Genomic DNA, 56772 nt, shown 5'->3' on the forward strand with positions numbered 1-56772 from the left:
CCGGCACGATGAAGTCGAGGTAGGCCACGCCTCCCACCCCGGCGTCGACGTAGGCGCCCACCCCCACTCCGAAGCCGACCACGGTGAGCAGCGGCAGCAGGAACGACGAGAACACTCCGGCCCGCCAGGTACGGCGGTACGCGACGAGGTGGTACTCCAGCACCGCCAGGGCGGGAAGCCGGCCGACCAGCCCGGTCGTCGGGCGGGTCGGCGCGGCGGCGTCCGCGAGCGACATCTCAGTCCACCAACGTCCGGCCGGTGAGGTGCAGGAAGACGTCCTCCAGGCTGCTCCGCCGGACCAGCACGCTGGCCGGGGTCAACGCCCGGTCGTGCACGCCGGCCACCGCCGCGTCGCCGTCGGTGACGTAGAGCAGGATCCGGTCCGGCAGCACCTCGATCCGCTCGCCGATACCGGCCAGCTTGCCGGCGAAGTCCTCCTGGGCGTCGGTGGGAAAGCGCAGTTCGACCACCTCACGGGTGGAGTACCGCTCGATCAGCGTCCGGGGTGACCCCTCGGCCACGATCCGACCGCCGTCCATCACCACCAGCCGATCGCAGAGCTGCTCGGCCTCGTCCATGTAATGGGTGGTCAGCACCAGCGTCACGCCCTGCTGCTTGAGCCGGAACAGTCGTTCCCAGACCAGGTGTCGGGCCTGCGGGTCCAGCCCGGTGGTCGGCTCGTCGAGCAGCACGATGTCGGGCTCGTTGACCAGCGCGCGGGCGATGGTCAACCGGCGCTTCATGCCGCCGGAGAGCGGCTCCACCTTGCTGTTGGCCCGCTCGGCGAGCTGCACGAAGTCGAGCAGTTCGTCGGCCCGCTCCCGGGCCACCCGGCGCGGGATACCGAAGTAGCGCGCGTACGTCGTCAGGTTCTCCCGGACGGTCAGCTCGGGATCGAGGTTGTCCAGCTGTGGACAGACCCCGAGGCGCGCCCGGATCGCCGGCCCGTCCCGGCCGGGATCCATGTCCATGATCCGTAACTCGCCGCCGGTCGGGGGTGAGACACAGCCGATCATCCGCATCGTCGAACTCTTGCCGGCGCCGTTGGGCCCGAGGAACCCGAACGCCTCCCCGGCCCGCACGTCGACGTCGATCCCATCGACGGCGGTGAAGTCGCCGAACCGTTTGACCAGCCCTCGGGCCTGGATGAGAACACCGTCGCTCGCCACGGCGTCGACCCTAACCGCCTGGTCCGACACGTCCACCGAGTTTCCGCCCCCGCCGGCCCCACCTGGCCGGGGCCCGGAAACGGCCCGGGACCGGAAACGACCCGGAACCAGAAACGGGCCGGGATCAGGAAACCGGGATCACAGGTCCGGATCGGTACCGGCGCGGGCCGCCGCCACCAGCGCGTCGGTCTCCTCGACCACCGCGCCGTCGCCGGTCGGCGTACCGGGGTCGTAGCGGACCGTCCAGGTCAGGCCGTCGATGCCGCGTACCCGACGGGCCGCGATCCGGACGCCGCCGCCGGGCAGCCGGTGATGGGCGGTGTAGGCGACCGAGCGGGTAACCCGGGCCCGCACCTGGTGCGGCACGTCGCCCGGATCGACGAGCAGGTACGTCCGGACCGCCCCGTCGCTGACCACCCGGTAGTCGGTCCGCTCCTCGACCAGGTCGGCGCGGGTGACCGCCAGATCCCGGCCCGACCAGACCGCCTTGTGGATGTCGTGCCAGCCGATCCGTGCGGCGTCGCCCGGCAGCCACAGCCCCCGGTCGGTGACCACCACGATCTCGTCGCCGTCGGCCACCTTGGCCCAGTCGAGCACCCGCTCGTCCCGGTCCAGCCCCGCCGGACGGCGGGCGGCCGGCAGCCGCCGCCCCCGGGAGAAGAGGTTGAACAGCGCCACGGCTACAGACCTCCCATCGCCTGCTCGCGCAGGGCTCGGGCGTGCTGCTCCAGCGAGAGCAGCTCCCCGAAGAGCGTGAAGTACTCGTCCTTGTTGGCCGCCGGATTGACCCGCTGGACCTTCGACTTCAGGTCCCGGATCCGGGTGGTGACCGCACCCCACTCCAGCCGGGCCAGGGTGATCGAGACGTACCGGGGGTCGGGCTCGGCGTCGATCCGCAGCGGCTCGACGGCGAGCTCGCCGACCAGCGCGGCGGCGCCGAGGTCCCCGCAGGCGTCCCGTACCCGTTCGATCCAGACCGCACCGGCGGTCGCCGACGCCGCGCCGCCGGCCGCCTCGATCCCCGCCCGGACCGCCTGGTGTACGGGGTTCAGGTACGACTCCGGCGCGAGCGCGTCGAACATCGGCCCGGCCAGCACCGGCACCTGGAGGGCGAGCTTCAGCGCCTCCCGCTCCACCATCGACTGCGGGTTGTCCACCACCGGCACGGGTCGACCGGGCCGGGCGGGTTCGGCGGCCGCTCCCCGACGCGTCGTCCCGGTGGCGGGCTGCGCGGCGGCGTGCAGCACCGCCCGCTGCACCGGCTCGATCTCCATGCCGAGGTCGCCGGCCAGCTTGCGGACGTACTCGGGGCGCTTTTCCCGGTCCTTGAGCTTGGCCACCAGCGGCGCCGCCTGGCGCATCGCCTCGACCCGGCCGTCGACGGTGTCCAGGTCGAACCGGTTGAGTATGTGACGCAGCGCGAAGTCGACCAGCGGCTCCCGCCGGGCGACCAGGTCACGCACCGCCAGGTCGCCCTTTGCCAGCCGCAGGTCGCACGGGTCCATGTTGTCCGGGCTGACCGCGATGAAGGTACGTCCGACGAACCGCTGGTCGTCCTCGAAGGCGCGCAGCGCCGCCTTCTGCCCGGCGGCGTCCCCGTCGAAGGTGAAGATGATCTCGCCGGCCACCGCGTCGGTGTCCATCAACAGCCGGCGCAGCACGGTGATGTGGTCGGTGCCGAACGCCGTGCCGCAGGTCGCCACCGCGGTCGGTACGCCGGCCAGATGACAGGCCATCACGTCGGTGTAGCCCTCGACGATCACCGCCCGCCCCTGCCGGGCGATCTCCCGCTTGGCCTGCGAGATGCCGTAGAGCACGTGCGACTTCTTGTAGATCGGCGTCTCGGGGGTGTTCAGGTACTTCGGGCCGTCGTCGGCGTCGAGCAGCTTGCGTGCCCCGAAGCCGATCACGTCGCCCGTCAGATCCTTGATCGGCCAGAGCAGCCGGCCCCGGAACCGGTCGATCAGCGAGCCGGACCGCGCCTCGCGGGACAGGCCGGCGGTGACCAGTTCCGGCCCGGTGAAGCCCTTCTGCCGCAGGTGCTTGGTCAGCGGGTCCCAGGCGTCCGGCGCGAATCCGCAGCCGTACGTCTGGGCGGCGGTCCGGTCGAAACCGCGCTGGGCGAGGAACTCGCGGGCCGGCCGGGCACCGGCGGTGCCGAGTTGCCCGGCGTAGAACTCGGCGGCGGCGGCGTGCGCGGCGACCAGGCGCTGCTTCTGGCCCTGCTGCTGCCGGACCGGCGCCGGTCCGGCCTCCATGTACCGGAGCTGGATGTTGGCCCGGTCGGCGAGCCGTTCGACCGACTCGACGAAGGTCAGGTGCTCGGCGTCCATCAGGAACTTGATCGCGTCCCCGCCGGCACCACACCCGTGACAGAAATAGACGTTCCGGGCGGGAGCCACCGTGAAGGACGGGGTCTTCTCGTCGTGGAACGGGCAGAGCCCCTTGAGGTTGCCACCGCCGGCGGACCTGAGCGTGACGGTTTCGGAGATGATGTCGGCGATCGAGGTGCGCTCCCGCACCACCGTGATGTCCTCGTCCCGGATCCGACCAGCCATCCGTCACCCCCTCCGGCGTACATCCTGCCCTGCCGGACTGATTCGCCCGGCGAAGGGGGTACGCCGACGGGCCCGGGTTCCCGGCCGGGTGGCGCGGCGCGGCTCAGCGAACCGCCGCGGCCGTCTCCTCAGCCTCGACGAGCCGGTTCCACTCGGCCTTGGACGAGCGCCAGCTCTCGTCGTCGTCACCCCGGCGCCAGTAGCCGGAGATGGAGAGCCGCTCCGGAGGTACCCGCAGTTCCACCCGGAGCATCCGGCGCAGTTCCCGGACGAAGTTCGCCTCCCCGTGCACGAAGGCGTGCACGGCACCGGGCGGGAAGGTGAGCGCCCGTACCGCCTCGACCAGGGCCTCGCCGACGACCCGGCCGGCGCGGTGCACCCAGACGATCTCGGCGGTTCCGGTGCTGGTCAGTAGCTGCTCCTCCGCCGCCCCGGCCACCTCGATGAAGACCCGGGCCGGAGCGCCGTACGGCAGCCGCTCCAGCGCCACGCCGATCGCCGGCAGGGCGCTCTCGTCACCCACCAGCAGGTGCCAGTCGGCCGCCGGGCTCGGGGCGTACCCGCCGCCGGGGCCGCGGAACATGATCTGGTCGCCGGGACTTGTGTGGGCGGCCCAGGGACCGGCCAGCCCCTCGTCGCCGTGGTAGACGAAGTCGAGGGTCAGCTCCCCGGTCGCCGCGTCCCAGGCCCGGACGGTGTACGTCCGCATCCGTGGCCAGTGCTCGCGCGGCATCTCGCGGCGGATCGCGTCGAGGTCGCAGGGCACCGGATAGTCGACGCCGGGCGGCGGGAAGATCAGCTTCACGTAGTGGTCGGCGTACGCGTCCGCGGTGAAGCCGGCCAACCCGTCCCCGCCGAGCACCACCCGGATCATGTGCGGGGTGATCCACCGCTTGCGCAGCACGGTGGCGTGCCTGACCCCGGTCCCGTTCTTACCATCCGCCATTAGATTAGGCTAGCCTAACTCGTCAAGATCCGGCGACCCGACCCCCGCTTTCCCGCCCCACGGCGACGTAGGCTGACTGCCACGAACCACCGCCGCCGATCGGCGCACCGGTCGATTCGTCCGTGAAGCGGTCATTTCACTGGGGAGAAGGTCATGGGGCAGGGCGTACACGTGCAGGAGCTGCCGGGCATCGGCAAGCGGTATGACATCGATCTCGGACACGGCGGCGACCGCGTCTCGGTGGTGGTACGCCGCGACGGCACCCGTGACCTCTACGTCTTCAACTCCCGCTCCGACGAACCGGCCGCGGTCATCGAACTGAGCGAGGAACAGTCCCGCAAGGTCGGCGCGGTACTCTCCGGCACCTTCTTCGCCTGAGGTCACCGGCTCCGCCGATCCGCTTCACCATCCCGTCCGACGCCGGGCATCCGCCTGGCCCGACGCCGCCCCCGACCCGGCACCGCCCCTTGCACCGCCCCTTGCCTTCCGGCACCGCCCCTCGACCCCCCGGCACCGCCGCGCCCACGTCCCGGCGGTGCCCCCGACGCCGCCGAACCCGGGCCCGGTACGCCAGGCCGCCCGGCACGACACCTGGTGGGAGACGTCATGCACGCTGATCTGATCGGGTTCGGTGCCATAGTCCTGATCGCCGGGCTGGTGGCCCGCGCGGGGCGCCGGATGGGGCTGCCCAGCATCCCGTTCTACATGCTCACCGGAATCGTGCTCGGGCCGGCCACGCCCGGTCCGGTGCTGATCGAACATCCCGAGGACCTGGCCCTGCTGGCCTCCATCGGCCTGGTGCTGCTGCTGTTCAACCTCGGGGTCGAATTCCCGGTCCAGCAGGTGTTCGGCAGCGGGAAGCGGCTCTTCATCGCCGCCGGCTGCTCCATCGGTCTGAACGTCGGCGCCGGCCTGGCCTTCGGGTTCAGCCTCGGCTGGGGCACCTCGGAAGCCTTCGTGATCGCCGGCGCGCTCGGCATCTCGTCGTCGGCGATCGCCACCAAGCTGCTCATCGAACTGCGCCGGCTGGCCAACGCCGAGACCCCGATCATCCTCGGCATCATCGTGATCGAGGACCTGTTCCTCGCCTTCTACCTGGCCCTGCTCTCCCCGATCCTGGCCGGCGCCAGCTCGCCGGCGGAGATCGCCATGCACATCGGGATGAGCTTCGGCTACCTGCTGTTGCTGGTGCTGGTGGCCAGGTGGGGTGCCCGGGCCGTCGGCTGGCTGATCGGCAGCCACGAGGACGAACTGCTCGCGATTCTGATGGTCGGCCTGGTGGTGCTGGTGGCCGGGCTGTCGGCCGAGGTCGGCGTCTCCGACGCGATCGGCGCACTGATGATCGGCCTCGTCGTCGCCCGGACCGCCGTACGGGAACGGGTGGAACGACTGGTACTGCCGCTCCGGGACGTCTTCGCCGCGATCTTCTTCGTGGCCTTCGGGCTCAGTATCGACGTCGGCGCGTTCGGGTCGGTGGCGGTGCCGGTGGCGATCGCCGTGCTGATCACCATCGTCGTCAACATCGCCTCCGGGCTCGTCACCGGCTCGCTCTTCGGCTTCAACCAGCGGGGGGCGAGCAACGTCGGGCTGACCGTACTCGGCCGGGGCGAGTTCTCGCTGATCCTGGCCTCCCTGGCGCTGGCCGCCGGGCTGAACCCCCGGATCGGGCCGTTCGTCGCGCTGTACGTGCTGATCCTGGCGGTGCTCAGCCCGATGTTCGCGGCCCAGTCCCGCTACCTCGCCCGGGTGATCCCGGACCAGCTCCTCCGGTCCCGCTGGCGGTACGTCCGCGAGGAGACGATGAGCACCGCCTGCTCGCACGGCGACCGGATCCACATCACCGAGACCGACACCGAGAACTGCGCGCAGTGCGTGGAGGCCGGCGAGGGCTGGGAACACCTCCGCCTCTGCCTGACCTGCGGCGCGGTCGGCTGCTGCGACGACTCCGCCAACAAGCACGCGACGGCCCACTTCGAGGAGACCGGGCACCCGCTGATCCGGTCGATCGAACCGCGCGAGGACTGGCGGTACTGCTACGTCGACGGAACGCTGGTCCGCGAGCCGATCGGCCCCCGCCCGAGCGCCGAGTCCTGACCCCGGGCCACGGGTCGGCCCCGGCCGGCGACGACTACGGGTTGGCCTCGGCCGGCAGCAGGTGGCTGACCTGCGGTACCCCGTCGGCATGGGCCAGTGCGCGCAACTCGGCCGCCTGGTCGGCCTTGGTCAACCGGCCACCGTGCTGCCGCAGGTGCTCGTCCCAGGAGGGCAGTTCGTAGACCTCGACGAAGAGGTCCGCCGACTCGCCCTCCCGGAACAGGCCCCAACGCATCGCCCCGGTGCGCTGCCGGGCGGCCCGGACCTCCTCCATGGCCGTCACGAACCGCTCCCGATGCTCCTCCCGGACGGTGTAGGTCATGATGACCATCACCGGCCCGACACTCGGATCGGGTTCGTGCACCAGGTCGAGATCCGGCCAGTGCGTCGCCGGATCCCGCTCGACGGCGCGGAGGTCCGGCAGCGGCCACATCCGTACGGTCAACGCACCTCCGATCATCAGCACGGCGGCGGCCAGATGGGCGACGACCAGGCTCGACGCGTCCGCGACGATGCCCCAGGCCAGTGCGCCGAGCGCCTGCCCGCCGGCGAAGCACACCTGGTAGACGGCCAGCCCCCGGGCGCGTACCCAGCCGGGGAGGAAGAGCTGGATCTCGGCGTTGACGTTGGACAGCACCGTCACCCAGGCCAGACCGGCCGGCACCAGGGCGATCAGCACCACCGCCTCGATCTTGACCAGCGCCACCACGAGCATGGCCAGCCCGTACGCCATCCCGGCGATCAGCAGGAACTGGTTCGGCGAGAGCCGGGACCGTACCCAGGGCAGCACCAGCCCGCCCGCGACCGCACCGACGCCGAGGGCGGCCAGCAGTACGCCGTACCCGCCGGAGGAGAGCCCGAGTTGCCGGCTGGCGACCAGCGGCAGCAGCGCCCACAACGCACTGCCGGGTACCAGGAAGAGCAGGGCCCGCAGCAGCAGCCGCTGCACGATCGGCGAGTGCCGGACGTACCGGCCGCCGGCCCGTAGCGCGGCGGTGAACCGCTCCGGCACCTCGACCGAGCGGGCGTTACCCGGTCGCCAGCGGATCAGGACGAACGCGAAGAACAGGAAGGCCAGGGTGTTGAGCGCGAAGACCAGCGGTACCCCGGTCCAGGCGATCAGCAGGCCGGCCAGCGCCGGGCCGACCGACCGGGCCACGTTGACACTGATCGAGCCGAGTCCGGAGGCGGACTGCAACAGGTTGCGCGGCACCAGGTCGGGAATGACCGCCGCCCACGCCGGCAGGGTGAGCGCCTGGCCGACCCCGAAGGCGAAGGTCAGGGTGAGCAGCAGCGCCGGGGGCATCCGCCCGGTCGCGGTGAGCAACGTCAGTGCCACACCCACCCCGACGATGAAGAACTGTACGGCGATCAGCAGCCGCCGCCGGTCGAGCGTGTCCGCCAGGGCGCCGGAGGGCAACGCGAGCAGCAGGATCGGCAGCATGCTGGCGGTCTGCACCAGGGAGACCAGGGTGGAGGCGTTCCGTTCGTCGATCAGCAGCCACTGGGCACCGACGGTCTGCATCCAGGTACCGATGTTGGCGACCAGCATCGCCACCCAGAGGTTGCGGTAGGTCGCCACCCGCAGCGGCGCCCACGCCGAGGGTGGTGGCTCGGCGGAAGCCGGCCCGGCGCTGACCATCGGAGCCGGTTACCAACGTCCGTCGGCGCGTAGCACCTTCTGCCCCGAGACGTAGAGATCGTCGGCCCCGAGCAGCAACAGCCGGACCACCTCGGTCGCCACCTGCTCGGGCAGCGCGAAGATCGTGTCGAGGAAGTCGGCACCGACCCGTTCCTGGAGCTTGGTGTGCATCGGGCCGGGATGGATCTCCATCACCTTGATGCTGTTCGTCCCCTGCGCCTCGGCCAACGACTCGACCAGGCTGGTGCCGAAGCTCTTCGTGGCCCGGTAGAGCGGGATGCCGGGCCGGGGCACGTCGGTCGCCAGCGCGCTGACGTAGACGATGTTGCCGTACCCCTGTTCCCGCATCCGGATCAGCGCCTCGTGGAACAGGAACGCGGTGCCGAGCACGTTCACCTCGACCGCCTGGCGGATCATCTCCGGGGAGAGTTCCTCCAACCGGCCGCCGGCCCACATCGCGGCGCAGTGGGCCAGGCCGTCGATCGGGCCGTACCGGACGACGACCTCGGCCAGGGTGTCCCGGACCTGCTCGCTGCGGGACACGTCGCAGACGATGCCGTCGCAGCCCAACTCGTCCCGGGCCCGGGACACCTCGTCCGGCAGGTTGCCGAGAACGACCACCCGGTGCTCGGGGGCGAGGATCCGGGCCACCTCCATCCCGAGCCCGCTGGTGCCGCCGTCCACCACGAATGTCCTGGGGTTCATAGGCCCACTCCAGTTCCTGTCCGCGGCTCCCGGCCAACCACACCCGTCCTAGCAAGGAGGTTTCCACCTCGCGCCGGGACGTGCGGCAGGATCGGGCAATCGCGGTACCCGATCCTGATCGCCGGGTGGGGTGTTTCCGCAGGAGTGGGCCCGACCGGCCGCCCTGACCGGATCAGCGTCGCCCTGACCGGATCAGCGCAGCAGGTCGGTCAGCGGCACCTCGGGATCGGCCAACCGGTCCGGGTCGACGGACCTGCCCTGGTGGCCGGCCCGGACCAGCGCCTCCAGCGGCTCGCCGTCGTCCCAGCGGTTCACGTTCATCGCGGCCAGCACCCGGCCGGCACGCAGCCAGAACGCGACGAACTCCGGATCGGCCGTCGGGCGGATCGACGGATCACCCCGGAACACCACCCGGTCGTAACCGTCCGGCCCGACGTGGCCCCGGTACTCCATGCCGAGCGACGGGGTGTCGGTGTACTGGTCGGTGAAGAAGTACGGGATGCGGTCGTACTCGACCGGCTGGCCGAGCATCGACCGGGCCGCGGCCGGGCCACCGTTGCGGGCGTTCGACCAGTGCTCGACCCGCAACCGGGCCGCCAGCAGCGGATGGTACGCGGCGGCGACGTCACCGCAGGCGTAGATGTCGGGATCGGCGGTCCGCAGCGCGGCGTCGACCACGATCCCGTCGTCCACCTCCAGCTTGGCCGCCTCGGCCAGCTCGGTGGCCGGCCGGATGCCCACCCCGACCAGCACCAGATCGGCGGGGAGTTCCGTTCCGTCGTCCAGCACCACACCGGTCAGCCGGCCGCCCCGCGCACCGAACTCGCGTACCCCGGCGCCGAACCGGAAGTCCACCCCGTGGGCCAGGTGCAGGTCGCGGTAGATCGCCGCCACCTCCGCACCGAGAACCTGGCGCAGCGGAAGCTCGTCCTTCTCCACCACGGTGACCGGGCAGCCGTGCGTACGGGCGGCGGCAGCCACCTCCAGGCCGATCCAGCCGGCGCCGACGACCACCACCGGCCCGCCGGAGCGCAGCGCGGCGCCCAGCTCGTCCGAGTGCTCGATCCCGCGCAGGTAACGGACCTCGGGCAGGTCGGCACCGGGTACGTCGAGGGTCCGGACCCGGGAACCGGTGGCGAGCAGCAGCTTGTCGTAGCGCAGCGGCTCGGAGCCGTCCAGGGTGAGCGTCCGGGACTCCGGATCGAGGTCGGTGGCCCGACGCCCCAGCAGCAGTTCGACCCGCTGCTGGCCGTACCAGTCCGCGTCGTGCACGAAGGCCTTCTCCCTCGGCTCCGTCCCGAGCAGATGGCCCTTGGACAGCGGCGGTCGTTCGTACGGTCGCTCGATCTCCTCACCGACCAGCACGATCCGGCCGACGAAGCCCTCCGCGCGAAGTGTCTCGGCGGCCTTCGCTCCGGCCAGCGAGGCACCGACGATCACGAAGGTAAGTCCACTCGGTTGCGTCATGCTCGTCAGCTTGCCCTGTCGACCCTCTTGATCACACCTGGTCGATCCCGCCGATCGGTCCACCTGCGGCGCGAAGGTGAGTCGGCCTCGCACCGCCGACCGGGACCGGGACCGCCGGCCATCCGCTCGCCTCGATGCGACACCCCGGCGTCATCAGGGGTTCCACGTCGATGCTTGCCCCGTTAAGAGTGGCCCTCCAAGGTTACCGCCCATGAGGAAGATCAATCGCCGCATCTTCGTCCTGGGTGGACTCGGGGCCGTCGGTGCCGTGGCGGTCCCGATGAAGAGCGCCCTGGCCGCGGCCCCCTACCCATTCAAGCTGGGCGTGGCCTCCGGTGAACCAGCACCGGACAGCGTCGTCCTGTGGACCCGGCTCGCCCCGTCGCCGCTGAACGCCGACGGGCAGGGCGGGATGGCCAACGCCGACGTGACCGTCGAGTGGCAGGTCTCGGCCAACGAACGGTTCAGCACGCTGGTCGCCTCGGGTTCGGTCGCGGCCCGGTTCGCCGACGCGCACTCGGTGCACGTGATCGCCGGTGGGCTCGCTCCGGACGCCGACTACTTCTACCGGTTCCGGGCCCAGGGGCACGTCTCGCCGGTCGGACGTACCCGGACCGCACCGGCGACCGGCAGCTTCGGCCGGGACCTGGTGATGGCCTTCGCCTCCTGCGCGCACTACGAGTCGGGCTACTACACGGCGTACCGCCGGTTGGCCGAGGACAACCCCGGCCTCGTCCTGCACCTCGGCGACTACCTCTACGAGGACGCCACCTCCGCCGGCTCGGTACGCGAACACGCCGGCGCCGAGATCGTCTCGCTGGCCGACTACCGCCGCCGGTACGCCCAGTACAAGTCCGACCCGGACCTCCAGGCGGCACACGCGGCGGCACCCTGGCTGCTGGTCCCGGACGACCACGAGGTGGAGAACAACTACGCCGGCACGGTACGGGAGAACAACACCCCATCGCTGACCGCCGCACAGTGGACCGCCCGGCGTACGGCGGCGTACCGGGCGTACTACGAGAACCTGCCGCTGCGGCCGAGTTCGGCACCGGTCGGCAACAGCATCTCGCTGTACCGCCGGATCCGCTGGGGCCAGCTCGCCACCTTCCACATGCTCGACACCCGGCAGTTCCGCGACGACCAGGCCTGTGGGGACGGGCGGAAGGTCTGCGCCGACGCGGACCTGCCGAGCCGTAGCCTGACCGGTGCCGCCCAGGAGGCGTGGCTGCTCGACGGCCTGGCCCAGCACTACGGCACCTGGGACATCATGGGTCAGCAGGTCTTCTTCGCCCGGCAGCTCGACGCGGCCGGGGCGGCCAGCATGGACTCCTGGGACGGCTACCGCGCCTCCCGGTCCCGGGTGCAGCAGGGGTGGACCCAGCGCGCCGTCCGCAACCCGGTGGTGCTGACCGGCGACGTCCACCAGGCCTGGGCGAACAACCTGAAGGCCGACTACGCCAACCCGGCGTCGGCGACCATCGGCACCGAGCTGGTGTGCACCTCGATCTCCTCCGGCGGCAACGGGTCCGCCGACACGGCGATCCCGAACGGCAGCGTCAACCCGCACATCCGGTTCTTCTCCAACCGGCGTGGCTATGTGCGTACCACGATCGGCCGGACCCAGCTCCGGGCCGACTTCCGGGCGGTGGCCAGTGTCACCGAGCACGGCGCCCCGGTTTCCACGGTCGGTTCGTTCGTCATCGCCGATGGCCAGCCCGGCCTCCAGTCCGTCTGAAACAGGAGTGCCCGGATGACCGCCATCACCTCGCTGCTCGTCACGTCCCTACTCGCGATCTCCCTGCCGGCCGGCCCGGCGACCCCGGTTCCCGCCACCCCGGCGGTTCCGCCGACCACCAGCCCGGTTCCCACCAGCCCGGTCCCGGTCACCCCGATCCCCACCCCCGCCACCCCCACGACTCCGGCCGGCACCGGCCCGGCGACGTCCGCGCCCACCAGCCCGGCGCCCACCAGCCCGGCGACTCCGCCGATGCCGGGTCGTCCGGCGGTTCCGCCGCCCGCCGGCCTGGTCGCGGCGGCCGTACCGGTCACCTGGACCACCGCCAACAGCGTCGCCACCGGGGACCAGGACGTACCGGCGATCGCCGCCAACCGCAACGGCCGGGTCGCCGTCGTCTGGGAGGACGACCGCGACGCGACCGCCCCGGAGGACGACCTCCACTCGGAGGTCTACCTGCGGGTCTTCAACAACGGCACCCCGGTGTACGAGCTGAAGCTCTCCGCCGGTGGCACCGCCGGAACCAACTGGAAGCACGTCACCCCGGACGTCGGGATCGACGACCGGGGCAACGTCGTGGTCGTCTGGTCGGACGACCCGGACGGCAACGGCTTCTACAACGTGCCATACCGGGTGGTGTCGCCGACCGGCAGCGTGCTCGCCTCGGGCCGGGCCAACGCCGCCGCCGACGGCCAACAGCTCTGGCCGAAGGTGTCGGTCGACCCGGACGGTGTGCCGAACAGCACCACCGCGGTCGGGTTCACCGTGGTCTGGGAGGACGTCCAGGGCACCCTGCCGCCCTCGGTCCGGGCCGCCGGCTACACCGGCAACACCACGAAGGCGTACGAGGTGCTGGTCAGCCAGGCGACCGGCTCGCATCACCGCCCGGACGTGGCGGTGTCGGCCTCCGGTGACGCGATCGTCGTCTGGGACGAGGACTCCGACGCCAACGCCAGCTTCAACATCGGCCTCGCCCGGTTCGCCCGGTCCAACGGCGCGGTGAACCTGTCCCGGCGGGTGGCCAACTCGGCGTCCGGCGGCCAGCAGCGGCGCCCGGCGGTGGCGGCCAACTTCACCGGCGACTTCAGCGTCGCCTGGGAGTCCGACCACACCGGAACTCCGGGTGTCTGGACCCGGTCGTTCAGCGGTACCGGCGCCGCCCGGCACGACGACGTCGAGGCGTCCACCGGCACGGGTGCCGTCGCTCCCACGGTCGGCATCGACGACCAGGCCAACGCGGTGGTCGGCTGGACGGTGCAGATGGCCAGCCAGGACGTCGCGGCCCGGGGCTTCAACCGGGACGGTACGGGCACCGGCCGGCTGCCCGGTCAGGTGCTCGGCCAGACGACGACGGGTCGACAGGAGCAGATCGCGCTCACCTCCTCCCCCTGGGGTGAGGTCAGCGTCTGCTACACCGACGACAACGACGGCAACCTGTTCGACCAGATCATCCTGGGGGTGGACGGCTCGAACTCCGACTGGTAACCCGAAATGGCTCCGGCCGCCGGTCGCCGCACCCCCGACGGTGTGCGTCGCCCGGCGGCCGGAGTTTCCGTCGCGGTGTCATCCGCCGCCGTGTTCGCGCTGTCCCGGGGGCACCGCCCCGGGGCCCTCGCCGCACGAGGCCCGGGCCACCAGTGTCGGCGCGAGGATCAGGGTGACCGGCTCGTCGGGGCGTTCGACGACGAGTTCGGCCGCCCGCCGGCCCATCTGGTACGACGGCTGGGCGATCACGCTGATCCCGAGCGCGGGAGCCCAGGCGAAGTCGTCCATCGTCAGGAACGCGACGTCGTCGGGGATCGCGACGCCCCGGCCGGTCAGCGCCGAGTGGACGGCGACGGTGAGCCGGCCGGTGGTGCAGACGACCGCGTCCAGCGGCCGGTCGCGGCTCCGGGCCCACGCGAGCAGCGAGCCCACGGCATCGCCCACCTCCGTCTCGCTCTCCGCGACGGTCACCGCCTCCTCGGGCAGCGGCAGACCGAGTTCGGCGAGCGCCTGCCGCAGTCCCGCCGTGCGTTCGAGCTGGGAGGGCCGGCGCCCGGCGGTGACGACCCCGACCGACGTCCGGCCGTGCCCGGTCAGGTGCGTGGCCATCAGCCGACCGGCCGCGACGTTGTCCAGGCTGACCGAGTGCACCCCGGGCGGCGGGTCCGGCACGGTACGCGCGACGACCACGCACGGCGCGCCGCTCTCGGCCATCCGCCGGGTACGACTGTCGGCCGTCTCGCCGGTCGTCATGATCAGCCCCCGGACCCGCTGCTCGTCCATCGCCCGTACCTGGGCGACCTCCCGGTCGACCTGGCGGAACGTGTTGGTGAACAGCACGAGACTGTCGTTGGCGGCGGCGACCTCGTCGATGCCACGGATCAGATCGAGGTAGAAGGGGCTGGTCAGGTCCCGGATGACGACTCCGATCGTGCTGGAGTGCCCGGCGAAGATGCTCCGGGTGAGCGCATTGGGGGTGTACGCCAGCCGGGCGACCGCCTCCCGTACCCGCCCGGCCGTCGGTTCGGCGACCGCGCCACCGTTGAGTACCCGGGAGACCGTGGCCGTGGAGACGCCGGCGTACGTGGCGACGTCGCCGATGGTCGCTCGCCTCACCATGGTCCGCGCCCGCCGTTCCGGACGACGATCTCGCCACTGAACAGCACGGTCCGTACCCGGTGCAGTTGTGCCGGATCCGTCACCGGGCCGCCGGGCCGAGCCGCTCGAACCGGAACGCGGCCAGGGCGTCGGCGTGGTCGGCGCCGAGCACCTCGGCCGCGACCAGGTCACCGGCGTGCACGCTCAGGGTCGCGCCGCTGTGCGAGACGGCGAAGTGGAAGTTGGGCAGCTCGACCGCCCGGCCCAGGACCGGGAGGCCGTCGCCGGGGATGGGCCGCTCCCCCACCCGGACGCTCTCCACGGTGGCGGCCCGGATCCCCGGGTAGAGCGCCCGGCCCGCCTCGACCACCTGCTCGACCGCCGACGGCTCGACCTCGACCGTCCCGCCGGCGGACCGGTACGTCGCACCGTCGATCTCCTCGCTGTGCAGCAGCAGCCGTCCGGCGCCGTCGGGACGCAGGTGGACCAGTGGGGCGTGGACGACCCGGGACACCGAAACCGCGACCGGCGAGGTGTAGACGAGCACGCCCCGGGTGTTGCGCATCGGCAGGGCCAGTCCGGCGAGGGCGGCGATCCGGTCGGCCCGTGGCCCCGCACAGTTGACGACGGCATCCGTGCCGAGCCGCCGCCCGGAGGCGAGCCGGACCGCGCGTACCGTCCCGGCGGTCACCTCCAGGCCGGTCACGGCGTCGTTCCGGACGAGTTCGGCGCCCCGGGCGACCGCGTTCGAGAGCAGGTGGGCGATCAGGCGGGTCGGCTCGATCCAGCCCTCGCGCGGAAAGTAGGCGATCTCGTACGCCGGAAGCGCGGCCGGGTCGATGTCGGGTTCGAGGCGTACGGCCTCGGCGCGGTCGAGCCAACGTGCCTCGTACCCGTAGTCGAGGACGCCGTCGACCTTCTCGCGCAGCTTCGCCCGCCCGGCGTCGTCGGCGGCCCACTCCAGGTTGCCGCCCTCGTGGTACCAGTCGCCGTGCGGCACCTCGGCCGCCAGTTTCCGGTGTGCCGCCATGCTCGCCACGCTGAGGTCGTGGTAGGTCCGGGGCTGCTTGCCGCAGGAGTTGGTCCAGGAGAATGTCGCGCCGGAGGTGCCGCTTCCCGGCGCACCGGCGTCCACGACGGTGACCCTGGCCCCCCGCCGGGTCAGCGAGGCGGTCACCGCCGCCCCGTAGACCCCGGCACCGATCACCACCACGTGCTCGACCATGCCGAGCCACCTCCCGTCCGCTCGCTGAGGTCGGTATCCCGCAGATGTTCGTCCCCGTCGATGTAACTAGTTACACGCTAGGGACCCGGTCCGGCACGGTCAACCGTTCCGAGTTCCCGGCGGGCGTCAGCCGGCGGCGGTGAGGCGCCGGTGCCAGGCCGTCGCCGCCGGGTCGGTCAGCGAGGCCACCTGGTCGATCACCACCCGCAGCCGGGCGGCGTCGTCGGGCGCGGCCTTCCACAGCGGCGCGAAGACCGGGTCCAGTGGTTCCGGCGCCCGTGCCACCAGCACCTCCACCAGTTCGGTCAGGATCTCCCGCTGGCGCTCGTACCAGCCCTGGGCGCCGGGGCGACGCATCACGTACCGCAGCGCCATCCCCTTGAGCAGGGCGCACTCCGCCCGGATCCGCCGGGGTACGACGAGGTCTGCGGCGTACCGGCGCAGCGGGCCGCCGCCGAACCGGTCCTGGGTCGCCCCTACCGCCGCCGCGACGAAGCGCCCGGTCAACACGCTGGTGGTGGCCTTGAGCGCGGCCAGCGCCCGGTGGCTGCCGTCGTAGTCGACCAGTGGCGCCAGCACCGGATCGGCCAGCAGTTCCACCAGCACCTCGGCCAGCGCGCCGGCCGACTCCGTCGAGTACCGCCCGGCGACGTCGGCGCAGAGCGCGGCCCGCTCGTCGGGGTCGGTACGCAACGGCGGCAGCCGTAACCGCAGATAGCCGCCGTGGATGCCGTCCTCGACGTCGTGCACCGAGTACGCGACGTCGTCCGCCCAGTCCATCACCTGGGCCTCCAGGCAGCGCGTGTCGTCGCCCGGGCCACCCCGGCGCAGCCAGGCGAAGGTGTCGGCGTCGTCGGCGTACACCCCGAACTTGGGCTGTCCGGGCCGACGCGGCCATGGGTACTTGCAGGTCGCGTCGAGCGATGCCCGGGTCAGGTTGAGACCGGCCGACCCGCCGTCCGGGCGGAGTACCTTGGCCTCCAGCCGGGTCAGTACGCGCAGCGTCTGGGCGTTCCCCTCGAAGCCGCCGCAGCCCTGCGCGAGAACGTCCAGGGCGTCCTCGCCGTTGTGCCCGAACGGCGGATGACCGAGGTCGTGCGCGAGCCCGGCGACGTCCACGATGTCGGGGTCGCAGCCGAGCCGGCCACCCATCTCCCGGGCGATCTGGGCGACCTCCAGGGAGTGGGTCAGCCGGGTCCGGAGGAAGTCGTCGGTGCCCGCGGTGTGCACCTGGGTCTTCGCGGCCAACCGCCGGAAGCCCGCCGAGTGCAGCACCCGGGCCCGGTCCCGCTGGTAGGGGCTCCGCCCGTAGCCGCTGTCCTTCGCCGGCTCGGCCACCATCCGCTCCGCGTCGGGCTCGCCGACCACGTCGCCGGTGCCCACCCCTGGCATCAACTCCGCTGGGCGAGAACGCAGAATTCGTTGCCCTCCGGGTCGGCCAGGACCGTCCAGGTGTCGTCCGGGGACTGCCCGACGTCGACGTGCCGGGCGCCCATGTTGACCAGTCGCTCGATCTCGGCCTCCTGGTCGGCGGGGCGGAGATCGATGTGCAGGCGGTTCTTTGTCTCCTTGCCGCCCGGTACCGGTACGAAGACCAGGCCCGGCAGCACGTCCGGGGACCGGCGGATCTCCACCTCGTCCGGCAACTCGTTGACGATCTGGTAGCCGAGCGCCTCCGCCCACCACCGCGCCAACCGTGCCGGATCGGTGGCGTCGACCACCAGGTTCTCCCACACGCTGCCCATGGGCCACACCTCCGTTACGAGGGAAACGAAGTTCGCGTGTCGACCAGGTTACGCCCGGGTTCCCGAGGCGGCGCGTCAACAAACGCCCGACACTTTACGCGATTGATCCCCGCCGCCAGGCACAACAGCCAAACAGCCGAGAGTTGCCGGACGATCGCCGATGGTCATGGGGCCGCGCCTCGACATGGCTCGGTGTAGCGTGCCGGAGGCGGATGGTTACCAGGGCGGGCGCGGCGTCCTGGCGACCAGGACCGACGCCAGGCGGCATGGCGCAACGGTGCGCGCGACGCAACGCCCGACGACGTGAAGACAATCCAGACGGCGTGCAGAGACCCCGAGCCAGTGGCGACGACCCGGACGGCGCGGCGCGACGACGCGGCGCGGGTACCTGCACGGAGCAACGGGGTGAAGCAACGCCAAGCGGCACGGACCGATGCTAAGGAGAGACACCAGTGGATACTGATGCCGCCCTGCTGGCCGAACTGCACCGGCTGCGGCGAGCGGTGCCGGACGTATCGGGCGCCCTGCTGGCCGCGGTCGACGGGCTGCTGGTCGCCAGCGACCTGCCGGGCGCCGATCCACATCACATCGCCGCGCTCTCCGCGGCGAGCGTCGGCATCGGCGACCGCTTCACCCAGTCCGTCGGACACGGCCCGTTGCGGGAGTTCGTCGTCCGGGGCGCCGAGGGCTGGGTGGTCAGCTATCCGGCCGGCGACGACGCGATCCTGACCGTGGTGGTGGCCCCGGGCACCGACCTGGACCGGCTGCACACCGAGGCCCGGCCGGTCGCCCACCGGCTCGGCGCCCTCTGGGTCGCGATCCGGCAGCCGACGGTGGCCACCGCGATTCCGCCGACCACCGATCCGGACGCGCCGCTGGCCACCCGTACGCCGATGGCCGCCCTGCCGGCCGGGTTCTGGTCGGAGTCGGGCGGATGGCGGTCCCCCGGCCGCCCGTGAGCACCGTCGACCGGACCCGGAGATGTGCCGTGCCGAGCAGCCGGCCGGGCGCCCGGAGGCGTACCGGCCGGCTGCGGCGGTGGGTCAGCGGCTGTCGGAGCCGGTCGTCTCGATAACCGCCCGGCCGGCCTCCAGCCGGGCCACCGGAACCCGGAACGGCGAGCAGGAGACGTAGTCCAACCCGACCTCGTGGAAGAAGTGCACCGAGTCGGGGTCACCGCCGTGCTCGCCGCAGACTCCGAGCTTGAGCCCGGGGCGGGCCGCCCGGCCCTCCTCGGCGGCGATCCGGACCAGCCGGCCGACCCCGTCGCGGTCGATCGACTCGAACGGCGAGATGCCGAAGATGCCCAACTCCAGGTAGCGCCAGAAGAAGGCACCCTCCACGTCGTCCCGGGAGAAGCCCCAGGCCATCTGGGTCAGGTCGTTGGTGCCGAAGGAGAAGAACTCGGCCGCCTCGGCGATCTGACCGGAGGTCAGCGCGGCCCGGGGTACCTCGATCATCGTGCCGATCAGCACCTCGACGGCCTGATCCCGGGTCACCTCGGCAATGATCTTCTCGGCTTCGGTGCGTACCGTCTCCAGTTCCTGCACCGCGCCGACCAGCGGCACCATGATCTCCGGCTGGGGATCGCCGCCGTCCCGGGCGCACTCCACCGCCGCCTCGACGATCGCCCGCACCTGCATGGCGAACAGGCCGGGGATGACCAGCCCCAGCCGGACCCCGCGCAGGCCCAGCATCGGGTTCTGCTCGTGCATCCGGCGTACCGCGTCCAGCATGGCCTCGTCCTTGGCCGCCGGCTCACCGCGCTCCTGGGCGACCGCGACGTGCACCGCCAACTCCTCGAGCGAGGGCAGGAACTCGTGCAGCGGCGGGTCGATCAGCCGTACCGTGACCGGCAGCCCGTCCATCTCCCGGAAGATCTCCACGAAGTCCGCCCGCTGCAACGGCAGCAGGTCGGCCAGCGCGGCCTTCCGTTCGTCGTCCGACCGGGCCAGGATCAGCCGCTCGACCAGCTCACGCCGGTCGCCGAGGAACATGTGCTCGGTCCGGCACAGCCCGATTCCCTCGGCACCGAACCGCCGGGCCCGCGCGGCGTCCGGACCGGTGTCGGCGTTCGTCCGGACCCGCAGCCGCCGCTGTCCGTCCGCGTGCGTCATGATCCGGTGTACGGCGGCCACCAGCGCGTCCTCCGACTCGTCCGGCCCGACGCTGCCCTCGAAGTACCGGACCACCTCGGACGGCCACACCGGCACCTCGCCGAGGTAGATCCTGCCGGTCGTGCCGTCGATCGAGACCACGTCGCCCTCGCGGATGGTCTGGCCGTGGACGGTGAACCGCCGCTCGCGGACGTCGACGTCCAGCGCGTCGGCGCCGCAGACACAGGTCTTGCCCATCCCCCGGGCCACCACCGCTGCGTGGCTGGTCTTGCCACCCCGCGAGGTGAGGATGCCCTGCGAGGCGATCATGCCGGGCAGGTCGTCCGGGTTGGTCTCCCGGCGGACCAGGATGACGTCCTCACCGGCGTCGGCCAGCTCGACCGCCCGCTTCCCCTCGAAGACCACCTTGCCGACCGCCGCACCCGGCGAGGCGCCGATGCCCTGGGCGAGCGGCGTCAGGTCGGGGCCGAGCTTGAACCGGGGGAACATCAGTTGGGCGAGCTGCGCGCCGTTCACCCGGTGCAGCGCCTCGTCCAGGTCGATCAGTCCCTCGTCGACCAGTTGGGCGGCGATCACGAACGCGGCGGCGGCGGTCCGCTTGCCGACCCGGGTCTGCAACATCCACAGTTTGCCGCGCTCGATGGTGAACTCGATGTCGCACAGGTCCCGGTAGTGCTCCTCCAGCCGGGCCATGATGGCCACCAGTTCGTCGTACGCCGGCTTGTTCAGCTCTTCGAGTTGTTGCAGCGGGACGGTGTTGCGGATCCCGGCCACCACGTCCTCGCCCTGGGCGTTGGCCAGGTAGTCGCCGTAGATGCCCTGCGCGCCGCTGGCCGGGTCGCGGGTGAAGGCGACCCCGGTACCGGAGTCCCCGCCGAGGTTGCCGAAGACCATCGCGACGACGTTGACCGCCGTGCCGAGGTCGGTCGGAATCCGTTCCTGCCGGCGGTAGAGCACGGCCCGGTCGGCGTTCCAGGACCCGAAGACCGCGTTGATGGCGAGTTCGAGCTGTTCCCGGGGCGCCTGCGGAAACTCCCGGCCGGTGTGCTTGGTGAAAATCGTCTTGTACGCGTCGACCAGCGCCCGCAGGTCGTCCGCGTCGAGGTCCAGGTCGTCGGTCGTCCCCTTGGCCTGCTTGGCGCGCTCGAGCGCGTGCTCGAACTCCTCGCCCGGTACGTCGCAGACCGTCTTGCCGAACATCTGGATCAGCCGGCGGTACGAGTCCCAGGCGAACCGGTCGTTGCCACCGGCCTGGGCGGCGAGCCCCTCGACACTCGCGTCGTTGAGCCCGACGTTCAGCACCGTCTCCATCATGCCCGGCATGGAGAACTTGGCACCGGAGCGGACCGAGACCAGCAGCGGATCGGCCGGCTCGCCGAGGCGCTTGCCCATCGCGTCCTCCAGTGCGGACAGGTGCGCGCCGATCTCCTCGGCCAGGCCGTCCGGCTGCGCCCCGGTGCTCAGGTACGCCTTGCACGCCTCGGTGCTGATGGTGAATCCGGGGGGTACGGGCAGCCCCAGGTTGGTCATCTCGGCCAGGTTCGCGCCCTTGCCGCCGAGCAGGTCCTTCAGGTCCTTGTTGCCCTCGGTGAAGTCGTAGACGTACTTGTGATCCGACGTCTGCTGCGATGCCACGGAGCCTCCCACGCGCGCCGTTCAACACTGAACGAAGGTTTAGCCGTCCTAGTACCTACCCAGGGGACGGTTTCTCGTACCAGGGAAAACCGCTGCTACTGGTGGGCGAAGGCTAAGCGACCCACGTACGCCTTGGGACCATTCGGTGACAATGTGCACAGCCGTGAACCCTGTACGTGTTCGTGAGGTTTTGTGGGAGCGATCCCACGAACATGATCAATCACCCCGCACACGCCGAGCCTGCGAATAGTGACGTTCACCACTGGCTGACCGACGACACCGGAATAACGTCGGTCCCGACCAGGGTTGACCACCCCGAGGCTCGGGATCGGTCGTACCACAGGGTGACCAACCCTTGACACCGGGCCATTTCGAACGTACGTTTCATGAAATTTGCCCGGAATCACCTGCGGCTCCCCCCGGAGAGATCTGCCGTGCGAAATGCCACGTTCCAGCCCCGGTCCGCCCGCGCCTCCACCGGCGGCGACACCCCACCCCAACTCACCGACGTGCTGCCCGCCCCGGTACGGGTCGAGCCGGCCACCGGCGTCGAGTTCATCCTGACCCCCGGCACGACGATCCGGACCACGGCCGGTCCGGCCGCCGCCGCCGTCGGCCGCTACCTGGCCGACCTGCTGCGCCGCCCCACCGGCTATCCGCTGCCGATCGTTCCTGCCGGCCCGGCCGACGCACCGGGCGGAATCTCCCTCCTGTTGACCGGGACCGACCACGGGCCGGCCGGAGAGCGGCGAGCCCGGAACGGATCGCCGGCCGAGGGCTACCGGCTGGACGTCGGCGCCACCGGCGTGGTGGTCCGGGCGCGCACCGCCGCCGGGCTCTTCTACGGCGTACAGACGCTGCGTCAGCTGCTGCCCCCGAAGATCGAGGCCGGGCGGCGCCAACCCGGACCGTGGGCGATTCCCGGCGGCGTGATCGAGGACCACCCCCGGTTCGGCTACCGGGGCGCGATGCTCGACGTGGCCCGGCACTTCTTCGCCGTACCGGACGTGCTGCGGTTCATCGACCACCTGGCCCGGTACAAGCTCAACCACCTGCACCTGCACCTCACCGACGACCAGGGCTGGCGGATCGCGGTGGACTCCTGGCCCCGGCTGACCAGCGTCGGCGGCAGCACCGAGGTGGACGGCGGTCCCGGCGGCTACTACCGCCGCGAGGAGTACGCCGAGATCGTCGCGTACGCCGCCGCCCGGCACATCACCGTCGTACCCGAGATCGACCTGCCCGGACACACCAACGCGGCACTGAACGCGTACGGCGAACTCGCCCCGGACGGCGAGGCGCCACCGGAGTACACCGGCACCGACGTGGGATTCAGCGCGGTGGACGTCGACAACGAGCGGACGTACCAGTTCGTCGACGACGTACTCGGCGAGGTGGCCGCGCTGACCCCCGGCCCGTACCTGCACGTCGGCGGGGACGAGGCGTTCACCCTGGGCTCGGCCGACTACACGCGCTTCATGGACCGGGTCCAGCGGATCGTCACCGGGCACGGCAAGCGCGTCCTGGGCTGGCACCAGCTCGCGGTGGCCGAGCACAGCCCCGGACGGGTCATCCAGTACTGGGGCACGTCGACCGAGGACCCGGTGGTCACCGCCGCCGTGCGGGGCGGCGCGAAACTCGTGCTCTCCCCTGGCAACCGGACCTACCTCGACATGAAGTACACCGACGCGACCCCGCTCGGCAAGGACTGGGCCGGACTGGTCGAGGTCCGGGCCGCGTACGACTGGGATCCCGGCAGCTATCTGACCGGGGTACCCGCCGGGGCGGTCCTGGGCGTCGAGGCGCCACTGTGGACGGAGACGATCCGGACGGTCAGCGACGTCGAGTTCATGACGTTTCCCCGGCTGCCGGCCATCGCCGAACTCGGCTGGTCACCTGCGTCGACCCACGACTGGGCGGACTTCCGGGTCAGGCTGGCCGGCCAGGGCGCCCGGTGGAGCACGGCGGGGATCACCTTCCACCGCTCGCCCGAGGTGCCGTGGGCGGGGGCGCCGGTCGTACCCGAGCCCCGGCCCGCCGTCGCGGCGACGACCGTCCCCGCTACGCCGCCGGCCGACGCACCGCCGGCCACCACACCGGACAGCCCACCCGGCGACGACCAGCCGCTCGCCATCACCTGATCAGTCGACCCTTCAGCCGATCCGACTCAGCGGCCCGGGACTCGGCCACGCCTCGGCCGCCCGGGACTCGGCCACGCGTCAGCCGCCCGGTAGTCGGCCACGCGTCAGCCGCCGGAGTCGGCCAGTTCGGCGCCGGCCGGCACCTCGTCGCTGTCCCGGTCCGCCAGCCAGCCCTCCGGCAGGTGGACCTTGCCGGGCGAGTTCGTCCGCCCCCGGGGCTGGCCGAGCGTCTCGACCGGAAACGGCTCGGCCGGATCGAGCTTGCCCAGCAGATCGTCCAGTTCGGTCAGACCGCTCACCATCGCCAGCGCCCGGCGCAGCTCACCGCCGACCGGGAAGCCCTTCAGGTACCAGGCCACGTGCTTACGGAAGTCCACACATCCGTCCCGCTCGGCGGTGTCCGGCCGGTCCCCTCCGGCGAACCATTCGACCAGCAGCTCGGCGTGCCGGCGCATCGTCACCGCGACCTCGCCGAGGGCCGGCAACTTGCGTACGTCCCGGCCGTCGAAGGCCGCCGCCAGATCCGCGAAGAGCCACGGCCGGCCCAGGCAGCCACGGCCGACGACGACGCCGTCGACCCCGGTGTGCGCCACCATCCGGAGCGCGTCGTCTGCCTCCCAGATGTCCCCGTTGCCCAGCACCGGTACGTCGAGCGCCTGCTTCAGCGTGCCGATGGCGTCCCAGTCCGCGGTGCCGGAGTACCGCTGCGCGGCCGTACGCCCGTGCAGGGCCACCACCGCCGCACCGGCGTCCTGCGCGGCGAGCCCGGCCTCGACGTACGTCAGATGGTCGTCGTCGATGCCCTTGCGCATCTTCACCGTCACCGGCACCCCGGCCGGCGCGGCCGCCTGCACCGCCGCCCGGACGAGCCGGGCGAACAGCCGGCGGCGCCACGGCAACGCCGCCCCACCGCCCTTGCGGGTGACCTTCGGCACCGGGCAGCCGAAGTTCAGGTCGATGTGATCGGCCAGGTTCTCCTCGACCACCATCCGCACCGCCGCCGCCGTCACCGCCGGATCGGTCCCGTAGAGCTGGAGGCTGCGCGGCCGCTCGTCGCCGTCGAACGCGATCATCCGCAGCGTCTTCGGATTCCGCTCCACCAGCGCCCGCGTCGTCACCATCTCGCAGACGTAGAGCCCGCCACCCTGTTCACGACAAAGACGCCGAAACGCGACATTCGTTATCCCCGCCATCGGCGCCAGCACCACCGGCGGCCACACCTCGTGCGAGCCCGCAAGGAAGGGCCCCTTCTTATCGTTTTCAGTAGAAGAAGGGCCCCTTCTTAACTGCTCACCCATAGCAGACCTTCCGCCATCCCGGTGCGTCGTGCACAGCACCCCTGGTTATCCACAGCCTTCGCAAAACGGCCCTGCCACGGTACGTGACCTCGGGCAGCCTGCACCAATGACCACAGCGAGCCAAGACCATGATCCAGAACCGGACATCGAGGAACTTGCCGCCCGTCAACAGCAGATCGTGACCCGGCGCCAGCTACACGGCGCCGGCATCGACGACATGCACATGTACCGCCAGACCCGGCGCGGTCGGTGGCAACGCGTCCTGCCGGCGACGTACGCGCTCGTGAGCGGCACGCTCACCGACGAGCAGCAACGCATCGCCGCCGCACTCTACGTGGGTCGGAGCGCGCAGATCACCGGCCTGGCGGCCCTGCACTGGTACGGATTCCGCTACTCGCCGAAGGCGGACCGGATGCGCCTGCTCGTTCCGCACACAGCGCGCCGCGCCTCGGCCGGGCATGTGGTGGTGTGCCGTGCTCTCAGCCTGGACGAGTACGCCCGCGACGGCGGTCTGTACCGGATCTGTTCACCCGCACGCGCGGTCGTCGACGCCTGCCGGGAACTGCGCGATCTCCGTACCGTGCGGTCGGTCATGGCCGAGGCGATCCAGCGCGACTTCACCGATCTACCGACCCTCGACGGGGAGGTGGTTCGCGCGGGCCGCAGCCGTACGGCGCTGGTCAGGCAGGCGTTCAGAGAGGTCCTGCACGGCGTACGGTCGTCGCCGGAGGCGGAGCTGCGGGTGTGCCTCGCCGCGAGCCGCGAGCTTCTCGAGATCGTCTGGAATCCCCGGTTGCTCGGCCCGGACGGCTCCCGCCTGCCCACCCCGGACGGCTACCTCGCGGACGCCGCGATCGCGCTCGAGGTCGACTCGCAGGAGTTCCACCTGGCCCCGGCCGACTGGCGTCGCACGATGGACCGGCACAACGAACTGAGCCGGTACGGAGTGCTGGTCCTGCACTTTCCGCCGAGTCAGATCCGGCGGGAACCGGAGCGCGTCCGTCACCTGGTGGAGGACGCGTACCGGTCCCGCCGGGGGTACGGCGCCACGTGCCAGGTGTTAGTAGGGGGCCCTTCTTCTACAGAAAACGATAAGAAGGGGCCCTTCCTTGCACCACCTCAGCAGCCGGGGAGGCGCTCGATCAGGTAGGACTCGACCTGGGAGAGGGAGACCCGCTCCTGGGCCATGGTGTCCCGGTTCCGGACCGTGACCGCGTCGTCGTCCAAGGTGTCGAAGTCGACCGTCACGCAGAACGGGGTGCCGATCTCGTCCTGGCGGCGGTAGCGGCGGCCGATCGCCTGGGAGTCGTCGAACTCGACCGCCCAGCGCTTGCGGAGGGCGGTGGACAGGTCCCTCGCCTTCGGGGAGAGGGCGGGGTTGCGGGACAGTGGGAGGACCGCCACCTTCACCGGCGCCAGGCGCGGGTCGAGGCGCAGCACGGTGCGCTTGTCCACCCCGCCCTTGGTGTTCGGCGCCTCGTCCTCGTCGTACGACTCCAGCAGGAAGGCGAGCACCGCCCGGGTCAGGCCGGCGGCCGGCTCGATGACGTACGGCACCCAGCGCTCCTGCTTCTCCTGGTCGAAGTACGACAGGTCGACGCCGGAGTGCTTGCTGTGCGTGGAGAGGTCGAAGTCGGTACGGTTCGCGATGCCCTCCAGCTCGGAGAACTCGGTGCCACCGAACCGGAAGCGGTACTCGATGTCCACGGTCCGCTTCGAGTAGTGCGAGAGCTTCTCCTTCGGGTGCTCGTAGAACCGGAGGTTCTCCTCGGACAGGCCGAGGTCGAGGTACCAGTTCCAACGCTCCCGCAGCCAGTACTCGTGCCATTCCTCGTCGCTGCCGGGCTCGACGAAGAACTCCATCTCCATCTGCTCGAACTCCCGGGTACGGAAGATGAAGTTGCCCGGGGTGATCTCGTTGCGGAACGACTTGCCGGTCTGGGCGATGCCGAACGGCGGCTTCTTCCGGGCCGAGGCGGCGACGTTGTTGTAGTTGACGAAGATGCCCTGTGCGGTCTCCGGCCGGAGGTAGTGCAGGCCCTCCTCGCTCTCCACCGGACCGAGGTAGGTCTTCATCAGGCCGTTGAACATCTTCGGCTCGGTGAAAGTGCCCTTGTTGCCGCAGTTCGGGCAGTTCAGCTCGGCCAGCGAGGCCGGCGGCTGGCCGTGCTTCTCCGCGTACGCCTCTTCGAGGTGGTCGGCCCGGAACCGCTTGTGGCAGGACTGGCACTCGGTCAGCGGGTCGACGAACGCGTCGAGGTGGCCGGAGGCGGCCCAGACGTCCCGGGAGAGGATGACCGCCGAGTCCAGGCCGACGATGTCGTCGCGCTGCTGCACCATGGTCCGCCACCACTGGCGCCGGACGTTCTCCTTCAGCTCCACGCCGAGCGGACCGTAGTCCCAGGCCGACCGGGTGCCCCCGTAGATCTCGCTGGACGGGAAGACGAAGCCTCGACGCTTCGCGAGACTGACGACGGCGTCGATACGGTCGGCTGGCATGGTTACCTCCTACACCGGCTGGCGGCCGGCGGGGACAGGGTCGAGACGGTCAACGGGGACAACGGTCGCGGGCGTTGGACACCGACGGTGTCCGGGCCCGGATCAGTCGGCGCCGTGCACAACGAACGGTACGGCCACCGAGCCCAGCAGGTTACTCCAGGGTCGGGGCCGTACCGCCAGCGCCCGGCCGCCCACCGGGCCACCGAACCGGACACCGCCGACCCACCGCGCCGGCTCGGCCGGGCCCGGCTACCCGACGTCGCAGACCTTCAGGCCGCCGGCTACCCGATGTCGCAGACCTTCAGGCCGCCGGCCGAGTCCTGGTCGAGCAGGGCCCGGAGGCTGTCCTGGCCGCCGCTGGCGTAGGTGACGTCCACCGGCACACTCAGTTCCGTCGTGAGCGACACGTCGCCGACCTGGAACGAGGCGATCTCCGGCTCGGAGCGCACCCGGCGCTGGAACTCCGCCGGCGACTCCTGCTGCTGGGTGGAGTCGCAGAGCAGCGAGTACGCCTTGCCGAACTCCTCGTCGTCGACCGCGTCGAGGTACTCGCCGACCACCGTCCGGGCCTGCTCGTTCAGCGCCTCGGAGCCGGAGACCAGCAGGCCGACCAGCGCCGCTCCGCCGCCTCCGCAGAAGAGCACCACGGCGAGGGCAGCCACCCCGATCCCGAGCCAGAGCCGTATCCCGCGCCCCTCGGAAGGGGGTGCGGCGAACGGTGGCGCGGCACCGGGGCCGGGCGGCGGGGCGGGCACGCTCGGCGGCACCGGCCCGAAGCCGTACGGCGTCGGCGGTGGCCCGTACCCGGCGGGGACGCCGTAGCCGGCACCGGGCTGCCCGTAGCCGGCCGGCGCCTGATAGCCGGCGGGCGCACCGTAGCCGGCAGGTGTCTGGTAACCGGTGGGTGTCTCGTAACCACCAGGGGGCCCGTACGCGGCAGGCGGGCCGGGGGTGCCGGGCGGGGCAGGCTCGCCGGTCTGGGCGGGTGCGTCAGCCGGGGCCGGGCCGTCGGCCATGGCGGGCCCGGGATAGGACGCCGGCCCACCGGGCGGTCCGGGAACGGTCATGGAGCAAGGGTAGTGCCCGACGCATCACCGGCCGGAGTCAGCGGCCCGGTCGCTCGGCGTGACTTCGACCCGGCCGTCCGGTTCGGCGCTGGCGAGTGCCTCGTACGCGGAGGGCTCGTCGAGCGACTCGGCGAGCAGCGGGGTGGCGTGGATCTTGACGTCGAAGGCGCCCAGAGCCCGGCGGTAGGTGCCGACCGACTCCCACTCCGTGATCAGGCACCAGTGGTTCGGGTCGTCGAGGGCCCGGAGCAGTTGACCACGACGGTAACCAGGTCGGGCGGCGAGCGCGGCGAGCGCGGCGTGGGCCCGCTCGGTAAAGGCCGGGGCGGCGTCCTCCGCGACCACGAACCGGTTCGTGACGAGCACCGGGTGCCTCCTCCAATCGTCGGTCGGCCAGCGGTTCGGGGTGTCGCGCCCGACAGCTCACCGGCCGGAGAATCGATATCTCGTAGAGTCTGTGGGATGCAGCGTACGCAGAGTGTTCTGCTGGTCCGCCTGGCCCGGGCCAATCCGACGTCGGTCTTCCTCGGCGTCCTGGTGCTGGTCCTGGTCGCCCTCTTCGCGCCGGGGATCATCGGTGGGGCACTGCTGCTGGCTCTCGCCGTCGGCCTGGCCGCCCTGCTGATGACCACCTGGCCGGTGCAGACCCCCGCCACCCGGACGATCCGACTGGTGGTCCTGGCCCTGCTGTCCATCGCCGCGCTGACCAAGATCCTCTGACCCGAAACACCGAGATCCTCTGATGGAGCCACCGAGATCCTCTGATCGAACCACCGAGATCCTCTGATCGAACCACCAAGATTCTCTGACCGAACCACCGAGCGGGAACCCGACGTGAAGCACTCTCATGCAAGCATGCGTTTTTGACAATCATTCTCATTGTCGCGGAGAGTGGATGACATGCTGATCCGCTCCGCCCTCCGTACCGTCGCCGTCGCCACCACCGGGCTGCTCGCGCTGGCCGGCGCCGCCGCCTGCGCCGCCGACGGCGCCGGCACCGATCCCGACCGGGTCGACGTCGTCACCGCGTTCTATCCCCTCCAGTTCGTCACCGAGCGGGTCGGCGGAGACGCCGTCCGGGTGACGAACCTCGCCAAGCCGGGCGCCGAGCCCCACGACCTGGAGCTCAACCCGGGCCAGGTCGGCCAGGTCAGCGACGCGGAGCTGGTGGTGTACCTCGCGGGCTTCCAGCCGAGCGTGGACGAGGCGGTCGAACAGCAGGGCGGCGACCGGGCCTTCGACGTGGCGACCGTGCAGCCGCTGCTGGACGCGGCGGCCGGCGGCCACGAGCACGAGGGCGAGGGCGCGGACCACACCGGCGAGGCGGCCGGCGCCGAGGAGGACGCGGAGGGCACCCGCGGCAAGGACCCGCATGTCTGGCTGGACCCCACCCGGCTGGCCGGCATCGGCGACAAGCTCGCCGAGCGGCTGGGCGCCGCCGACCCGGACCGGGCCGCCGACTACACCGCGCGGGCCAAGGCCCTGCGCACCGACCTGGAGACCCTGGATTCCGAGTACGCCCAGAGCCTGCGGACCTGCCAGCGGCGGGAACTGGTGACCAGCCACACCGCCTTCGCCTACCTGGCCCAGCGCTACCAACTGGAGCAGATCGGCATCTCCGGCCTCACCCCGGAGGATGAGCCGGCCCCGCAGCGGCTCGCCGACGTCGCCGCCGAGGCCCGGGAGCACGGCGCCAGCACGATCTTCTTCGAGACCCTGGTCAGCCCGAAGGTCGCCGAGACCATCGCCCGGGAGATCGGGGCGAAGACCGCGGTGCTGGACCCGATCGAGGGCCTGCAGCCGGGCAGCACCGGCGACTACCTTTCGGTGATGCGCACCAACCTGCAGACCCTGAAGACCGCACTGGGCTGCTCATGATCAATTCTGTGGTCTCCGTCGAGCACGGGGTGGTCGCCTACGACAACCGTCCCGTGCTCCGGGACGTTTCGCTACGGGTGACGGCCGGCGAGGTGGTCGCCGTACTGGGGGCGAACGGGTCCGGCAAGTCGACCCTGATCCGCGCCGTCCTCGGCCTGGTGCCCCTCTCCGCCGGTACCGTCACGCTGTTCGACACCCCGCAACGCCGGTTCCGGCAGTGGTCCCGGATCGGGTACGTGCCGCAGCGGATCGGCGCCGGCAGCGGCGTACCGGCCACCGTCGCCGAGGTGGTCGCCTCCGGCCGACTGGCCCGACGGGGCGTACTGCGCCCGCCGGGGAGCGCGGACCGGACCGCGGTGGCCGAGGCGCTGCACGCGGTCGGGCTCGCTGACCGGGCCGGTGACCCGGTGGCCACCCTCTCCGGAGGCCAGCAGCAGCGCACCCTGATCGCGCGGGCGCTGGCCGGCCAGCCGGAGCTGCTCATCCTCGACGAGCCGACCGCCGGGGTCGACTCGGCCAGTCAGGACGCGTTCGCCGAGGCGCTGCGCGGTTTCGTCGCCGGGGGCGGAACGGTGCTGCTGGTCGCCCACGAACTCGGCCCGCTCGCCGCGCTGATCACGCGGGCGGTGGTCGTACACCACGGGGAGATCGCGCACGACGGCGCGGTGCCGGAACCGGCCGGTCATCACGCCGCGCCTGGACACGAGCATGTCCACCCGCACGCGCCGGAGGAATCGGTGGGAATGTGGGGGTCATGAGCGAGCGAAGCGAGGAGGGGTCGTGAGCCTGTTCCAGTACGACTTCATGATCCGGGCCCTGATCGGCGCCCTGGTGATCGGGCTGACCGCGCCGGCGCTCGGGATCTACCTCGTGCAGCGACGGATGTCGCTGATCGGCGACGGGATCGGGCACGTCGCGCTGACCGGTGTCGGGGTCGGCCTGCTGCTCAACCGGTCCCCGGTGGTCATGGCGGTGATCGTCGCGGCGGTCGCCGCCGTCGCGATCGAGCTGATCAGGGAACGCGGGCGCACCTCCGGGGACGTCGCGCTGGCGATGCTCTTCTACGGCGGAATCGCCGGTGGCGTGATGCTGGTGGGACTCTCCGGCAGCAGCAGCAACGCCAACCTGATGGCGTACCTCTTCGGCTCGCTCACCACCACCTCGCCGGAGGATCTGGTAGTGATCGTGGTGCTCGCGGTGGTGGTCCTGGTCACGATGATCACGCTGCGACCGGCGCTCTTCGCGATCTCCCACGACGAGGAGTACGCCCGGGTCTCCGGCCTGCCGGTCCGGGCGCTCAACCTGCTGCTCGCGGTCACCACGGCGGTGACCGTCACCATCGCGATGCGCGCGGTCGGGTTGCTGCTGATCAGTGCCCTGATGGTGGTGCCGGTGGCCACCGCGCAACTCTTCACCCGGGGCTTCCTCGGCACCATGCTCTCCGCGATGGGGCTCGGCCTGCTGGCCTCCGGCTCCGGGGTGTGGCTGGCCGGTACCGCCAACACCGCGCTCGGGGCCACCATCGTGATCCTGGCGATCGGGCTGTTCCTGGTGGTGGCCGTCGGGGTCTCGCTGCGCCGGGCGGTGGGCCGGCGCAGGGCCGTACCGCGACCGGCCGGGCTGGTGGAGCCGTGCGACGTGGTGCTGGAGTCCGCTCGGCGGGCGGCGCTGGACCCGGCGGCGACCCTGTCGGCAGACCGATCGGCCGGCGGATCGGCGGGCGCATCGCCGGGCGGATCCCGGCCGGACGAGCCGACGGTGGACCGCGACCCGGAAGAGGAACTGTCGGCGGGTTCCGGCGGGACGGTGCCCGGTTCGGCACCGGCGCGGCCGGTCGGCGTACTGCGGAAGGGCTGACGCCCGGACGGTGGAATTGACCTTGTGCTCACCGGCCGCCGGGCGGTCTGCCGTTAACATTGGTTACCGTTACGGGATGACGAGCACGAACGGCTACGAGGCCTTTGCCGGCGCTGGAGAGCTGCTTCGTGCCCTGTCCGCACCGATCCGGCTCGCCATCGTCAGCGAACTCGCCGGCGGCGAGCGGTGCGTACACGAACTGGTCGAGCAGCTCGGCGCGCCGCAGCCGCTGGTCTCCCAACACCTGCGGGTACTCCGGGGCGCGGGCGTGGTCCGGGGCTCCCGACGCGGTCGGGAAATCGCCTACGCCTTGGTCGACGAGCACATCGCGCATATCGTGGCGGACGCGGTCAGCCACTCGGGAGAGGCCACATGACGCGGCCCCCGGGACAGGCATCAGACGCGACGCAGCGGGAGGGTGACATGACGACGGCGGACAGCGGCACAGCCCTGCGCAACACCCGCCAGCGCACCGCCGTGAGCGCACTGCTCGCCGAGGTGGAAGGCTTCCACAGCGCCCAGGACCTGCACGCGATGCTGCGTACCCGGGGCGAGCGGGTCGGGCTGACCACCGTCTACCGCACCCTCCAGGGGCTGGCCGACGCGGGCGAGATCGACGTGATGCGACCGCCGGGCGGGGAGCACCTCTACCGCCGGTGCAGCGAGGGACACCACCACCACCTGGTCTGCCGGGCCTGTGGCCGTACGGTCGAGGTGGAGGGGCCGGCGGTGGAGAGCTGGGCCGAACGGGTCGCCGCCAAACACGGGTACGCCGACGTCAGCCACACCCTGGAAATCTTCGGCACCTGCCCGGACTGCGCCCGCCGCTGAGCTGAGGCACGCTGGCCGGCATGAGGATCTATGCCGACCGTGTCCCGACCGCCGCCCGTCAACTCCTCACCGACCTGCTCGTCGTCGCCTGGATCTACCTGTGGATCCGTGCCGCCATGGGGCTGCACGATCTGGTCCAGAAGCTCGCCGTACCCGGACAGAAGCTGGAGGGGGCCGGCGGCGGGCTGGCCGACAACCTCGCCGACGCCGGCGGCAAGATCGGCCGGCTGCCGGTGGTCGGCGACGAGTTGACCAGCCCGTTCGAGCAGGCGGCTGGGGCGGCTCGGGCAATGGCCGACGCCGGCCGGGACCAGCAGGAACTGGTCGGCGACCTCGCGCTCGCCCTCTCGCTGGCGCTGCTGGTCTTTCCGCTCGGAGTGGTACTGCTCGGCTGGTTGCCGCTGCGGCTGCGCTGGATGCGCCGGGCCGCCGCCGCGCGGGCACTGCGGGCCGCGCCGGCCGGGCGGGATCTGCTGGCGCTGCGGGCGCTGGCCACCCAGCCGCTGCGCAAGCTGACCAGGATCGACCCGGACGTGGCCCAGGCGTGGCGGCGCGGCGACGACGCGGCCGTCGACGCGCTGGCCGCACTGGAACTACGCGCCCTCGGGCTCCGGGCCGCGTCGACCCGCCGCTGACGGTCCCGCCTTACCGCCGTCTCACCGTCTCACCGTCTCACCGTCCCGACGTCCCGACGTCCCGACGACAGGCCAGCCAGGGTTCGGAAGCCCGGCGACCACCGACGGCCAGGGTCCGGAAGCCCGGCGACCACCGACGGCCAGGGTCCGGAAGCCCGGCGACCACCGACGGCCAGGGTCCGGAAGCCCGGCGACCACCGACGGCCGGCGTACCCCGTTGGCCAATGCCGGTCCGGCCGGGCAAGAATGTCGGGGCGGACGCCCATGATCGTCTGTCGGTGGAGGTACGCCGCCACACCCCCGCGCCGGTCCGCCTCCGGCGCCCGCGCAGCGAGGAATGTCGTGACTGGAACACCGCACCCGACCGAGGAGTTCCCCCGCCGCCCGCTGGGCGCGACCGGCCTGTCGGTCACGCCGGTCTGCATCGGCGGCGGGCCGCTGGGCAGCATGCCGGACCTCTTCGGGTACGACGTCAGCGCCGATCGCGGCACCGAGACCGCCGTGGCCGCGTTCACCGGCCCGTTCAACTTCCTCGACACCGCCGCCGGTTACAGCGACGGCGACAGTGAAGAACGGATCGGCGCCGCGGTGAAGCGGATCGGCGGCGTACCGGAGGGGTTCGTCCTCGCCACCAAGGTCGACCGGGACTTCGGCACCGGGGACTTCTCCGGCGAGCAGGTACGCCGGTCGGCGCAGGGCAGTCTGCACCGCCTCGGCCTGGACCGGCTACCCCTGGTCTACCTGCACGATCCGGAGAACATCAGCTTCGAGGAGGGCATGGCGCCGGGCGGGCCGGTCGAGGCGCTGCTGGCCCTGCAACGCGAGGGCGTCATCGGGCACCTCGGCGTGGCGGGCGGCCCGGTGGAACTCATGGCGCGGTACCTGCGTACCGGGCTCTTCTCGGCGCTCATCACGCACAACCGCTGGACGCTGGTGGACCAGTCGGCCGGGGACCTGCTCGACGAGGCGATCTCCCTCGGCGTCGGCGTGGTGAACGGGGCGCCGTTCGGCGGCGGCATCCTGGCCAAGGGCACCGCCACCTTCACCAAGTACGCCTACCGGCAGGCCGACGACGAGGTGCTGCGCCGGATCCGGGCGATGGAGGAGGCGTGTGCCGCGCACGACGTACCGCTCGCGGCGGCGGCGTTGCAGTTTTCCACCCGCGACCCCCGGATCACCTCGACCATCGTCGGGGTGTCCCGCCCGGAGCGGATCGCCGAAACCGCGCGGCTGGCCACCTGGGACATCCCCGAGGAGCTGTGGGAGACCCTGGCTCCACTCGCCGCACCGAAGGAGTTCTGGCGCTGGTGAGCGACCCGGATCGCCGGTCCCCGGCACCCTGCCGCACTTGACGCCGGGGTCGACCTCGACGGCCGTCCTGGGCGGCCTTCCCGACAGGGCGCCCAGGACGGGGTCCTTTCAGGGCGGCGGGATCCGTCGGCGTACGTCCTGCGCGGTCGACGGGCCGGGCTGCCAGGGCGCCACCCACGGGTGGTCGTCGGGCGGGGTGATCACACCGGACTCCAGGAACGCGTACCGGCCGGCGAGGATCCGCTTCGCCGCCGCCGCGTCGACGGAGTCGGTGTTCTCCCACAGCGCCCGGAACAGCGCGGCCACCCGTACCCGGGCCTGCCGGCAGAACAGGTCGGCCAGTTCGACGCCCTCCGGCCGGGTCTCCCGTTCGGCGTGCGCCCGTACGCAGACCGCCGACATCGCGAACAACTCCGCTCCGATGTCGACGATCCGGCCGAGGAATCCCTGCTTACGCTCCAGTTTTCCCTGCCACCGGGACATCGCCCAGAACGTCGACCGGGCCAGTTTGCGGGACGCCCGCTCGACCTGCCGCAGGTGGCCGGCGAGGACGCCATACTCGGCGTACCCGCCCGGGTTCTGGCCGCGACCGACCGCGAGCGACGGCAGCCACCTCGCGTAGAATGCACCGGCCTTCGCCCCGGCCCGGACCTTGCGGCCGAGTTCGGCCTCCGGGTCGATTATGTCGCCGGCCACCGACAGGTGGGCGTCGACCGCCTCCCGGGCGATGAGCAGGTGCATGATCTCGGTGGAGCCCTCGAAGATCCGGTTGATCCGCAGGTCGCGCAGGATCTGCTCGGCTGCGGCCGGGCGCTCGCCCCGGGCGGCCAGCGAGTCGGCCGTCTCGTAGCCGCGCCCGCCCCGGATCTGGATCAGTTCGTCGGCGATCTGCCAGGCCATCTCGCTGGCGTAGAGCTTGACCAGCGCCGCCTCGATCCGGATGTCGTTGGTGTCGTCGTCGGCCAGCAGGCAGCAGAGGTCGAGCATGGTCTCCATGCCGTACGTGGTGGCGGCGATGAAGGCCAGCTTGCTGGCCACCGCCTCGTGCTCGCCGACCGGCCGACCCCACTGGACCCGGTCGGCGGCCCACTCCCGAGCCACGTTCAGCGACCACTTGCCGGCGCCGACACACATCGCCGGCAGCGAGAGCCGTCCGGTGTTCAGCGTGGTCAGGGCGATCTTCAGACCCCGTCCCTCGCCACCGATCACGTTCTCGGCGGGTACGAGCACGTCGGAGAAGCGGGTCACGCTGTTCTCCAGCCCGCGCAGTCCGAGGAAGGCGTTGCGCCGCTCGACGGTGATCCCCGGCGAGTCGGCCTCGACGACGAACGCGGTGATCCCGCCGCGCCGGCCCTCGGCCTTCGGCACCCGGGCCATCACCACCAGCAGGTTCGCCACGCTGCCGTTGGTGGCCCACAACTTGACCCCGTTGAGCCGGTACCCGGTGCCGTCCTCAGTCGGCTCGGCGATGGTGCCCAGCCGGGCCGGATCGGAGCCGACGTCGGGCTCGGTGAGCAGGAACGCCGACACCTCACCGGCGGCGAGTCGGGGCAGGAAGCGCTGCTTCTGCTCGTCGGTGCCGAACATCTTCAGCGGCTGCGGCACCCCGATCGACTGGTGTGCCGAGAGCAGCGCACCGATCGACGGGTTGACCGAACCGGCCAGCATCAACGCCCGGCAGTAGTGCAGGTTCGACAGGCCTAGGCCGCCGTACCTCTCGTCGATCTTCATTCCGAAGGCGCCGAGCCGGGCCAGTCCCTGGAACACCTCATCGGGAATGTGCGCGTCGCGCTCGATCGCGGCACCGTCCACTTCGGTCCGGACGTACGTGCCGAGCCGGTCGAGGAACTCCTCCGCCTTGGCGGCGCGTTCGGGATCTGCGGTCGGCCACGGGTCGATCAGGTCGAGCCGGAACCGGCCGAGGAAGAGTTCCTTGCCGAAGCTCGGCTTGCCCCACTCGGACTCCCGGGCCGCCTCGGCGACCTGCCGGGCCTCCCGCTCGGTGACCTGACCGGCCTCTTTCGGCAGTGGACCGACTCCGTCGGATCCGTCCGCCGCCGACCTGCTGTGCTCCGTTGTGGTCACGGCAACCCCCTCGGCTACAACTGCTGGCCTGAGGTGTGAGGAAGGGCCCCCGCATATCGTTTTCTGTTGTAGCGGGGGCCCTTCCTCACACCTCAGCGGGTACGGACAACGCTACGCCGATTTGTTACCCGTCGGTAGCGCGAGTTATGCCAAGCGCGCAGCTCCGCCGGATGCGGGTCACCGCCGGATGCGGGTCACCGCCGGCCCTTCCACTGACGCCAGCCGCCAGCCGCGCTCGGTGACCTGGACACCAGAGGCGCTATCGGTTGGCCATAACGCCTCTGGTGTCCAGGTGAGGGCGGTCGCAGGTCGAACTCCTCCCGAGGTGAGCGCCGCAGGCCGAACGGGTGAAGGGCGGCAACCCCCCGACTGGGGGGCGGCCGAGGCGAGGCAGTGCCGGTGGGCGCACAGGCTGGGCAGCCGGCAGTCTTCGTCACGGACACCTGCCGCCGGCCGAGCCGGGCCGAGCCCACATAGCCGGCCCAAGCAGCAACGATCCCAGCCCCAGCCCCAGCCCGAGCCGGCGACAGTGACAGCGACAGCGACGACGGCGACAAGCGACAAGCGGCAACGGCGACGGCGACGGCGTCAGGTGACCGGCTGGGCGGCGCCGTTCCAGACCGGCGGGGCGTACCCGGCCGGCTTGTCGCCGATGCCGAGACCCCGGGTTCACGATCCACGACTGGTACTCCGGGGTGAACATCGAGTACCCCCCCGCCAACCGCACGGCGCTGGCCTCGTCGAGCCGGCGGCGCGCATCCGACGGGATCTCGAAGTCGAGCGCGGCCATGTTGCTCGCCAACTGCTCGGGGCTGCTCGCCCCGATGATCGCCGAGCCGACGCTCGGTCGAGTGGCCACCCAGTTGATCGCCACCTGGGCCATGCTCCGGCCCAGCTCGGCCGCGACGCCTTCCAGCACCTCGATCACCCGCCACTCCCGCTCGCCGATCGGCCGCTGGTGCCCGCCCGGCGCACCGAGCCGGCCGTCGCCGGCCAGACCGTCGCCGGTCCGCCGGTACTTGCCGGTGAGCAACCCGCCACCGATCGGGCTCCACGCGGTCAGCCCCAACCCCAGAGACTGGGCCATCGGTACGAACTCCGGTTCGACGCCCCTGGCGATCAGCGAGTACGGCAACTGGAGGCTGATCAGCGGAGTTCCCGGCCGGCGACTCAACCCGGCCCGACCGGCACCGGCCTGATCGCCGGCCAGCCCGACGCCCCGCCGGATGATCAGGCCTGGCCGCCCCTGCGGGGGTGCAGCCGGACGACCGGGATGTCGCGCGAGGTCTTCTGCTGGTACGCGTCGTACGGGGCGAACACCTCAACCAGATGCGGCCACACCCGGGTCTTCTCCTCGGGCAACAGCCTCTCCGCGCGGGCGGGGAAGCGATCCGCGCCCACCCGCAGTCGTACGTCCGGGTTCTCCGCGACACTTCGAAACCACAGCGGATGCGCGTCGCCGCCACCGTTGGACGCGACGACCAGGTACGACTCGCCGTCCCGGCCGTAGATCAGCACAGTGCGGTGCCAGCCGCCACTGCGCCGGCCCCGATAGTCCAACAGGAGACACGGCGCCCCGTTCACGGTGGTTCCCTTCGTACCGCCGGACTCCTCGTACACCTGCGCCTGCCTGGCCACCCATTTGACCGGACTGATTCTCACCACCTCGTCGGACGCGTCCGACATGCTTCCACCTCTCCCGCTCCCCGACCGGCTGACGGCTAGGCCCCGGCCTGAGCGGCGGGAAACCACTTCTCCCGTACGGCCGCGAATCCGTCGTCAGGTTGCCCGTCCGCGATCGGCTGGGAGAACTCCCAGACGTAGCCAAACGGATCGACACATTCGAAGACCCGGTCGCCCCACGCCTCGTCCATCGGCTCGCACGTGATGGTGCATCCGGAGCCTCGGCAGTACTCGTAACTCGCGTCGAGGTCATCCACGCCGAGACCGATCGCCACGCCGAGACCCCGGGGCCCGGCCTGGGTCTGCCGTTCACGCTCACTGTCGGCAAACGGCATGCCCCGGAGGGCGTCGACGATCAGGTGGACCTCTCCCCGTTGCAGGATCGTCATCACCGGGCGACCCTCCGGATCCGGCACGGTCCCCACCTCGTCGAACCCGAACCCACGGTAGAACCGTGCGGCCTGGTCAACGTCGGTGACCCGCAGTCCCACCCGGAACGCTGCTGCTACCACGTCGCCTCCCTCATCTCCGAATTTGCGTATGCCATACGCAAACTGATTTGGGTACGGTATACGCAAACAAGGGAGATGTCCATGCCCGGTGCATCCCAGGGCCCCGGTGACCCGGCCCGGACCTTCGAACTGCTGTGGAACCTGCGGGAGCACTCCGGTCGGGGTCGTCCGTCGGGGCTCACCGTCGAACAGATCACCACCGCCGCGATCGAGGTCGCCGACTCCGTGGGCCTGAACGACCTGTCGATGCGCAGCGTCGCGGAACGCCTCGGCGTCGGCACCATGTCGCTGTACCGACACGTACCCGGCAAGGAGGAGCTGCTCGACGTCATGATCGACCGGGTCAGCGCCGAGGTCGTCCGCCGGAACGAGGACGGTCACGGCGACTGGCGGTCACGGCTGGAGCAGGTCGGCAGGGCCAACCGCGCGATGTTCGAGCGCCACCCCTGGCTGCTGCGGCTCTTTCCCCGGCGACCGCCGCAGGGACCGGGCGTGATCGCGAAGTACGACGCCGAGCTGCGAGCCGTCGAGGGAATCGGGCTGACCGACGTCGAAATGGATTCAGCTCTCGCCCTCGTACTCGGATACGTCCGGGACGCGACCGCGCGGCTCCTGGAGTGGAAGACCGTCTCCGAGCGGACCGGGCAGAGCGACGACGAGTGGTGGAGCACCGTCGCGCCGCTGCTGGACCGGGTGCTCGACCGGGAGCGGTACTCCCTCGCCGTCCGGGTCGGCACCTCGGCCACCACGCACTACGAGGGAGTTCACGACCCCGAGCACGCCTACGAGTTCGGCCTGCAACGCGTCCTCGACGGCATCGAGTCGTTCGTGAACGGCAACAGCCGCCGCTCCGGCTAGGCCGCGCGCCATCGGCCGCGACCCCACCGCCGGCTGACCGCCCGCCGGCCCCCGCACGCCGACATCGGAGCCGGGTCGTGAACTGTTTTCCCGCGGCCTGCGGATAACAGGCGATGATGCCCTGCTCCACGAAAGGCCGTGCATGAATCGTCTAAGACGGGTCAAGGCTGTCGACGTCAGTACGCTGACCGACGCGGCGGTCATCGAGCGGTCCGTCCGGGATCCCGAGAGCTTCGCGGTGATCTTCGACCGGCACGCGCCGTACATCCATCGCTACCTGGCGCGGCGGCTCGGTGCCGGAGTTGCGGACGACATGGTCGCCGAGACGTTCCTGGCGGCGTTCCGTCGTCGGGAGCGTTTCGACACCGCCCACCCCGACTCCCGGCCGTGGCTGTACGGGATCGCCACCAACGTCGTCAGCCAGCACCGGCGCGAGGAAGAGCGCGAATACCGGCTGCGGCAGGCGTACGTCCCGGCGACGAGCGAGGCGTCGCACGCCGACCGGGTCGCCACGGTGGTGACCGCGCAGTCGCTGCGCCAGGTGTTGTTCGGTGCGCTGGCCGGGCTCTCCTCCGGCGACCGCGATGTACTGCTGCTGGTCGCGTGGGAGGAGTTGACCTACGACGAGGTGGCCACGGCACTGGCGATCCCGGTCGGCACCGTCCGTTCACGACTTCACCGCGCCCGCAAGCTGCTCCGCGCGGGACTGGGCGGCGACTCCACCAGCACGATCGAGGAGGCACTGAGCAATGGATGATCTGCGACTGCTCCAGCAGGCGGGTCGGGAGATTCCGCTGGCAACCCCCGACCAGTTGGCGCCGGCCCGTGACCGGCTCCTGGCCGCGATGACCACCACGCCCGCCACGCCCACGACGATCCGACGCGAGGCCCGCCGGGGCTGGCGGTTCGTGTTCGGCGGTGTGGCGGCGGCGGGTGTTGCGGCGGCGATCGTCTCGGTACTCGTGCTCGCTCCCGATCGGGTCGGCGGTGACCTGCCGGCAGCCAGGGCCGACGCCAGCCAGGTGCTGCGGAACGCGGCGGCGGCGGCGCTCCGGCTGCCCGACGCCACCCCTCGCCCGGACCAGTTCATCTACACCCGGACCCAGGAAGGCAAGGAGACGCGCGAGAGCTGGCTGTCGGTGGACGGGACCAGGGACGGCCTGGTGAGAACGGCCTCCGCCGACGGCGGTAGCAATTCCGTCCTTCCCGGCTGCCGGGACGGACGGGCCGCCGTGGTGAAGGGCGACCAGGTGCTTCCAGGCCGGACCGAACCGTGCACCCTGGAACCCGGGTACCGCTCCGACCTGCCAACCGACGCGGCTGCGATGGGGGCCTATCTCACCGAGAACCGCAGCGGCGAGCCCGGTTCGGTGAACTCCGCCGGCAAGGACGTGTACTACTTCGCCGGAGCCTACCTACGACCACGGACACGCGCCGCACTGTACGAGGCCGCGGCGACGGTACCGGGTCTACGCGCCGTCGAGAACGTCACGGACGGCGCCGGCCGGCCGGGCATCGGAATCGCCTGGCCGTCAACGGGCCGATCGGGCGAGATGATTCTCGTCTTCGAGCCCGAGAGCTACGCCTTCCTCGGCGTCTCGGGAGCGTCGGCGGTGCTGGACCTCGCCGTCGTGGACAAGGTCGGGCAGACCGGCTGACCTCCCGTACCCCCATGGGGCGGGCCGCCACGGGGCGGCCCGCCCGGCGGCTCAGGAGGGCACCGTAGCGGATCCGGGTACGCGGCGCAGTTCGGTAAGCGCGTACCGGGCCACTCCCTCCACCACCGTGATCCCCGCCGACTGGCTCGCGTGATGATCGGAGAGGACGGCAATCAGCCAGTCCCGCCCCGGTTCGGTGATCCGCCCGACGCTGTTGACCAGCCAGCGCCCCTGGTCGGCGTCGACGGTCGTCCAGCCGTTCTTGACGTAACTCGCCGTACTGTCCGGCCCGGCCGCAGCGGTGATGCCCCACCGCTGGTCCCGTCGAACCTGGCGCATGAAGCCGAGCAGCAGGGCGCGGCTGTCGCCGGTCAGTGGGCTGCCCGGGGTGACGATCGACGCCAACAGCCGGAGCTGGTCGGCGGCGGTGGTCGTCGTCATCCCCCAGCTCGGATTCGGCGTGGTCGCCCGCAGCCCGAGGGTACGGTTCGCGGCGGTCAGCCCGGCGCGGTAGCCGATCGTCTGCCACAGGCTGCTCGCCGCGTCGTTGTCACTGGCCACGATCATCGATCGGGCGAGTTGCCGCTCGGTCTGGCTGAGTTCTCCACCCTGTGTCTGTCGGCGCAACAGCAGCGCCGCGAGGATGTCGACCTTGACGATGCTGGCGGTCTGGAACCGCCGGGTGCCGACGGTGACTTCCAGGCCCGTCACCTGGTCCCGTACGGCGAGCCCGATTCGACCACCGATCTCCTTCAGGTGCTTCTCGAGCCGAGCCCTTGCGATGGCCTGGTGGTCCGGGGTCGGGCTGGGCCGTACCGGCGTCGCGGTCGGTCCCGGTACCACCGGTGTGGCGACGCTCGGATCCGCCCACCGACGGGCCAGCCCGGTGCCGAGTACGCCGAGACCGGCCAGTGCGGTGGCGGCCGAGACGAGGACCTCCCGCCGCCCCAGCCCGCGCCGGTTAGCCAAGGAGATCGCCCAGTTTCGCCGCCGCCGCGTACGCCGCCTGCTCGTCCACCGGATCCGGAAAGGTCAGGGTCGAGAGCCGGTCACCACGGCGTACGGTCACGAAGAGCATCACCCTGGCCGGCGCCCCGGACGACTCGATCCGTCCTCGGACGAGCAGCGCGTCCTCGGTCGGGAAGTCCGCCTCGACCACCGCGAACGAGAGTGCTCCGCCCAGGACCGGATACTCCGCGCAGGTCCCGACGACCCGTCGCACGTCCGTGATGGCCCGCGCCGCCCAGCCGGGCTCGTACGCCTCGACGACGTGTGTCGCGATCAGGCTCGCCTGCCCATGCTGGTAGCGGCGCTGCACCGCGTCCCGTCGGTACCCCTGTGCCGGATAGTCCTCGTTCCGGTAGGCCGGGCAGTCGGCCTGCAGCCACGGCCAGGGCGGCTTCTCCGGCGGGGACGGGGTCTCCCGCCATCCTGCCCCGAGCCAGCTGGGCGGAAGCAGGGCCGCGTCGAGCGCGCCCGTTCCAGTGGCCGCCGTCGGCTGCACGGGAACGGGTGCCGCCGTCGGCTCCAGGGGAACGGGCGCTGCCGTGGGCTCCACGGGAACGGGTGCTGCCGTCGTACCCCCGGATCCTGGAGCTGGCTCCCGACCGCATCCGGCGGTCGACGTGGCGACCCCCAGCGCGGCCGCCAGCAGGATCGCCCTGGCCCACGGCCTGGCCTGCCATGACCGGTCAGCCGCCACCGGCGGCCCTACGCGAAGTGTCACGCCTTAACGACGGCGGCAGCGGACGGCGGGGTTGCGCGCCGTGGGAATACTCTCGGCCGGGCTACTCGGCTTCAGGGCCGGCGGACCGGCCGGAACGCTCGATTTCAGGGCCGGCGGGACCAGCCGAAATACTCGATCTCGGGGCCGGCGGACCGGCCGGGCTACTCGCCGCAGGCTCGTTCACGGGCCCTCGCGGGCCGTTCGAGCCGGTGGGCGTCTGCTAGCCCGGCCGGTCCCTCCCCCCGGCCCCCCGGGCTATCCCGTCGCGGCCCGCAGCCCGCGCTCCGGATCGGCGTAGTCGGCCTCGGCCGGGGCCGACACCGGTCGGTGCGGGGTGTTGACCGGTTTGGGCTTTCCGACCAGGTACCCCTGGGCGAAGTCCACCCCGTAGTCGCGGAGCAGGTTCATCGTCACCTCGTCCTCGACGTGCTCGGCCGCGGTACGGATACCCAGTGCCCGACACATGTCGACGATCGACCGCACGATGGTCCGGTTCGCCGCCGAGTGCTGGATACCGGAGATGAACTCGCCGCCCACCTTCACCAGGTCCACCGGAAAGTAGGTGAGGAAGGCGAACGGGACGTACCCCGACCCGAAGTCGTCGAGGGCGAGCTGGCAGCCGATCTCCCGGATCCCGTGCGCGAAGTTGTGCGCCTCGGTCAGGTTCGCGATCCGCGCCGTCTCGGTGATCTCGAAGGTGAGCTGGCCGGGATCGACGTCATAGTGCCGGATACTGCGTTGGACGTGCTCGAGCAGATGCGGGTCCCCGAGCGACCGGCTGGACAGGTTCACCTGGTAGTGCGAGGTGTGCGCTCCCCGGGCGATCAGTTCCATGGTGCGGTCGATGACCCACCGGTCGATCGGCAGTACCTCGTCGATCCGCTCCGCGTCGCCGAGCAGGGTCGACGCCGAGTGGGCCTTGCCGCCCTCGTCCATCAGCCGGAGCAGGATCTCCTGCCGGGTGATCTGGTTGAGCCTGAGGTCCAGGATCGGCTGGGTGTAGAGGGTCAGCCGGTCGTCGGCGAGGTACGCCCGAACCCGGTTGCGGCAGATCTCCCGGCGCTCGTCGGCGGGCGCCGGCTGGTCCAGCGCGACACACGGAACGCCCGACTCCCTGGCCTGGCGCCAGGCCGTCTCCGCGTCGACGAGCAGGTCGATCCCCCGCGTCTCGTCCCGGCCCTGGTAGCGGACCAGACCACCGACCGCGTCGAGCCGCAGCCGGGCCTGTCCGACCACGAAGGGTTGGGCCCGGATGCCGTCCACGACGGCCTCGGCCAGCGCGGCCGCCGAGTCGAGAGTCGTCCGGTGCATCAGCACACCGAACTCGCCGAAGCCGGTACGGCCGCAGACGTCCGCGCGCCGGGCGGCCCGACGGACGACCGTGGCCACCGCCGAGGCGAGCCGGTCCTGGTCGTCGGTGCCGGTGCCGCCCGCCGGAGCCACCGGCTCGACGGCCACCACCAGGAGTACGCCGGAGCCGGCCCGCGACGCGGTGTCGATCTCGTCGGCGAACCGCTGCCGGCTGAGCAGACCGGTGGCCGGATCACGCCCGGCGAGTTCGGTCCGCACGGTCTCCCGACGCCGGGCCAGCCGGACCCGTTCCTGCCGGGCCAACTCGATTTCGGTGATGTCCTGCCCGGTGACGACGATCCCGTACGGGCGGTTGTCCCCGTCGACGACGAACTCGACGTGACAGTGCACGTACCGGGTGACCCGATCCGGACGCACCACCCGGTACGTCGTCTCCTTCACCGTCCGCTCCCGCCACGCGGCCTCGACGGTCCGGCGTACCTCGGTGGCGTCGTCGGGATGGATCAGCCGGGTCAGCAGTCGGATCGAGGGTCGGACCGTGCCGGGCGGATAGCCGAAGATCAGCGACATCTCGTCCGACCAGGTCAGCTCCTCGCTGGCCCGTACCCAGGTGAGGGTGCCGAGCTTGGCGAGTTGGGCCGCTCGGCTGATCCGCGCCGCCTCGTCGACGTCGGGCGCCAGCGGGTCCCGTAGATCGATGTCGTCGATCAGGTCCCGCCCCTCGGAAACCGCGCGCTGGTACTCCTGCTGGACCCGACGGGTGGACCGCCGGGCCCGGGCCCGTTCCAACTGGCTCAGTGTCTGGTTCGAGGCCAGCGCGAGGATGTCGTCGAGGTTCATCCCCGCCCCCGTTCCGCCGGCGACTCGAATCCCGCCTGCTGCGCGAGTTCCTTCAACCGGCGCCGAGCCTCCTGTCGGTAGGCGCGTACCGTGTTGTAGGCGATGCCGAGCACCTGGGCGATCTCCAGATCGGACCAGCCGTCGAAGGCCATCGTGAAGACCTCCGCCTGGCGCGGCGGCAACTGTGGCAACCAGCCGCGCAGCAGCTCCCGCGCCTCCGCGGAGTCGGCCGGCTCGGCGAGGCGTTCCGGCGGCACCTCCTCCAGGCACAGCTCCACGTCCTGGCGGTACCGTCGCCGCAGGACCAATAATTTGTACCGCGCGGTCTTGTACATCCAGGCCAGCGGCTTCTCGTAGTCGCGGATCTGCTCCCACTTGTCCCGGGCGGTGATGAACGCTTCCTGTACGGCGTCCTCGACCAGCCCACGGTCTGCGCACTGGCTCGACAGAAAGCGCTCGACCTGGACGATGTTCTGCTGACAGAACTCCTCGAAGCTCAGATCCGGCTCCGTCTGCCCCCGGTCCCCCAACCGGGCGGCCGACTCGGCCCGCACCATCGCGTTGTCCCCACTCCTCATGCCGCCACCTCGCTGCGCTCGGCGTCGTCATGAGATCTCAACCTGAGCCAACCGATTCGCTCGCTGCGCTCGTTCATGCCGCCCTGCTCCCGCCTGTTCGACGGGAGCCGTACAGTTCCAGGCCACGAAGTTCGACGATCCGGTGTCCGTCCCGGTCCCGCTCGTCGATCCGTACGTCCGCCTGCGCACCGCCGGCAAGCCGGATCAGACCCGTGGTCCGGGCCTGGGTCCGCGCCGACCATTCCCGCTCAGACTGCATCCGCGTCCGGTGTCGGATGTAGCCGCGCAGCAAACCTCCGAGCCCTAATCCCCCGATCAGGCCCACCACGGCCGCTGCCACCGAACTCCCGGTCGACAGCCCCCCCAGCAAATCTGCCATCCTCGCCTCTCGCCATCCGTAGTTACCGTGCCGCGTATAACTCTCCGTCAAGGCCGTCGGCGTAGGGGGCGACCCGCTGGGGCGAAGATGGCAATGATCAAAAAAGCGTTGCCTAGCTGGGAGACTTCCGCTGATCAGACAACGTAGACAGGCCGATCATAGGAGTATGGCTACTGTCCAGTATGGATTGCACAGAGTAACTTCCGGCTCAGTTGAGCGTGGTCAGTTCAGGAGCGCGGCAGGTAATCGCGGTCCGGAAGCTCGTCCTCGTCGTCATCGTCCTCGCCCTCGGTCCAGTTGCGGCGCATGAACGGCAGGGCGGCCCAGAACGTCAGGAACCACAGGCCCGTCAGCCCACTGAGTACGAACGCCACCGGGCGGGGCAGGATGAAGTCCGTAATCAGCAACACCGAACTGACCATCGCGATCAGCATGAACGCCAGGCCACCGGTGGCCATGCTGTGCGCGTACCGGACCAACTCGGGCTTGCGCCCCTGCCGGAACAGTGCCCGGTGGAACGCGACCGGCGAGATGATCAGTGCGGTGGCCGCGGCGGCGGCGAGCAGCGCGACGACGTAGGTGTCCTTCTGGAACTCCGTGGCCCTCGGGAAGCCGTTGCTGAACGGCAGCGTGAGCAGGAACGCGAAGAGGATCTGCACCCCGGTCTGCGCCACCCGCAACTCCTGCAACAGGTCGGCGAAATTCCGCTGCCAACGCTGCTTTTCGGTCTCCACGGCCACCCGGGCACCTCCCGCCACTGATCGGGCCGATCCCGATCAAGTTCGGAGCAGTTTGCCCCGCGCGGCCGAAAGTGAAACGCGAGTCGGATTCGTCGCGTGCTCCCATCATGCGGTCTGCTCCGGATGGCCCACCCGCGCGTCCCCGGTCCGGCCGTCCCGCGGCATCCCCCGCCCGCGCGTCCCCGGGCCGAGCGTCCCCGGCATCCCCCGTCGGCGCGTCCCCGGTCCGGGCGTCCAGTGTCCGCGCCTTCGCGGGTCAGGCGCCCCGGCGGATCCGACCCGAGTAACGGGCCTCCAGGGCGTTGTTGTGCCCGTCGCTGTCCGGGATGTTCGCCGAGAGGTAGACCGGCGGCGTCTCTCCCGCCTCGACCAGCCGGCGGACCACCTCCACCACGATCTGCTGGGCGAGCAGCGCGGCGGTGATCGACGACACCGCACCGACCGCGCCGCCACCGGGCAGCGGCAGCGTCGCGTCGCCGTACGGAGCGCCGTTGTCGAGCACCACGTCGGCCAGGTCACCGAGCTTGCGGCCGGACGGATGCCGGGACGGCACCCCGTCGGAATGCTCCCGGGAGGTGATCGCGATCAGCCCGTGCCCGCGCTCCTTCACCAGTGCCGCGAACTCGACGATGGTGCCGTTCACGCCCGAGTTCGAGGCGATCACGAAGACGTCCCGGGGGTCGATCGGGGAGAGCTCGTAGAGCCGGTGCGCCACCGTCGGATCCCGCTCCAGGGTGGGACCGAGGATCTCGATCGACTCACCACCGCGCAGTACCAGGTCCCGTAGCGCGATCCGGTTCGTCGGCACCAGGCCGCCGGCCCGACCGGCGATCTCCATGGCCAACGCCTCCGAGTGGCCGGTGCCGAACGCCTGCACCACGCCCCCGCCCCGGAGGGCAGTCGTGATCAGGTCGGCCGCCCGGCGTACGCCGTCCCGCTGGCCGGCCGCCACCCGCCCGATCGTCTCGGTCACCACGTCGAGATAGCCCTGTGCGCTCAGTGTCACGAATCCTCCGATTTACTGGGCCGCCCAGCCTAACCGGGGCAGGGTGTCGACCACCACATCTGGCCGCCCCACCGCTATCGGCAGGGTCCGATCCGGTGCTAGCGTCTGCGAAACAACTGCACATCCGACAGGGGAGCGCACAGCGCTGAGAGTGCGGGTCACACCCGCAGACCCTCGAACCTGATCTGGGTAATGCCAGCGCAGGGAGTTCGGTCGAGTCTCCAGCCGCGCCGTAGTCCGGACAATCCGGACTGCGGCGTGCGTCCTGCCTGGTTCGCTGCGCGACTGGGAGGCAAGATCATGAAGCAATCCAGCGACACCCGATGGCGCACGGTCGACATCGTCGTCGCGTCGGTCATCGCCGTCGCGTTCGGCGTCATCTTCTGGGCCTGGAACATGGTCTGGAGCGCCACCGAGGGCGCCTTCACCTTCTTCCCGCCGGCCCAGGCGGTCATCTACGGCGTCTGGCTGCTGCCCGGCGTACTCGGTGGGTTGGTGATCCGCAAGCCCGGCGCCGCGCTGTACTGCGAGTTCGTCGCGGCCTTCGTCTCGGTGCTGCTCGGCAGCCAGTGGGGCATGGTCGCCATCCTCCAGGGACTCGCCCAGGGTGTCGGCGCGGAGGCGGCCTTCCTCGCCGTCCGCTACCGCTCCTTCCGGCTGCCGGTGGCGATCGGATCCGGGGCCCTCGCCGGGCTCGCCGCCGCCCTCTTCGACCAGTGGCGCTACTACTCCGAGCTCGACTTCGACTCGTTCCGGCTTCCGGTCTTCCTGCTCACGGTGGTCAGCGCGGCCGTCGTGGCCGGGGCCGGCAGTTGGGGGCTGACCCGGGCGCTGGCCCAGACCGGCGTACTGGACCGGTTCCCCGCCGGTCGCGAACGTACCGCCGTCTAGCCGGCGGCGGAACAGGGCGAGGAGTCGGACGAGACGGTGCTGCGATGAGCGCGGTCGAACTGCGCGGATTCGGGTGGCGGCATGCCGGGCGGCGGGCCTGGGCGGTCCGCGACGTCGACCTGCGCGTCGAGCACGGCGAACGGGTACTGCTGCTCGGCGCCTCCGGAGCCGGCAAGAGCACCCTGTTGGCCGCGCTCGGCGGGCTGCTCGCCGAGGACTCCGGCGAGCAGGAGGGCACCGTCGAGATCGACGGGCTGGACCCCCGCAAGGCCCGGGAACGGGTCGGCATCGTCTTCCAGGACCCGGAGACCCAGCTGGTGATGGCCCGGGCCGGCGACGACGTGGCGTTCGGGCTGGAGAACAGGGGCGTACCGGCGGCGGAGATCTGGCCCCGGGTCGAGTTGGCGCTGCGCCGGGTCGGCTTCCCCTACGGACTCGACCGATCGACGGCGGCGCTCTCCGGCGGTGAGCAGCAACGGCTCGCCCTGGCCGGCGTACTCGCGCTCCGGCCCGGCCTGCTGCTACTCGACGAGCCGACCGCCAACCTGGATCCGGCCGGCGCGTCGCTGGTCCGCGATGCGGTGGACGCCGCGATGGACGACGACACCACGCTGATCCTGGTCGAACACCGGGTGTCGGAGGCCCTGCCGCTGGTCGACCGGGTGGTGGTACTGGAGCCCGGTGGCGGGGTGCGGGCCGACGGGCACCCGGAGGCGGTCTTCGCGGCGCACGGGCCGGCGCTGGCCGCCGCCGGGGTCTGGGTACCGGGCCCGCCGCCGGCATCCCGGCGGGCGGTCGCCCCGGCCGGCGACGTGCTGCTCACCGCCGAGCGGCTCGGCCTGGCACCCCGGCTGGCCCCGACCGACCTTCGGGTACGCGCCGGCGAGGCGCTCGCCGTACTCGGACCCAACGGCACCGGCAAGTCCACCCTGGCACTGCTGCTCGGCGGCCTGCTCCGCCCCGGGGCCGGCCGACTGTCGGCCACCGAGGCACTGGCCGGGCGGTACGCCCGCACGGCTCCGCACCGGTGGCGGGCACCCGTACTGGCCGGCCGGATCGGGTCGGTCTTCCAGGATCCGGAGCACCAGTTCGTCAGCAACACCGTCTTCGACGAACTGGCGCTCGGGCCACGCCGGACCGGTCAGCCCGAGGCGACGGTGAAGTCCACGGTGGACGGACTGTTGGACCGGCTTCGGCTGGACCAGTTGGCCGGCGCCAACCCGTACACCCTGTCGGGTGGGCAGGCGCGGCGGCTGAGCGTGGCGACGGCGCTGGCCACCGCACCCCGGCTGGTGATCCTGGACGAGCCCACCTTCGGTCAGGACCGGCGTACCTGGATCGAGCTGGTCGACCTGCTCGCCGGGCTGCGCGACGCCGGACACGGCATCGTCACCGTCACCCACGACATCGACTTCGTATCGGCGCTGGCCGACCGGACCGTGTCGCTCGACGACCGGTCGGCGGCGCACGACGACGTACCGGCGGGGTGGGCCGGATGATCCCCTACCAGCCGATCGCGAACTCTGCCGCCCCGCTGGCCCGGCGCAACCCGGTGGCCAAGCTCGCCGCCGCGCTGGTCGTCTCGATCGCGCTGATCGTCACGGTGGATCCGGTCGCCCCGGCGGTGGCGATCGGGCTCGAACTGGCCGTGGTACCCCTGTTCGGAGTCCGGTACGCGGCGCTGGCCCGCCGGGCCTGGCCACTGCTGCTCAGCGCCCTCGGCATCCTGTGCACCCTGGTGCTCTTCGCCGCCGAACGCACCGGACCGACGCTGTTGCAGGCCGGCCCGCTCCTGGTCACCACCGGCGTACTGGTCACCGCGCTGGGGATGGCGCTCCGGGTGATCGCGGTGGCGCTGCCCGGCGTACTGGTCTTCGCGACCACCGACCCCACCGACCTGACCGACGCGCTGATCCAGAACGTCAAGGCGCCGCCCCGGTTCGCGATCGGCGCGCTGGCCGCCTTCCGCCTGGTCCCGCTGCTCGCGCTGGAGTGGCAGATGTTGAGCATGGCCCGGCGGGCCCGGGGCATCGACGCCGGCCGCAACCCGCTGGCCCGGCTCCGGCTGTTCGGCTCGACCGCGTTCGCGCTGCTGGTCGGCGCGATCCGCCGGGGTACCCGACTGGCCACCGCGATGGACGCCCGGGGCTTCGACTCGGGCTCGCCGCGTACCTCGGCGCGCCGGCAGCGGTTCACCCGGGCCGACGCCGCCCTGATCGCCGGGGCGGTGGTGCTGGCCGCCGGGGCGCTCGCGGTCAGCGTCGCCCTCGGCGCGTTCCGCCCGGTAGTCGGCTGACCGGGCCCCGATTCCCCGCCGACCGCCATCGGCTCCGGCTCGGCGGATCGACGGGCCGCCGGCCACTCGACGCCCGACGCGTCAGGCCGGCTCTTCGATGGTGATGTTCCGGAAGGTGACCTGGTACAACACCTTTCCAGAGTCGTCGGGCCGGTCGGGGAAGACCCCCAGGACCACCCGTCCGGCAACCGGCTGGGCGTCGCGTGCCTGGCCGATCCGCTGCCCGTCCCGGTAGAAGCTGAGCTGTTCACCGTGCGCGACGATGCCGACCCGGACCGGGGTACGGGCAGTCAACCCACGCCCCGGCTCGAACCGGAAGCTGCCGGCCGGAGTCGTCGCGTCGACCCCATGTGCCACCAGGTAGTAGCCGTCCGGACAGATCCGCAGGGCGTGACCGCCGGCCCGATCGGTGAACCGGAACCAGATCGCTGCGCAGGTGTCCGGTTCGGTCAGCGTGACCTCGACCTCCACCCGGACGTCGGGCCAGATGTCCTGCGGCCCCGGACACCGGTACGGGCCCGCGCTGCGCTTCGTCACCACCAGGCCGTCGTCGAATCCGCAGCTGACCTCATGGTCGTCGTCGGTCCTCGGCCGCCACAGCGACGCGGCGGTGAGCGGGTCGGTCACGACGGCCTTGCCGGCCCACGGCGTCCCGTCTGGCTGACCGGTCGACGCCGGTGTCCCTCCGGTCGATGTCGAGGTCGCCGGTGGAGTCCCGCCAGCACCGGCCGGCAGGCTCGGTGAACCATTCGGCTGCGCGTTCCCCGACGCCTCGAACGGCAGCACCCCGCTGGCGTAACCGGCCCAGAGACCGCCGCTGGCCAGGAGGATGACGGCCAGCACGACGGCGGACACCCGGCTGGGCCGGCGCCGCGCGGCACGCTGTCCCGGCTGGGCCGGGGATCCCGCCGACGGGCCCGAAGCCGCCGGGGCGGTGGTACGGACCGGCGACGCCGCACCGGCCGCCACCGGAACACCGGCACCTACGCCGGGACTGCCCCACCGGGTGGTGGCGTCCGGGTCGTTCTCCGGCACCGGGTCGGTGCCCAGCGCCGTCTCGGCCAATGGTCGCTGATCGGTGACGGCCTGTGCCTGCTCGGCCGCCGCCAGCAGATCGGGTTGGCCGGCGAGCGCGGAGGCCACCGCACCCGATCGACCCGGCCCGCCGCCCAGCAACCGGTCCAGCAGCTCCCGCGAGGTCGGCCGCTGACCCGGGTCCTTGGCCAGCGCCTGCTCGACCAGTTCCCGCAACGGGCCGGCCAGTACGCCGAGGTCAGGTTCCTGGGTGAGGATCCGTACGGCGGTCGCCGCCGGTGTCTCGGCGGCGAACGGGGTCCGTCCGGTGCCGGCGTAGGCCACCACCGCACCCCAGGCGAAGACGTCCGCGGCCGGGGTGAGTACGCCCTTGGTCGCCGACTCGAACCGCTCCGGTGCCATGTAGGCGACGGTCCCGATCACCTGATCGGTCCGGGTGCCGGCGCCGGTGCCGGCCACAGCCCGGGCAATGCCGAAGTCGATCACCTTCGGGCTGCCGGGCGGCAACAGCACGTTGCTCGGCTTGAGATCGCGGTGGATCACCCCGGCACCGTGGATCGCGGTCAACGCGGTCGCCATCCCGACCGCCAGCCCGTGCAGGTTTCCCGAGGTGAGCGGGCCCCGCTCCGCCACGACGCTGGACAGGCTTGGGCCGTCGACGTACTCGGCGATCAGGTAGGGCGGATCGTGGTCGGGGTCGGCGTCGAGGACTTCCGCCGTGCAGAACGGCGGTACCTGTCGGGCACGCTTGACCTCGCCCCGGAAACGTCGGCGGAACTCGGGGTCGTGCGCCAGGTCGGGGCGGATCACCTTGACCGCGACCATCCGGCCGGTGGTGGCCAGGCGTGCCAGGTAGACGGTGCCCATGCCGCCCTCGCCCAACCGTCCGATCAGCTCACACGGGCCGAGTTGCCGCGGATCACTGGACCGGAGCGGCTGCGCCCCCGCGACGTCGCCCGTCATTCCGATTCGCCCCCACTGCCCCGCAGTCCAGCTACCCCGTCATCGAAAAGCGGGGTAAGTATCACACTGGACCTGCCCCGCCGACACCCTGGGGAGCGGCCACCTCCGGCGCGACCAGCTGTCGGACCCACTCGCGCGGCTCGTCCCGGACATCGGTGCGCGGTGTTCGGACGAGCAGGTGAGCCGAGCCGTCCGTGGCGACCACGAGCGGCTCCGGATCCCCGGTCGCCCCGAACCGGGTGGCCGCCGGGTCGGTCTCCGGGAGCTGACTGTGCACCGGGCCGGCGCCGACCGGTACCGCTCCGATCCGGGCCCGTACCCCGGATTCCGCCAGTTCCCGTACCGCCGCGACGATCCGGCGTTCCGGCCGGGACCGCAGATCCGCGCGATACACGCGCCCGCCACCGGAGCGTCCCAAGAGGACTTGGCGTGCGGCTCCGGCGGAGGCGGCGGGTAGCCACCCCCACCGGAGCTGAATATCTGCTCGGGTATCCGGGCGGGCCGAGGTCGGCGGGGATCGAGACTCAGCTACGCCGGAAGGCGTACTGGCGGGACGCGGAGGCGCCGCGACCCCGACCCACCCCGCTGAACTGGCCGGCACCCCGGCGTACGGGACCGGCCTTCGGCGCGGACGGCTGGTGGTCCGCCCCGCCGTCGTCGCCGGGCAGCACGACCGGCGCGGCCAACTCGACCGCCTCGACATCCTGGCGTTCTACCCGGACCGGAACACCGGCTCCGCTGGACTTGGCGGCGGACCTGTCGGTGCTGCGGGACTTTCGCTTGGCAGGCATACGGTGTCTCCTCCTGGTGGGGGCGCCCTGCTTTCGCAGCGGCAGTGGCGCGCTGGGAAAAGGGATCACCGGGAGTCCGGTCACCAGAGGTGTCGCCGAGAAGGCGGGAAGGTACGGACGCCCGGAGCGCTCACACCCACCCCGCACGGCGGCGGGCGGGTCGGCGCGAATGAAGGGGAATCAGTACCGCATGCCGTCCACCATAGCCCCACCCACCGACCGGGCGCATCCGATTTATCGCGGACCGGTCGGCGAGCGGGGAGCGGGGACCGTCAGCCGTGAGCCGTGGAGCCGTGGAGCCGTGAGCCGTGAGCCGTGAGCCGTGAGCCGTGAGCCGTGAGCCGTCAGCGGATCATCGGCTGCCGCCGGTCAGTGCTTCGACGGCTCCGGCGCGACCGGGTTGGGCAGGGCTCCGCCGAATCGCCGGTCGCGCTGGGCGTACAGCTCGCAGGCGTACCAGAGGTGCCGGCGGTCGAAGTCCGGCCAGAGGGTGTCCAGATAGATCAGCTCGGCGTACGCGCTCTGCCAGAGCAGGAAGTTGGAGATGCGCTGCTCCCCCGACGGCCGGAGGAACATGTCGACCGCCGGCACCTCCGGGTGGTACAGGTAACGCGAAATCATCTTCTCGTTGACCTTGTCCGGATTCACCTTGCCGGCGGCGACGTCCCGGGCGATCGCGGCGGCGGCGTCGGCGATCTCGGCCTGGCCGCCGTAGTTGACGCAGAACTGAAGGGTCAACGTCGAGTTGCCCCGGGACATCTCCTCGGCCGTCTGCAACTCGGAGATCACGCTCTTCCAGAGCCGGCCGGTACGACCGGACCAGACGACCCGGACCCCGAGGTCCACCAACTGGTTCCGACGCCGCCGGATGACGTCCCGGTTGAAGCCCATCAGGAAGCGCACCTCGTCCGGCGAACGCCGCCAGTTCTCGGTCGAGAAGGCGTACGCCGACAGGTACGGGATGCCGAGTTCGATGGCTCCCTCGATGGTGTCGAACAGGGAGTATTCGCCCTGCTCATGCCCCTTGGTCCGGGGGAGTCCCCGCTCCTTGGCCCACCGGCCGTTGCCGTCCATCACCACGGCCACGTGCCGGGGCAACGCCTCGGCGGGCAACGCGGGGGGCCGGGCCCCGGACGGGTGCGGCGTCGGCGGCGTCGGCGGCCGGCGATCTCCCCTGGTCATCGATCGGATCACTGCGCTTCCTTCGCTACGTCCGTCGCGCCCGGCTGCGGGACGTGTCGTGCCCGCTCCGCACGCTCGCCGACCGAACCCCTGTCGACCAGCGGCAACGAGCGTAACCCCCGCTCCAGATGCCATTGCAGGTGCGCCGCCACCAGCCCACTGCACTCCCGGCGGTGCGGCGGGTCGGCGCCGTCCGCGACCCGCCAGTCGCCGGAGACGAGCGCGGCCATCAGGTCGAGGGTGGCCGGGGCCGGATGGGCCGCGCCGGGTGGCCGGCAGTCCGGGCAGACACACCCCCCGGCCGGTACGGAGAACGCGCCGTGCCGCCCCGGCGTCCCGCAGACGGCACAGGCGACCAGTGCGGGCGCCCAGCCGGCCAGCGTCATCCCACGCAGCAGGTACGCGTCCAGCACCAGCGTGCTGGCGTGCTCCCCGTCCGCGAGTGCCCGCAGTCCGCCCAGGGTGAGTTGGAACAGCCGCAGCGACGGCTCGCGCTCCACCGGAGTGAGCCGTTCCGCCGTCTCCGCGATCGCGCTGGCGGCGGTGTAGCGGGGATAGTCGGTGACCAGCCCCTTGCCGTACAACTGGATCGCCTCGACCTGGCTGACGGTGTGCAGGGAGCTGCCATGCTCACCCTTCGGGTCACCGGCGAGTTGGAGGTCGACGTGGCCGAACGGCTCCAGTCGGGCCCCGAACCGCGACATGGTCCGGCGTACCCCCCGGGCGACCGCCCGGAGCCGGCCGTGCCGCCGGGTGAGCAGGGTGATGATCCGGTCGGACTCGCCGAGCTTCTGCACACGCAGCACCACCGCGTCGTCGCGGTAGAGCTGTCGGCGGTACCCGGGCATCTGCCCATTGTTGCCTGCTGGCCGACCGGCGCGGCCGGCGCGGTCGGCCCGGTCCGCGCGGTCGACCCCGAGTTCCGACCCTGAGCCGGCCTCAGGGTCGGTTCGGGGGTCAGTCGGTGGGGCGCCCGGATACCTGGCCGGTCCGCACCGGCATAGCCTTTCGGCATGCTGCTTTCCCGGACCGTCACCCACTCCGCCATGGCGGGTGCGGCCGCCCTGATCGCCCTGATCTCCCTCTCCGCCTGCAAC

Annotated in this window: 54 protein-coding genes, 1 pseudogene and 1 riboswitch (2 of these 56 running past the window's edge); of the genes and pseudogenes, 22 read left to right on the plus strand and 33 right to left on the minus strand. The window is 71.5% G+C overall.

Features of this window, described 5'->3' with window-relative positions; genetic code table 11:
* From H4W31_RS41795 to H4W31_RS41815, 5 genes are all read right to left on the minus strand, one after another.
* Positions 1–235, minus strand: the 5' end (the start) of a protein-coding gene (locus H4W31_RS41795) for an ABC transporter permease (protein WP_192771638.1). It extends 578 nt beyond the left edge of the window; 235 of the gene's 813 nt are visible here — the first part of the coding sequence; its start codon is at positions 233–235; its stop codon lies off the left edge, out of view.
* A 1-nt stretch (position 236) separates the two neighbouring features.
* Entirely contained in the window at positions 237–1169 is a 933-nt protein-coding gene (locus tag H4W31_RS41800; protein WP_192771639.1) for an ABC transporter ATP-binding protein, read from the minus strand.
* 138 nt (positions 1170–1307) lie between these two features.
* Positions 1308–1841 (minus strand): hypothetical protein, encoded by a 534-nt coding sequence (locus tag H4W31_RS41805; protein ID WP_192772810.1) that lies wholly within the window; start codon positions 1839–1841, stop codon positions 1308–1310.
* An 8-nt stretch (positions 1842–1849) separates the two neighbouring features.
* Positions 1850–3727 carry a DNA primase gene (dnaG, locus tag H4W31_RS41810; RefSeq protein WP_192771640.1) on the minus strand — a complete coding sequence of 626 codons (1878 nt, stop codon included), beginning with the start codon at positions 3725–3727 and terminating at the stop codon, positions 1850–1852.
* Positions 3728–3830: 103 nt separating this feature from the next.
* Complete coding sequence (locus H4W31_RS41815; RefSeq protein ID WP_192771641.1) at positions 3831–4673, minus strand: siderophore-interacting protein; 843 nt, start codon at positions 4671–4673, stop codon at positions 3831–3833.
* A 153-nt stretch (positions 4674–4826) separates the two neighbouring features.
* Here H4W31_RS41815 and H4W31_RS41820 point away from each other — a divergent pair, with 153 nt between their 5' ends.
* Together H4W31_RS41820 and H4W31_RS41825 are read left to right on the plus strand one after the other, a co-directional pair.
* On the plus strand, positions 4827–5051 hold the full coding sequence (locus H4W31_RS41820) for a potassium transporter TrkA (protein WP_192771642.1): 225 nt from the start codon (positions 4827–4829) through the stop codon (positions 5049–5051).
* Positions 5052–5279: 228 nt separating this feature from the next.
* The gene (locus tag H4W31_RS41825; RefSeq protein ID WP_192771643.1) at positions 5280–6767 is read left to right on the plus strand and encodes a cation:proton antiporter domain-containing protein; all 1488 of its coding nucleotides are present in this window, start codon (positions 5280–5282) and stop codon (positions 6765–6767) included.
* Between the two features lie 34 nt (positions 6768–6801).
* Here H4W31_RS41825 and H4W31_RS41830 read toward each other — a convergent pair whose 3' ends face one another.
* The 3 genes from H4W31_RS41830 to H4W31_RS41840 all read right to left on the minus strand — a co-directional run bounded on the left by H4W31_RS41830 (position 6802) and on the right by H4W31_RS41840 (position 10581).
* A complete protein-coding gene (locus tag H4W31_RS41830; protein ID WP_192771644.1) occupies positions 6802–8409 on the minus strand; it encodes an MFS transporter in 1608 nt (535 codons plus the stop codon).
* A 9-nt stretch (positions 8410–8418) separates the two neighbouring features.
* Positions 8419–9114 (minus strand): SDR family NAD(P)-dependent oxidoreductase, encoded by a 696-nt coding sequence (locus tag H4W31_RS41835; protein WP_192771645.1) that lies wholly within the window; start codon positions 9112–9114, stop codon positions 8419–8421.
* Between the two features lie 192 nt (positions 9115–9306).
* Positions 9307–10581 (minus strand): NAD(P)/FAD-dependent oxidoreductase, encoded by a 1275-nt coding sequence (locus tag H4W31_RS41840; RefSeq protein WP_192771646.1) that lies wholly within the window; start codon positions 10579–10581, stop codon positions 9307–9309.
* 211 nt (positions 10582–10792) lie between these two features.
* Here H4W31_RS41840 and H4W31_RS41845 point away from each other — a divergent pair, with 211 nt between their 5' ends.
* Together H4W31_RS41845 and H4W31_RS41850 are read left to right on the plus strand one after the other, a co-directional pair.
* Entirely contained in the window at positions 10793–12319 is a 1527-nt protein-coding gene (locus H4W31_RS41845; protein WP_192771647.1) for an alkaline phosphatase D family protein, read from the plus strand.
* Positions 12320–12334: 15 nt separating this feature from the next.
* Entirely contained in the window at positions 12335–13804 is a 1470-nt protein-coding gene (locus tag H4W31_RS41850) for a hypothetical protein (RefSeq protein ID WP_225945948.1), read from the plus strand.
* 78 nt (positions 13805–13882) lie between these two features.
* On the opposite strand, the gene H4W31_RS41855 is transcribed toward H4W31_RS41850, so the two are convergent.
* The 4 genes from H4W31_RS41855 to H4W31_RS41870 form a co-directional block, all read right to left on the minus strand.
* Complete coding sequence (locus tag H4W31_RS41855) at positions 13883–14923, minus strand: LacI family DNA-binding transcriptional regulator (protein ID WP_192771648.1); 1041 nt, start codon at positions 14921–14923, stop codon at positions 13883–13885.
* A 79-nt stretch (positions 14924–15002) separates the two neighbouring features.
* Complete coding sequence (locus H4W31_RS41860) at positions 15003–16127, minus strand: NAD(P)/FAD-dependent oxidoreductase (protein WP_192771649.1); 1125 nt, start codon at positions 16125–16127, stop codon at positions 15003–15005.
* Positions 16128–16253: 126 nt separating this feature from the next.
* The gene (locus H4W31_RS41865) at positions 16254–17519 is read right to left on the minus strand and encodes a deoxyguanosinetriphosphate triphosphohydrolase (RefSeq protein ID WP_192771650.1); all 1266 of its coding nucleotides are present in this window, start codon (positions 17517–17519) and stop codon (positions 16254–16256) included.
* Entirely contained in the window at positions 17519–17872 is a 354-nt protein-coding gene (locus tag H4W31_RS41870) for a VOC family protein (RefSeq protein ID WP_192771651.1), read from the minus strand. The genes H4W31_RS41865 and H4W31_RS41870 overlap by 1 nt, the downstream gene beginning before the upstream one ends.
* A 452-nt stretch (positions 17873–18324) precedes the next feature.
* Between H4W31_RS41870 and H4W31_RS41875 the strand changes: the two genes are divergently transcribed.
* Positions 18325–18831: a roadblock/LC7 domain-containing protein gene (locus tag H4W31_RS41875; RefSeq protein ID WP_192771652.1), complete on the plus strand. Its 507-nt coding sequence runs from the start codon at positions 18325–18327 to the stop codon at positions 18829–18831.
* 84 nt (positions 18832–18915) lie between these two features.
* Here the strand turns inward: H4W31_RS41875 and ppdK are convergent, their stop codons facing one another.
* A complete protein-coding gene (ppdK, locus tag H4W31_RS41880; RefSeq protein ID WP_192771653.1) occupies positions 18916–21624 on the minus strand; it encodes a pyruvate, phosphate dikinase in 2709 nt (902 codons plus the stop codon).
* A gap of 434 nt (positions 21625–22058) precedes the next feature.
* Here ppdK and H4W31_RS41885 point away from each other — a divergent pair, with 434 nt between their 5' ends.
* Positions 22059–23765 (plus strand): beta-N-acetylhexosaminidase, encoded by a 1707-nt coding sequence (locus H4W31_RS41885; protein ID WP_318783687.1) that lies wholly within the window; start codon positions 22059–22061, stop codon positions 23763–23765.
* Positions 23766–23869: 104 nt separating this feature from the next.
* Here H4W31_RS41885 and dusB read toward each other — a convergent pair whose 3' ends face one another.
* Entirely contained in the window at positions 23870–25063 is a 1194-nt protein-coding gene (gene dusB / locus H4W31_RS41890) for a tRNA dihydrouridine synthase DusB (protein WP_192771655.1), read from the minus strand.
* A 106-nt stretch (positions 25064–25169) separates the two neighbouring features.
* Between dusB and H4W31_RS41895 the strand changes: the two genes are divergently transcribed.
* Positions 25170–26213, plus strand: coding sequence for a type IV toxin-antitoxin system AbiEi family antitoxin domain-containing protein (locus tag H4W31_RS41895; protein WP_225945949.1), 1044 nt, complete (start codon positions 25170–25172; stop codon positions 26211–26213).
* Here H4W31_RS41895 and H4W31_RS41900 read toward each other — a convergent pair.
* The 3 genes from H4W31_RS41900 to H4W31_RS41910 all read right to left on the minus strand — a co-directional run bounded on the left by H4W31_RS41900 (position 26183) and on the right by H4W31_RS41910 (position 28995).
* The gene (locus H4W31_RS41900) at positions 26183–27562 is read right to left on the minus strand and encodes a glycine--tRNA ligase (RefSeq protein ID WP_192771656.1); all 1380 of its coding nucleotides are present in this window, start codon (positions 27560–27562) and stop codon (positions 26183–26185) included. The two genes, H4W31_RS41895 and H4W31_RS41900, sit on opposite strands and share 31 nt — an antisense overlap.
* Before the next feature lie 281 nt (positions 27563–27843).
* Entirely contained in the window at positions 27844–28317 is a 474-nt protein-coding gene (locus tag H4W31_RS44645) for a hypothetical protein (protein ID WP_192772812.1), read from the minus strand.
* Between the two features lie 336 nt (positions 28318–28653).
* On the minus strand, positions 28654–28995 hold the full coding sequence (locus H4W31_RS41910; protein WP_192771657.1) for an antibiotic biosynthesis monooxygenase family protein: 342 nt from the start codon (positions 28993–28995) through the stop codon (positions 28654–28656).
* Between the two features lie 3 nt (positions 28996–28998).
* On the opposite strand from H4W31_RS41910, the gene H4W31_RS41915 reads away from it, so the two are divergent.
* The 8 genes and pseudogenes from H4W31_RS41915 to H4W31_RS41950 all read left to right on the plus strand — a co-directional run bounded on the left by H4W31_RS41915 (position 28999) and on the right by H4W31_RS41950 (position 35141).
* Positions 28999–29349: a DUF6703 family protein gene (locus H4W31_RS41915; protein WP_318783688.1), complete on the plus strand. Its 351-nt coding sequence runs from the start codon at positions 28999–29001 to the stop codon at positions 29347–29349.
* Positions 29350–29529: 180 nt separating this feature from the next.
* Positions 29530–30507 carry a metal ABC transporter substrate-binding protein gene (locus H4W31_RS41920; RefSeq protein ID WP_192771659.1) on the plus strand — a complete coding sequence of 326 codons (978 nt, stop codon included), beginning with the start codon at positions 29530–29532 and terminating at the stop codon, positions 30505–30507.
* On the plus strand, positions 30504–31265 hold the full coding sequence (locus H4W31_RS41925) for a metal ABC transporter ATP-binding protein (protein ID WP_192771660.1): 762 nt from the start codon (positions 30504–30506) through the stop codon (positions 31263–31265). Before H4W31_RS41920 ends, H4W31_RS41925 begins: the two co-directional genes overlap by 4 nt.
* A 22-nt stretch (positions 31266–31287) precedes the next feature.
* Positions 31288–32163, plus strand: a pseudogene (locus H4W31_RS41930) (metal ABC transporter permease); the annotation flags it as partial.
* Positions 32164–32440: 277 nt separating this feature from the next.
* Positions 32441–32740, plus strand: a complete 300-nt coding sequence (locus H4W31_RS41935) for an ArsR/SmtB family transcription factor (protein WP_192771662.1) — start codon at positions 32441–32443, stop codon at positions 32738–32740.
* Between the two features lie 47 nt (positions 32741–32787).
* Positions 32788–33195: a Fur family transcriptional regulator gene (locus tag H4W31_RS41940; protein WP_192771663.1), complete on the plus strand. Its 408-nt coding sequence runs from the start codon at positions 32788–32790 to the stop codon at positions 33193–33195.
* A 20-nt stretch (positions 33196–33215) separates the two neighbouring features.
* Positions 33216–33830, plus strand: a complete 615-nt coding sequence (locus tag H4W31_RS41945) for a hypothetical protein (protein WP_192771664.1) — start codon at positions 33216–33218, stop codon at positions 33828–33830.
* Positions 33831–34172: 342 nt separating this feature from the next.
* Positions 34173–35141 carry an aldo/keto reductase gene (locus tag H4W31_RS41950; protein WP_318783689.1) on the plus strand — a complete coding sequence of 323 codons (969 nt, stop codon included), beginning with the start codon at positions 34173–34175 and terminating at the stop codon, positions 35139–35141.
* 108 nt (positions 35142–35249) lie between these two features.
* Here H4W31_RS41950 and H4W31_RS41955 read toward each other — a convergent pair whose 3' ends face one another.
* The 4 genes from H4W31_RS41955 to H4W31_RS41970 all read right to left on the minus strand — a co-directional run bounded on the left by H4W31_RS41955 (position 35250) and on the right by H4W31_RS41970 (position 39421).
* Positions 35250–37226 (minus strand): acyl-CoA dehydrogenase family protein, encoded by a 1977-nt coding sequence (locus tag H4W31_RS41955; RefSeq protein ID WP_192771666.1) that lies wholly within the window; start codon positions 37224–37226, stop codon positions 35250–35252.
* Positions 37227–37659: 433 nt separating this feature from the next.
* On the minus strand, positions 37660–38400 hold the full coding sequence (locus H4W31_RS41960; RefSeq protein ID WP_225945951.1) for an aldo/keto reductase: 741 nt from the start codon (positions 38398–38400) through the stop codon (positions 37660–37662).
* Between the two features lie 56 nt (positions 38401–38456).
* Positions 38457–38912: a nitroreductase family deazaflavin-dependent oxidoreductase gene (locus tag H4W31_RS41965; protein ID WP_192771667.1), complete on the minus strand. Its 456-nt coding sequence runs from the start codon at positions 38910–38912 to the stop codon at positions 38457–38459.
* Between the two features lie 35 nt (positions 38913–38947).
* Positions 38948–39421 (minus strand): VOC family protein, encoded by a 474-nt coding sequence (locus H4W31_RS41970; protein WP_192771668.1) that lies wholly within the window; start codon positions 39419–39421, stop codon positions 38948–38950.
* Positions 39422–39502: 81 nt separating this feature from the next.
* Here H4W31_RS41970 and H4W31_RS41975 point away from each other — a divergent pair, with 81 nt between their 5' ends.
* The 3 genes from H4W31_RS41975 (at position 39503) to H4W31_RS41985 (ending at position 41937) form a co-directional block, all read left to right on the plus strand.
* The gene (locus tag H4W31_RS41975) at positions 39503–40279 is read left to right on the plus strand and encodes a TetR/AcrR family transcriptional regulator (protein WP_225945952.1); all 777 of its coding nucleotides are present in this window, start codon (positions 39503–39505) and stop codon (positions 40277–40279) included.
* Positions 40280–40421: 142 nt separating this feature from the next.
* A complete protein-coding gene (locus H4W31_RS41980; protein WP_192771670.1) occupies positions 40422–41036 on the plus strand; it encodes an RNA polymerase sigma factor in 615 nt (204 codons plus the stop codon).
* Complete coding sequence (locus H4W31_RS41985) at positions 41029–41937, plus strand: CU044_5270 family protein (protein WP_192771671.1); 909 nt, start codon at positions 41029–41031, stop codon at positions 41935–41937. The genes H4W31_RS41980 and H4W31_RS41985 overlap by 8 nt, the downstream gene beginning before the upstream one ends.
* Before the next feature lie 51 nt (positions 41938–41988).
* Here the strand turns inward: H4W31_RS41985 and H4W31_RS41990 are convergent, their stop codons facing one another.
* The 7 genes from H4W31_RS41990 to H4W31_RS42020 all read right to left on the minus strand — a co-directional run bounded on the left by H4W31_RS41990 (position 41989) and on the right by H4W31_RS42020 (position 48517).
* Complete coding sequence (locus tag H4W31_RS41990; protein ID WP_192771672.1) at positions 41989–42906, minus strand: serine hydrolase; 918 nt, start codon at positions 42904–42906, stop codon at positions 41989–41991.
* A complete protein-coding gene (locus tag H4W31_RS41995; protein WP_192771673.1) occupies positions 42899–43495 on the minus strand; it encodes a hypothetical protein in 597 nt (198 codons plus the stop codon). The genes H4W31_RS41990 and H4W31_RS41995 overlap by 8 nt, the downstream gene beginning before the upstream one ends.
* Positions 43496–43918: 423 nt before the next feature.
* Positions 43919–45814, minus strand: a complete 1896-nt coding sequence (locus tag H4W31_RS42000) for an EAL domain-containing protein (RefSeq protein WP_192771674.1) — start codon at positions 45812–45814, stop codon at positions 43919–43921.
* The gene (locus H4W31_RS42005) at positions 45811–46392 is read right to left on the minus strand and encodes an RNA polymerase sigma factor (RefSeq protein ID WP_192771675.1); all 582 of its coding nucleotides are present in this window, start codon (positions 46390–46392) and stop codon (positions 45811–45813) included. The genes H4W31_RS42000 and H4W31_RS42005 overlap by 4 nt, the downstream gene beginning before the upstream one ends.
* Positions 46393–46465: 73 nt before the next feature.
* Positions 46466–46651, minus strand: a complete 186-nt coding sequence (locus H4W31_RS43605) for a hypothetical protein (protein WP_225945953.1) — start codon at positions 46649–46651, stop codon at positions 46466–46468.
* Positions 46652–46998: 347 nt separating this feature from the next.
* The gene (locus H4W31_RS42015; RefSeq protein ID WP_192771677.1) at positions 46999–47511 is read right to left on the minus strand and encodes a DUF6328 family protein; all 513 of its coding nucleotides are present in this window, start codon (positions 47509–47511) and stop codon (positions 46999–47001) included.
* 256 nt (positions 47512–47767) lie between these two features.
* Positions 47768–48517 (minus strand): sugar isomerase domain-containing protein, encoded by a 750-nt coding sequence (locus H4W31_RS42020; RefSeq protein WP_192771678.1) that lies wholly within the window; start codon positions 48515–48517, stop codon positions 47768–47770.
* A 119-nt stretch (positions 48518–48636) separates the two neighbouring features.
* Positions 48637–48742: riboswitch (TPP riboswitch) on the plus strand.
* Between the two features lie 75 nt (positions 48743–48817).
* Between H4W31_RS42020 and H4W31_RS42025 the strand changes: the two genes are divergently transcribed.
* The 3 genes from H4W31_RS42025 to H4W31_RS42035 are packed head-to-tail and all read left to right on the plus strand — an operon-like array spanning position 48818 to position 51704.
* Complete coding sequence (locus H4W31_RS42025) at positions 48818–49408, plus strand: ECF transporter S component (RefSeq protein WP_192771679.1); 591 nt, start codon at positions 48818–48820, stop codon at positions 49406–49408.
* A 44-nt stretch (positions 49409–49452) separates the two neighbouring features.
* The gene (locus tag H4W31_RS42030) at positions 49453–50907 is read left to right on the plus strand and encodes an ABC transporter ATP-binding protein (RefSeq protein ID WP_192771680.1); all 1455 of its coding nucleotides are present in this window, start codon (positions 49453–49455) and stop codon (positions 50905–50907) included.
* Complete coding sequence (locus H4W31_RS42035; RefSeq protein WP_192771681.1) at positions 50904–51704, plus strand: energy-coupling factor transporter transmembrane component T family protein; 801 nt, start codon at positions 50904–50906, stop codon at positions 51702–51704. Before H4W31_RS42030 ends, H4W31_RS42035 begins: the two co-directional genes overlap by 4 nt.
* Positions 51705–51785: 81 nt before the next feature.
* Here the strand turns inward: H4W31_RS42035 and H4W31_RS42040 are convergent, their stop codons facing one another.
* From H4W31_RS42040 to recO, 5 genes are all read right to left on the minus strand, one after another.
* Positions 51786–53702: a serine/threonine protein kinase gene (locus H4W31_RS42040; RefSeq protein WP_192771682.1), complete on the minus strand. Its 1917-nt coding sequence runs from the start codon at positions 53700–53702 to the stop codon at positions 51786–51788.
* A 61-nt stretch (positions 53703–53763) separates the two neighbouring features.
* Positions 53764–54096, minus strand: coding sequence for a hypothetical protein (locus H4W31_RS42045; protein WP_192771683.1), 333 nt, complete (start codon positions 54094–54096; stop codon positions 53764–53766).
* A 130-nt stretch (positions 54097–54226) separates the two neighbouring features.
* Positions 54227–54493, minus strand: coding sequence for a hypothetical protein (locus H4W31_RS42050; protein ID WP_192771684.1), 267 nt, complete (start codon positions 54491–54493; stop codon positions 54227–54229).
* 369 nt (positions 54494–54862) lie between these two features.
* Positions 54863–55675 carry an isoprenyl transferase gene (locus H4W31_RS42055; protein WP_192771685.1) on the minus strand — a complete coding sequence of 271 codons (813 nt, stop codon included), beginning with the start codon at positions 55673–55675 and terminating at the stop codon, positions 54863–54865.
* An 8-nt stretch (positions 55676–55683) separates the two neighbouring features.
* Positions 55684–56523 (minus strand): DNA repair protein RecO, encoded by an 840-nt coding sequence (gene recO / locus H4W31_RS42060; protein WP_192771686.1) that lies wholly within the window; start codon positions 56521–56523, stop codon positions 55684–55686.
* Positions 56524–56688: 165 nt separating this feature from the next.
* On the opposite strand from recO, the gene H4W31_RS42065 reads away from it, so the two are divergent.
* On the plus strand, positions 56689–56772 hold the 5' end (the start) of the coding sequence (locus H4W31_RS42065) for a DUF4097 family beta strand repeat-containing protein (RefSeq protein WP_225945954.1). It continues 711 nt past the right edge of the window; the window shows 84 of its 795 coding nt (coding positions 1–84); the start codon lies at positions 56689–56691; the stop codon falls past the right edge of the window.

The sequence above is a fragment of the Plantactinospora soyae genome (assembly GCF_014874095.1).
In the GTDB taxonomy this organism is placed as follows: Bacteria; Actinomycetota; Actinomycetes; order Mycobacteriales; family Micromonosporaceae; genus Plantactinospora; species Plantactinospora soyae.

Bases quoted from the DNA above. Each gene is read 5' to 3' on its own strand.
- dnaG (WP_192771640.1), bottom strand. From the start codon at position 3,727: ATGGCTGGTCGGATCCGGGACGAGGACATCACGGTGGTGCGGGAGCGC.
- H4W31_RS41815 (WP_192771641.1), bottom strand. From the start codon at position 4,673: ATGGCGGATGGTAAGAACGGGACCGGGGTCAGGCACGCCACCGTGCTG.
- H4W31_RS41820 (WP_192771642.1), top strand. From the start codon at position 4,827: ATGGGGCAGGGCGTACACGTGCAGGAGCTGCCGGGCATCGGCAAGCGG.
- H4W31_RS41825 (WP_192771643.1), top strand. From the start codon at position 5,280: ATGCACGCTGATCTGATCGGGTTCGGTGCCATAGTCCTGATCGCCGGG.
- H4W31_RS41830 (WP_192771644.1), bottom strand. From the start codon at position 8,409: ATGGTCAGCGCCGGGCCGGCTTCCGCCGAGCCACCACCCTCGGCGTGG.
- H4W31_RS41835 (WP_192771645.1), bottom strand. From the start codon at position 9,114: ATGAACCCCAGGACATTCGTGGTGGACGGCGGCACCAGCGGGCTCGGG.
- H4W31_RS41840 (WP_192771646.1), bottom strand. From the start codon at position 10,581: ATGACGCAACCGAGTGGACTTACCTTCGTGATCGTCGGTGCCTCGCTG.
- H4W31_RS41845 (WP_192771647.1), top strand. From the start codon at position 10,793: ATGAGGAAGATCAATCGCCGCATCTTCGTCCTGGGTGGACTCGGGGCC.
- H4W31_RS41850 (WP_225945948.1), top strand. From the start codon at position 12,335: ATGACCGCCATCACCTCGCTGCTCGTCACGTCCCTACTCGCGATCTCC.
- H4W31_RS41855 (WP_192771648.1), bottom strand. From the start codon at position 14,923: ATGGTGAGGCGAGCGACCATCGGCGACGTCGCCACGTACGCCGGCGTC.
- H4W31_RS41860 (WP_192771649.1), bottom strand. From the start codon at position 16,127: ATGGTCGAGCACGTGGTGGTGATCGGTGCCGGGGTCTACGGGGCGGCG.
- H4W31_RS41865 (WP_192771650.1), bottom strand. From the start codon at position 17,519: ATGCCAGGGGTGGGCACCGGCGACGTGGTCGGCGAGCCCGACGCGGAG.
- H4W31_RS41870 (WP_192771651.1), bottom strand. From the start codon at position 17,872: ATGGGCAGCGTGTGGGAGAACCTGGTGGTCGACGCCACCGATCCGGCA.
- dusB (WP_192771655.1), bottom strand. From the start codon at position 25,063: ATGGGTGAGCAGTTAAGAAGGGGCCCTTCTTCTACTGAAAACGATAAG.
- H4W31_RS41895 (WP_225945949.1), top strand. From the start codon at position 25,170: ATGACCACAGCGAGCCAAGACCATGATCCAGAACCGGACATCGAGGAA.
- H4W31_RS41900 (WP_192771656.1), bottom strand. From the start codon at position 27,562: ATGCCAGCCGACCGTATCGACGCCGTCGTCAGTCTCGCGAAGCGTCGA.
- H4W31_RS41920 (WP_192771659.1), top strand. From the start codon at position 29,530: ATGCTGATCCGCTCCGCCCTCCGTACCGTCGCCGTCGCCACCACCGGG.
- H4W31_RS41925 (WP_192771660.1), top strand. From the start codon at position 30,504: ATGATCAATTCTGTGGTCTCCGTCGAGCACGGGGTGGTCGCCTACGAC.
- H4W31_RS41935 (WP_192771662.1), top strand. From the start codon at position 32,441: ATGACGAGCACGAACGGCTACGAGGCCTTTGCCGGCGCTGGAGAGCTG.
- H4W31_RS41940 (WP_192771663.1), top strand. From the start codon at position 32,788: ATGACGACGGCGGACAGCGGCACAGCCCTGCGCAACACCCGCCAGCGC.
- H4W31_RS41945 (WP_192771664.1), top strand. From the start codon at position 33,216: ATGAGGATCTATGCCGACCGTGTCCCGACCGCCGCCCGTCAACTCCTC.
- H4W31_RS41965 (WP_192771667.1), bottom strand. From the start codon at position 38,912: ATGTCGGACGCGTCCGACGAGGTGGTGAGAATCAGTCCGGTCAAATGG.
- H4W31_RS41975 (WP_225945952.1), top strand. From the start codon at position 39,503: ATGCCCGGTGCATCCCAGGGCCCCGGTGACCCGGCCCGGACCTTCGAA.
- H4W31_RS41980 (WP_192771670.1), top strand. From the start codon at position 40,422: ATGAATCGTCTAAGACGGGTCAAGGCTGTCGACGTCAGTACGCTGACC.
- H4W31_RS41985 (WP_192771671.1), top strand. From the start codon at position 41,029: ATGGATGATCTGCGACTGCTCCAGCAGGCGGGTCGGGAGATTCCGCTG.
- H4W31_RS42000 (WP_192771674.1), bottom strand. From the start codon at position 45,814: ATGAACCTCGACGACATCCTCGCGCTGGCCTCGAACCAGACACTGAGC.
- H4W31_RS42005 (WP_192771675.1), bottom strand. From the start codon at position 46,392: ATGAGGAGTGGGGACAACGCGATGGTGCGGGCCGAGTCGGCCGCCCGG.
- H4W31_RS43605 (WP_225945953.1), bottom strand. From the start codon at position 46,651: ATGCAGTCTGAGCGGGAATGGTCGGCGCGGACCCAGGCCCGGACCACG.
- H4W31_RS42025 (WP_192771679.1), top strand. From the start codon at position 48,818: ATGAAGCAATCCAGCGACACCCGATGGCGCACGGTCGACATCGTCGTC.
- H4W31_RS42030 (WP_192771680.1), top strand. From the start codon at position 49,453: ATGAGCGCGGTCGAACTGCGCGGATTCGGGTGGCGGCATGCCGGGCGG.
- H4W31_RS42035 (WP_192771681.1), top strand. From the start codon at position 50,904: ATGATCCCCTACCAGCCGATCGCGAACTCTGCCGCCCCGCTGGCCCGG.
- H4W31_RS42040 (WP_192771682.1), bottom strand. From the start codon at position 53,702: ATGACGGGCGACGTCGCGGGGGCGCAGCCGCTCCGGTCCAGTGATCCG.
- H4W31_RS42050 (WP_192771684.1), bottom strand. From the start codon at position 54,493: ATGCCTGCCAAGCGAAAGTCCCGCAGCACCGACAGGTCCGCCGCCAAG.
- H4W31_RS42055 (WP_192771685.1), bottom strand. From the start codon at position 55,675: ATGACCAGGGGAGATCGCCGGCCGCCGACGCCGCCGACGCCGCACCCG.
- recO (WP_192771686.1), bottom strand. From the start codon at position 56,523: ATGCCCGGGTACCGCCGACAGCTCTACCGCGACGACGCGGTGGTGCTG.